The sequence below is a fragment of the Bacillus sp. A01H genome (genome assembly GCF_045277205.1).
Classification (GTDB): domain Bacteria; phylum Bacillota; class Bacilli; order Bacillales; family Bacillaceae_G; genus Bacillus_A; species Bacillus_A paranthracis.
Genome location: NZ_CP117702.1, coordinates 90001 through 146688 on the forward strand (window position 1 = coordinate 90001; position 56688 = coordinate 146688).

Below are 56688 nucleotides of genomic sequence, written 5' to 3' on the forward strand. Positions count from 1 at the left end.
GGAAGGGGAGTGAAAGAGATCCTGAAACCGTGTGCCTACAAATAGTCAGAGCCCGTTAACGGGTGATGGCGTGCCTTTTGTAGAATGAACCGGCGAGTTACGATCCCGTGCGAGGTTAAGCTGAAGAGGCGGAGCCGCAGCGAAAGCGAGTCTGAATAGGGCGTTTAGTACGTGGTCGTAGACCCGAAACCAGGTGATCTACCCATGTCCAGGGTGAAGTTCAGGTAACACTGAATGGAGGCCCGAACCCACGCACGTTGAAAAGTGCGGGGATGAGGTGTGGGTAGCGGAGAAATTCCAATCGAACCTGGAGATAGCTGGTTCTCCCCGAAATAGCTTTAGGGCTAGCCTTAAGTGTAAGAGTCTTGGAGGTAGAGCACTGATTGGACTAGGGGTCCTCATCGGATTACCGAATTCAGTCAAACTCCGAATGCCAATGACTTATCCTTAGGAGTCAGACTGCGAGTGATAAGATCCGTAGTCAAAAGGGAAACAGCCCAGACCGCCAGCTAAGGTCCCAAAGTGTGTATTAAGTGGAAAAGGATGTGGAGTTGCTTAGACAACTAGGATGTTGGCTTAGAAGCAGCCACCATTTAAAGAGTGCGTAATAGCTCACTAGTCGAGTGACTCTGCGCCGAAAATGTACCGGGGCTAAATACACCACCGAAGCTGCGGATTGATACCGAATGGTATCAGTGGTAGGGGAGCGTTCTAAGGACAGTGAAGTCAGACCGGAAGGACTGGTGGAGTGCTTAGAAGTGAGAATGCCGGTATGAGTAGCGAAAGACGGGTGAGAATCCCGTCCACCGAATGCCTAAGGTTTCCTGAGGAAGGCTCGTCCGCTCAGGGTTAGTCAGGACCTAAGCCGAGGCCGACAGGCGTAGGCGATGGACAACAGGTTGATATTCCTGTACCACCTCTTTATCGTTTGAGCAATGGAGGGACGCAGAAGGATAGAAGAAGCGTGCGATTGGTTGTGCACGTCCAAGCAGTTAGGCTGATAAGTAGGCAAATCCGCTTATCGTAAAGGCTGAGCTGTGATGGGGAAGCTCCTTATGGAGCGAAGTCTTTGATTCCCCGCTGCCAAGAAAAGCTTCTAGCGAGATAAAAGGTGCCTGTACCGCAAACCGACACAGGTAGGCGAGGAGAGAATCCTAAGGTGTGCGAGAGAACTCTGGTTAAGGAACTCGGCAAAATGACCCCGTAACTTCGGGAGAAGGGGTGCTTTCTTAACGGAAAGCCGCAGTGAATAGGCCCAAGCGACTGTTTAGCAAAAACACAGCTCTCTGCGAAGCCGTAAGGCGAAGTATAGGGGGTGACACCTGCCCGGTGCTGGAAGGTTAAGGAGAGGGGTTAGCGTAAGCGAAGCTCTGAACTGAAGCCCCAGTAAACGGCGGCCGTAACTATAACGGTCCTAAGGTAGCGAAATTCCTTGTCGGGTAAGTTCCGACCCGCACGAAAGGTGTAACGATTTGGGCACTGTCTCAACCAGAGACTCGGTGAAATTATAGTACCTGTGAAGATGCAGGTTACCCGCGACAGGACGGAAAGACCCCGTGGAGCTTTACTGTAGCCTGATATTGAATTTTGGTACAGTTTGTACAGGATAGGCGGGAGCCTTTGAAACCGGAGCGCTAGCTTCGGTGGAGGCGCTGGTGGGATACCGCCCTGACTGTATTGAAATTCTAACCTACGGGTCTTATCGACCCGGGAGACAGTGTCAGGTGGGCAGTTTGACTGGGGCGGTCGCCTCCTAAAGTGTAACGGAGGCGCCCAAAGGTTCCCTCAGAATGGTTGGAAATCATTCGTAGAGTGCAAAGGCATAAGGGAGCTTGACTGCGAGACCTACAAGTCGAGCAGGGACGAAAGTCGGGCTTAGTGATCCGGTGGTTCCGCATGGAAGGGCCATCGCTCAACGGATAAAAGCTACCCCGGGGATAACAGGCTTATCTCCCCCAAGAGTCCACATCGACGGGGAGGTTTGGCACCTCGATGTCGGCTCATCGCATCCTGGGGCTGTAGTCGGTCCCAAGGGTTGGGCTGTTCGCCCATTAAAGCGGTACGCGAGCTGGGTTCAGAACGTCGTGAGACAGTTCGGTCCCTATCCGTCGTGGGCGTAGGAAATTTGAGAGGAGCTGTCCTTAGTACGAGAGGACCGGGATGGACGCACCGCTGGTGTACCAGTTGTTCTGCCAAGGGCATAGCTGGGTAGCTATGTGCGGAAGGGATAAGTGCTGAAAGCATCTAAGCATGAAGCCCCCCTCAAGATGAGATTTCCCATAGCGTAAGCTAGTAAGATCCCTGAAAGATGATCAGGTTGATAGGTTCGAGGTGGAAGCATGGTGACATGTGGAGCTGACGAATACTAATAGATCGAGGACTTAACCATATAATATGTAGCAATGTTATCTAGTTTTGAAGGAATATGCCTTCATAGTTTGGTGATGATGGCAGAGAGGTCACACCCGTTCCCATACCGAACACGGAAGTTAAGCTCTCTAGCGCCGATGGTAGTTGGGACCTTGTCCCTGTGAGAGTAGGACGTCGCCAAGCAACTAAGCACGAGTCAAATGACTCGTGTTTTTTCGTGTTTTCTTTTATAATCCATAGTAATAAAAAATGTATTTAAATAATTATTATTTTGATTAAATACAGGGGAATGTGGCTAGGATAGTAAATAAGCAAAAGAGTTGCAAATTTTATTAATACGTATATAATTAAAGTCAAAGATAGTCAAAGTCAATAAAGGTGGCGGATAAATGAGAAATATATCTGATATCATTGAGCAATATCTAAAGCAAGTTATTGACTTAAGTAATAATAATGTGATTGAAATCAAGAGAAATGAGATTGCGGATCGATTCGAGTGCGTACCATCTCAAATCAATTATGTGATCAATACCCGTTTTACGTTAGAAAGAGGATTTGTAGTAGAAAGTAAACGTGGTGGAGGAGGTTACATTCGCATTATAAAAGTCAAACTGCATGACGATATAGACATTATTGATCAAATGCTTCATATGATTGATCATAGCGTTGCGCAAGGAAATGCAGAGAGTATGATTATACGTTTAATAGAAGAGGGAATCATAACGAATCGTGAAGCTAAACTTATGTTAAGCGTACTAGATCGTTCTGTATTATCAATGGATGTTCCTTCTCGAGATGAACTTAGGGCTCGAATATTATGCGCAATGTTAAGAACACTGAAATATAAATAAATACAGCTTTTGTAAAAGAATAATAACTAAAAGATAAGGCAGTTAAATATTGTAGAAGTTTTGAAAAAAGAACACGCACTTTTATGTAAACGAATAAAGGAAAGTGAACAGTCTAGTAATGTATGAAAAGTACTATGAGATAGATCGTTCCTGTTGTAAAGGTGGGGATAGTGATGACTTGTCAAAACTGTAATATAAGACCAGCAACTTTACATTATACAAAAGTAATTAACGAAAAGAAGGCGGAAGTTCATCTTTGTGAGCAATGTGCAGAACAAAGTGGCTATACGTCTTTCTTTCAATCATCGCAGTCTAACTTTTCATTCCATGATTTATTTGCTGGGTTATTACACGGTGAATCAACAATGTTTGAAGAAGAAAAAAGCGGATTTTCGAACACAAATATATTAAGATGTCCAAATTGTAAAATGACATATGAGCAACTTACAAAGGTAGGACGCTTTGGATGTGCTTCTTGTTACGATACATTTAAGGAACATTTAAAGCCGTTATTAAAACGTCTTCACGGCGGGCATACAGATCATTGTGGAAAAATTCCGAAGCGTATAGAAGGAAATATTCACTTAAAGAAAGAATTAGATGAACTAAAACTCATTCTGAAACAATACGTACAGAAAGAGGAATTTGAGAAAGCTGCTGGAGTAAGGGATAAAATTAGAAATATTGAAACTCAGCTTAGTGAGCATAGAGAGGGGGAATAGTTCTATGTCACTGGACAAAATTATGAATGAAGCGATTAGTCCATGGATGAAGGGAGATGGCCCTGATTCTGATATTGTTTTAAGTAGTCGAATTCGTTTGGCTCGTAATTTTAAAAAATATCAATTCTCTACTATGCAAAACGAAGAAGAAGCTAAACAGATTCAAGAATTATTTAAAAAGGAATTTATAAATAAAACAGTAGAACCTTTTGGAGAGTTTGAACTATTAAAAATGAATGAATTAACGCCTCTTCAAAGGAGAGTATTAGTTGAAAAGCATTTAATTAGTCCCAACCTTGCAGGAACAGAATATGGAGCGTGTCTATTGTCAGAAAACGAACATATTAGTGTTATGCTGAATGAAGAAGACCATATTCGGATTCAGTGCTTATTTTCAGGATTGCAGTTATCAGAGGCACTTCAAAGTGCCAATCAAATAGATAATTGGATTGAGAAAGAGGTTGAATATGCTTTTGATGAATCACTTGGATATATTACGAGCTGCCCTACTAACGTTGGTACAGGACTTAGGGCTTCCGTAATGATCCATTTACCAGGGCTCGTTTTAACGAAAAGAATTAGCCGTATTATACAAGTAATTCAAAAATTAGGGTTAGTAGTAAGAGGAATATACGGTGAAGGTAGCGAAGCGTTAGGTAATATATTTCAAGTGTCAAACCAAATGACGCTAGGAAAATCTGAAGAAGATATTATTGCAGATTTAAAGAGTGTCATTCAACAAATCATACAGCAAGAAAAGATGGCTAGAGAATTAATTGTACAAAATTCAAGTATTGAGCTTGAAGATAAAGTTTATCGCTCTTATGGCATACTAGCCAACAGTCGTTTAATTCAATCTGCGGAAGCAGCAAATTGCTTATCAGATTTACGACTTGGTATTGATTTAGGATATATAAAAGGTATATCGAGAAATATTTTGACTGAGCTAATGGTTCTTACACAACCAGGCATTTTACAACAATATGCGGGAGGACCTTTAGGGCCAGAAGAAAGAGATTATCGAAGAGCAACCTTAATCCGTGAGCGATTACGTATTGAAAAAAACTAAGCGCAAGTAGGAGGCGATTTCTATGATGTTTGGAAGATTTACAGAAAGAGCACAGAAAGTATTAGCTTTATCTCAAGAGGAAGCGATTCGTATTGGGCATAACAATATTGGAACAGAACATATTTTACTTGGGCTTGTACGCGAAGGTGAAGGAATTGCAGCAAAAGCGTTGATTGCTCTTGGATTAAGCCCGGAGAAAGTTCAAAAAGAAGTAGAAGCGTTAATTGGACGCGGAACAGAAGCTTCTCAAACCGTACATTATACACCGCGTGCTAAAAAGGTTATTGAGCTGTCTATGGATGAAGCTCGTAAATTAGGTCATTCTTACGTTGGAACAGAACATATTTTACTTGGTTTAATCCGCGAGGGTGAAGGGGTAGCAGCACGTGTTTTAAATAACTTAGGTGTTAGCTTAAATAAGGCAAGACAACAAGTATTGCAACTTCTTGGAAGTAATGAAGCAAGTTCAGGTCATCAAGGTGGTTCTTCAACAAATGCAAATACACCAACACTTGATAGCTTAGCACGTGATTTAACAGTTGTTGCACGTGAAAATCGTTTAGACCCTGTTATTGGACGTGGTAAAGAAATTCAACGTGTAATTGAAGTTTTAAGCCGTAGAACGAAAAACAATCCTGTATTAATTGGGGAGCCTGGTGTAGGTAAAACGGCAATTGCAGAAGGATTAGCACAACAAATCGTAAATAATGAAGTTCCTGAAACTTTAAGAGATAAGCGTGTTATGACACTAGATATGGGTACAGTGGTAGCCGGAACGAAATACCGTGGTGAATTTGAAGACCGTTTGAAGAAAGTAATGGATGAAATCCGCCAAGCAGGAAATATCATTCTATTTATTGATGAACTTCATACATTAATTGGTGCAGGTGGAGCAGAAGGTGCTATTGACGCATCGAACATTTTAAAACCATCTTTAGCTCGTGGGGAATTACAATGTATTGGAGCGACAACGTTAGATGAATATCGCAAATATATTGAAAAAGATGCAGCTTTAGAGAGACGTTTCCAACCAATTCACGTTGATGAGCCAAGTTTAGATGAATCAACTCAAATTTTGAAAGGTTTACGCGATCGTTATGAGGCACATCACCGCGTATCTATTACAGATGATGCAATTGATGCAGCTGTAAAGCTTTCAGATCGTTATATTACAGATCGTTTCTTACCAGATAAAGCAATTGATTTAATTGATGAAGCTGCTTCAAAGGTTCGCTTACGCTCTTATACAACACCACCAAATCTAAAAGAGCTTGAAGTGAAGCTTGAGGAAATTAGAAAAGAAAAAGATGCAGCTGTACAAAGTCAAGAGTTTGAAAAAGCTGCTTCCTTACGTGATATGGAACAACGTTTACGTGAGAAGTTAGAAGATACGAAGCGTCAATGGAAAGAGCAACAAGGAAAAGAAAACTCAGAAGTGACAGTAGAAGATATTGCAAATGTTGTTTCTACGTGGACTCGTATCCCGGTTTCTAAGCTTGCACAAACAGAGACTGATAAATTATTAAACTTAGAATCGATTCTTCACGATCGTGTTATTGGTCAAGATGAAGCGGTAGTAGCTGTGGCGAAAGCTGTTCGTCGTGCTAGAGCAGGTTTGAAAGATCCGAAACGTCCGATTGGTTCATTTATTTTCTTAGGACCAACAGGTGTAGGTAAAACGGAGCTAGCAAGAGCGTTGGCAGAATCTATGTTCGGTGATGAGGATGCAATGATTCGCATCGATATGTCTGAGTACATGGAGAAGCATTCTACTTCTCGTTTAGTTGGATCTCCTCCAGGATATGTTGGATATGAAGAAGGTGGACAATTAACAGAAAAGGTTCGCCGTAAGCCATATTCAGTTGTCTTATTAGATGAAGTAGAGAAAGCTCATCCTGATGTGTTTAACATTTTACTACAAGTATTAGAAGATGGTCGCTTAACAGATTCTAAAGGGCGTACAGTTGATTTCCGTAATACAATTGTTATTATGACATCTAACGTTGGTGCAGAAGCGTTAAAACGTAATAAACATCTTGGATTTAACGTACAAGATGAGAGCCGCGATTATTCAGATATGAAAGGTAAAGTAATGGATGAACTGAAAAAGGCATTCCGTCCAGAATTCTTAAACCGTATTGATGAAATTATCGTGTTCCATATGCTTGAGAAAAAACATATTCAAGAGATTGTAACACTTATGGTAAATCAGTTAGTAAATCGCTTAAAAGAGCAAGAAATTGAATTGCATTTAACAGAAGGAGCGATTTCGGCTATTGCTGATAAAGGGTTTGACCGAGAGTACGGTGCTCGTCCGCTTCGTAGAGCAATTCAGAAACATGTAGAAGATAGACTATCGGAAGAACTTTTAAAAGGTGCTATTGAGAAAGGACAAAAAGTTATCTTTGATGTTGAAGGAGAATCATTTGTCATTCATAGTGCTGAAAAGGTAAAATAAGTATAGACAAACTAAGAGGGCTACGAGATAGCCCTCTTTCTTGTACGATAAGGATAAATTGTTTATAGATGAAAGTGAAGTGAGATATAAAACGATATGGCTAAAAAGAAAACAAAATTCACATGTCAAGAGTGTGGGTATCAGTCACCAAAATATATGGGGAAATGCCCTGGATGTGGTCAATGGAATACGCTTGTTGAAGAGATGGAACCGGTTGTATCATCAAGGCGCCTTAATTATGCGAATGCAATTCAAACAGAAGTAACAAAACCAAGACGTCTAACAGAAGTGGAAACAAAGTCTGAGGCGCGTATTGAAACAAAATTTCAAGAATTTAACCGTGTACTTGGTGGCGGGATTGTAGATGGATCCTTAGTACTGATTGGTGGAGACCCCGGGATTGGAAAATCAACGTTACTATTACAAATATCATCACAATTAGCGGATTCTTCATATGATGTCCTATATATATCGGGTGAAGAATCAGCAAAACAGATTAAACTGCGTGCGGATCGTTTACATGTAAATGGTAGTAATCTATTTGTTGTATCAGAGACGGACTTACAGCGAATTGCAACACATATTGAAGAGGTGAACCCAGCCTTTGTTGTTATTGATTCTATTCAAACAATACATCTACCTGAAGTAACATCAGCACCGGGAAGTGTGGCACAAGTTCGTGAATGTACAGCGGAATTAATGAAACTTGCAAAAACGAAAGGAATCCCTATTTTTATCGTTGGACATGTGACAAAAGAGGGAGCGATTGCAGGACCTCGTATGTTAGAACATATGGTCGATGCAGTTCTTTACTTTGAAGGAGACCGTCATCATACATACCGCATTTTGCGAGCAGTAAAGAATCGTTTTGGTTCTACGAATGAAATGGGTATTTTTGAAATGAAAGAGCTTGGCCTTGCAGAAGTATTAAACCCTTCTGAAATTTTTCTTGAGGAAAGACCAGTTGGGGTTGCAGGATCAACAGTGGTTGCCTCAATGGAAGGAACAAGACCAGTTTTAGTAGAAATACAAGCATTAATTTCCCCTACTAGTTTTGGAAACCCTCGAAGAATGGCAACGGGAATTGATCATAACCGTGTATCGCTTATTATGGCAGTGCTAGAAAAAAGAACAGGCTTATTATTGCAAAATCAGGATGCATATTTAAAAGTAGCAGGTGGTTTGAAGTTAGATGAACCAGCAATTGATTTAGCTGTCGCTTTAAGTATAGCTTCAAGTTTTAGAGATAAATCTACGGCACCAACCGATGCAGTAATAGGAGAAGTAGGATTAACTGGAGAAATAAGAAGGGTATCAAGAATTGAACAACGTGTACAAGAAGCAGCTAAATTAGGATTTCAACGCGCTATTATTCCTAGAAAAAATTTGGGAGGATGGACAATTCCAGATGGGATTGAGGTAGTTGGTGTATCTAATTTAGGAGAAGCACTTCGTTTGACATTAGGAGGCTAGGCTATGGAAGAAAACAAGCAACGTGTCAAAAGTATGATTAATATTTTACAACTTGTGGCCCCGGGAACACCACTGCGCGAAGGGATAGATAATGTACTTCGCGCACAAACAGGGGGATTAATTGTTCTTGGATATAATGAGCAGATTAAAAGTATTGTTGATGGAGGTTTTCATATTAATTGTGCATTCTCTCCAGCTAGTTTATATGAATTAGCAAAAATGGATGGGGCACTTATTTTAAATGAAACGGGAAGTAAAATTTTGATTTCGAACGCACAGTTAGTTCCAGAGTCATCTATTGACTCTATTGAGACAGGTATGCGCCACCGAACGGCGGAGCGTGTAGCAAAGCAGACAGGCAGCCTTGTCGTGGCTATTTCACAAAGACGTAACGTAATTACGCTATATCAAGGGAATTTACGTTATACACTAAAAGATATAGGCGTTATTTTAACAAAGGCGAATCAAGCTATCCAAACGTTAGAAAAATATAAGGCTGTATGGAATGATGGGATTACGAATTTGGGCATTCTAGAATTTGAAGAGGTTGTTACAATGTCCGAGGTAGTCCATGTTTTACATAGTGTTGAAATGGTACTACGTATTAAAAATGAAATATTGAGCTATATTCATGAATTGGGAACAGAAGGTAGGTTAATTCGTTTACAACTTACGGAACTATTAGCCGACTTAGAAGCAGAGGCAGCGCTATTAATTAAAGATTACTATCAAGAAAAAACACAAGACCATCATCAAATTTTGAAAAAGTTACAAGAACTTGCGAATACACAACTTCTAGAGGACAGTGATTTAGTTAAATTGCTTGGATACCCAGGACAAACGAGTTTAGAAGAAAGTGTGACGCCGAGAGGATACCGAATCACAAGCAAAATTTCGCGTGTTCCACCACTTATCATTGAAAATTTAATTAATCGATTTAAAACTTTGCAAGGTGTTTGTCGTGCAACTATTAATGAATTAGATGATGTGGAAGGAATTGGAGAAGTCAGGGCGAAGAAAATACGAGAAGGCCTAAAAAGAATTCAAGAGCATCTCTATATGAGTAGACACAATTAAGAATATTACATTGATTCCATAATATAACGACACTAGAACATTTTTGGTATATGATATGATATATTGGTAAATAAAACTATTTATAAAAAAACACGTCCGCTTTTGCATTCGGCGTTTTGATTAGCGAAACAATGGTTAATAATGAGTAGGAGGTGGTTGGATGTTAAAACGGATTGTACAGCTCTTCTTTTTAGTAATCGGGGGAGCGTTAGGGATTTACTTAATCCCAAAAGTTATTAATGTATTAGACATCGGTGCCGTTCCTTTATTGGAAGGATCGTATGTTCGTGCAATTATTGGTGCAATTATTTTATTTTTAACAACATTTTGGCTTGTAGATTATATTGTTCAACTTATTAAGCATATTGAAGAGGCTCTTGTAAAAGCGCCTGTAGCAGATGTTTTGTTTGGTACATTAGGTTTAATCTCTGGGCTTATTGTTGCGTATTTAATTTTAATACCAATTCGTGAATTTACAATTCCAGTTATTAGTACAGTGTTGCAAGTGTTCTTTACTCTTTTACTAGGATATTTAGGATTCCAAGTAGGGTTTAAAAAGAGGAATGAATTGCTAGGATTATTTACATTACCACAACGTGGGAAGAAGAAAAATAATAATAGTGAGAATGAAGAACCAGAAAATGAGGTAGAAGAATCTTTAGCGCATTGGAAAATTCTCGATACAAGTGTAATTATCGATGGACGTATTGCTGATATTTGCCAAACAAAGTTTTTAGAAGGAACAATTGTCATTCCGCAATTCGTGTTAGAAGAACTTCAGCACATTGCCGATTCTTCTGATGCTTTAAAACGTAATCGTGGTCGCAGAGGATTAGATATTTTAAATCGTATTCAAAAAGAGATGCCGATCCCGGTAGAAATTTATGAAGGCGATTTCGATGATATTCAGGAAGTGGATAGCAAACTTGTAAAGTTGGCGAAAATCACTGGTGGAACGGTAGTAACGAATGACTTCAACTTAAACAAAGTCTCTGAATTACAAGGGGTAACGGTGTTAAACATTAATGATTTAGCTAATGCAATTAAACCTGTTGTACTCCCAGGTGAAGAATTAAGTGTGTATGTTGTAAAAGATGGAAAAGAACAAAATCAAGGTGTAGCATATTTAGATGACGGCACGATGATTGTAGTAGAAGATGGTAGAGAATATGTAGGCTCACAACTCGATGTACTCGTTACGAGTGTGTTACAAACGTCGGCTGGGCGCATGATTTTTGCCAAACGTAAATTATTAGAAAAAGCATTATAAGTAGAGGATTATTAATATGTATACATTAATTATTCCAGCAGCTGGTCAAGGAAAGCGGATGGGTGCTGGCAAAAATAAGTTGTTCTTACTTATTAATGAAGTACCGATTATTGTGCATACGTTACGTGCTTTCGAACAGGATAAAGCATGTAAAAATATTATTATGGCAATTAACGAAGAAGAGCGTCCGTATTTTGAAGAGTTAATGCAAAAGTATCCGGTTGCAAAGCCAGTACAATTTATTCAAGGTGGAGCTGAAAGACAAGATAGTGTATATAATGCGATTCAGCATACAAGTGATGTTGAGTATGTTCTTGTACATGACGGTGCGCGCCCGTTCGTAACGAATAAAGTGATCCAAGATGTATTAACTGCAGCAGAAAAATATGGAGCTTCCATTTGTGCGGTGCCAGTGAAAGATACTGTTAAGAAAGTAGAGCAGGGTGTTGTTGTCGAAACGGTAGAAAGATCTCAACTTAAAGCTGTTCAAACACCGCAAGGGTTCTCTGTTTCTCTTTTGTTAGAAGCTCATAGAAGTGCGAAGCAGAGTTGTTTCCTTGGTACAGATGATGCAAGTCTCGTAGAACGTATCGGGAAGCAAGTAGGTGTAGTAGAGGGGAGTTACTATAATATTAAAGTGACGACCCCAGAGGATTTACTAATTGCTGAAAGTTTTCTTCACGTTCAAAAGAAATGATAGCAATGATTATAGCGAAGAGAAGCTCGGCAAAGGCCGGGCTTTTCTTTATAAGGATAGCGATATAATATAGAATCATAAAGCTCAGTAGTTTAGCTCGAGGAGGATGTAAAAAATGTTTCGAATTGGACAAGGTTTTGATGTGCATGAATTCGCGGAAGGTAGACCGTTAATTATTGGCGGAATTACAATTCCACATGAGAAAGGATTAATCGGTCACTCTGATGCAGATGTATTGTTACATACAATCGCGGATGCGTGTTTAGGTGCAATTGCAGCAGGAGATATTGGGAAACATTTTCCTGATACAGACCCTGCCTTTAAAGATGCTGATTCAGCTGTATTATTGCAAAAGGTTTGGGAGTTTGTGCGTGAACAAGGTTATGAATTAGGGAATTTAGATTGTACAATTATTGCTCAAAAGCCAAAAATGGCACCACATATTGAAAGTATGCGCAAACGCATTAGTGAGCTATTAGAAACGTCTATCGATAATATCAATGTAAAGGCAACAACAACAGAAAAATTAGGATTTACAGGTAGAGAAGAAGGAATTGCTTCTCAAGCAGTTGTTTTATTACAGAAAAAATAATGGTTTTTAATTCGTAAGATGGATAATCACATTTTTTTGGTGTACAATTATAGAATGTGTTGACATTAAGAATGGAAGGTGTACCAATTATGGAAAAGCAAGTGAGAGTGCGCTATGCGCCAAGTCCAACAGGACACTTACATATCGGAAATGCGCGTACGGCATTATTTAATTATTTATTTGCTCGTCATCAAGATGGTAAGTTTATTATTCGTATTGAAGATACTGATGTAAAACGTAATGTTGCTGGTGGAGAAGAAAGCCAATTAAAATACTTGAAATGGCTCGGTATGGACTGGGATGAAGGTGTTGATGTTGGTGGTGAATTTGGACCATATCGTCAAACAGAGCGTTTAGATATTTATAAAAAGTTATATGAAGATTTATTAGAGCGTGGTTTAGCTTACAAATGTTATATGACAGAAGAAGAGCTAGAAGCAGAACGCGAAGGGCAAATTGCTCGTGGTGAAACACCTCGTTACGCAGGTAACCACCGTGATTTAACTGAAGCGCAAGTGAAAGAATTTGAAGCTGAGGGACGTATTCCAAGTATTCGTTTCCGCGTACCAGCTGACCGTGATTACACATTTAAAGATATTGTAAAAGATGAAGTTGCATTCCATTCAAATGATTTCGGTGATTTCGTTATCGTGAAAAAAGATGGAATTCCAACTTATAACTTTGCAGTAGCAGTAGATGATCACTTAATGGAAATTACACACGTACTTCGTGGTGATGACCATATTTCAAACACGCCAAAACAAATGATGATTTATGAAGCTTTCGGTTGGGATATTCCGCAATTCGGTCATATGACTTTAATTGTAAATGAAAGCCGTAAAAAATTAAGTAAGCGTGATGAATCTATTATTCAATTTATTGAGCAATATAAAGAGCTTGGATATCTTCCAGAAGCAATCTTTAACTTTATTGCACTACTAGGTTGGTCGCCAGTAGGAGAAGAAGAAATCTTCTCTCAAGAAGAGTTTATCAAAATGTTTGATGCAGCTCGTTTATCAAAATCACCTGCATTATTTGATTCTCAAAAACTAAAATGGATGAACAACCAATATATGAAAAAGCAAGATTTAGATACGGTGGTAGAATTAAGCTTACCGCATTTAGTGAAGGCTGGACGTATAGGTGAAACTTTAAGTGAACAAGAACAAGCTTGGATTCGTGATGTAATTGCGTTATATCATGAACAAATGAGCTTTGGAGCTGAAATTGTAGAGCTTTCTGAAATGTTCTTCAAAGATCATGTTGATTATGAAGAAGAAGGACAAGAAGTATTAAAAGGTGAACAAGTACCAGAAGTACTTCGTGCATTTGCTGGTCAAGTAGAAGCACTAGAAGCTATGGAACCGGCAGCTATTAAGGCGGCTATTAAAGCAGTTCAAAAGGAAACAGGTCATAAAGGTAAAAACTTATTTATGCCAATCCGTGTTGCAACTACTGGTCAAACACACGGTCCAGAGCTTCCTAATGCTATTGCACTTCTTGGAAAAGAAAAAGTTTTAAATCGTCTTCAAAAAGTAATTGGTTAACATTTTCTAGGTTTAGAAATATAATAAGTATACTTAAAACCTAATAAGGAAAAGCGACGAGAAGGAGAAGTAGAAAATCAGGCTTTTTACAGAGAGAACCACCTTAGGCTGGAAGTGGTTTATAAGCGGATTTTTGAAATGCCCCTTCGAGTCTTCTGCTGAACAGCAAATTGTTTTGCGAAACGTCTTAGGACGTAAAGTAAGCAGAAGCGGTGTACACCGTTATCAGAGATGAGTTTGAGGCTTTTTTAGCCTAAACAGAGTGGAACCGCGCTTATAAGGCGTCTCTGTCAATATGACAGAGACGCCTTTTTTTATACCGTAAAATTGGGTATGAGTATAAGTTTTATCCACGTGTATAAAGATTTAGGGGGATAAGTAGGGAGTTAGTTCACTCGAAAAAGCAGCCCATAAAGGGGAGGGAACGTCGATGTTTAAGAGGCTTCGGGAAGATATTGAAGTCGTTTTTGAACAGGATCCAGCGGCAAGAAGTTATTTCGAAGTCATTTTGACTTACTCTGGATTACATGCAGTTTGGGCCCATCGAATTGCACATGCTTTTTATAAAAAGAATTTCTTCTTTATTGCACGTTGGATCTCACAAGTTAGTCGTTTCTTTACTGGCATTGAGATTCATCCAGGAGCAACAATTGGTCGTCGTTTTTTCATTGACCATGGAATGGGAGTTGTAATTGGAGAAACGTGCGAAATTGGTGATAATGTAACGATCTATCAAGGAGTTACATTAGGTGGTACGGGTAAAGAAAAGGGAAAGAGGCACCCTACAATTCAGGATAATGTATTAATTGCCACAGGTGCTAAAGTACTGGGTTCTATTACAGTTGGAGAGAATTCTAAAATTGGAGCAGGTTCTGTCGTATTAAAAGAAGTCCCTGCACATTCTACAGTTGTAGGTATACCTGGCCGAGTCGTTATTCAAAATGGCGTAAAGATTGGTCAAGAATTGAATCATTCCGACCTTCCAGACCCAATTTTTGATAAATTAAAGGTCATGGAAGTAGAACTTGATAAATTGAAAAAACAACTTGAAGTAAAGGTAGAAAGGAAGGATAAAAATGACTATTCACATTTATAATACGTTAACACGTCAAAAGGAAGAGTTTATTCCATTAGAAGAAAATAAGGTAAAGATGTATGTATGCGGACCTACAGTTTATAACTATATTCACATCGGGAACGCAAGACCACCTATGGTATTTGATACAGTGCGCCGTTATTTAGAATATAAAGGATACGATGTGCAGTATGTATCTAACTTTACTGACGTAGATGATAAATTAATTAAAGCGGCAAATGAATTAGGTGAAGATGTGCCGACAATTGCGGACCGTTTCGTGGAAGCATATTTTGAAGATGTAACGGCACTAGGTTGCAAACATGCAACAGTTCATCCGCGTGTAACAGAAAATATGGATATCATTATTGAATTTATTCAAGAACTTGTGAATAAAGGATATGCATATGAATCAGAAGGGGATGTGTACTTTAGAACGAAGGAATTCGAAGGGTACGGTAAGTTATCACATCAACCGATCGCGGACTTACGTCACGGTGCGCGTATTGAAGTAGGAGAAAAGAAACAAGACCCTCTTGATTTTGCACTATGGAAAGCTGCGAAAGAAGGAGAAATCTTCTGGGAAAGCCCTTGGGGTCAAGGTCGCCCAGGCTGGCATATCGAGTGCTCGGCAATGGCGCGTAAATACTTAGGGGATACAATTGATATTCACGCTGGTGGTCAAGACTTGGCATTTCCTCATCACGAGAATGAAATCGCGCAGTCTGAGGCGTTAACAGGAAAAACATTTGCACGTTATTGGATGCACAATGGATATATTAATATTAATAATGAGAAAATGTCTAAGTCACTTGGGAACTTCATTTTAGTTCACGATATCATTAAGCAATATGATCCGCAGTTAATTAGATTCTTTATGCTATCAGTACACTACCGTCACCCAATTAATTTCAGTGAAGAGTTATTACGAAGCACAAATAACGGACTGGAAAGAATTAAAACAGCTTACGGTAATTTAAAACACCGTATGGAAAGTAGTACGGATTTAACAGATCATGATGAGAAGTGGTTAGCTGACCTGAAAAAATTCCAAACTGCATTTGAAGAAGCGATGAATGATGACTTCAATACTGCCAATGCAATCACTGAGTTATATAATGTAGCAAATCATGCAAATCAATATTTACTGGAAGAACATACGTCTACAGTGGTAATTGAAGCATACGTAAAACAGCTTGAAACATTATTTGATATTCTAGGGTTAGAATTAGCGCAAGAAGAGTTACTAGATGAAGAAATTGAAGCGCTTATTCAAAAACGTATTGAAGCTCGTAAAAATCGTGATTTTGCATTATCAGATCAAATTCGCGATGATTTAAAAGATCGTAATATTATTTTAGAAGATACCGCTCAAGGTACAAGATGGAAAAGAGGATAAGAATGATTGATGCAAAGCAATTAAACAGCTTAGCGTTAGCATATATGGGTGATGCGGTATATGAACAATATATCCGCTATCACCTACTTCAAAAAGGGAAGGTTCGTCCTAATCAGTTGCATCGATTAGGGACAAGCTTTGTTTCGGCAAAAGCACAGGCGAAAGTTGTTTATCATTTATTAGAGACAGCGTTTTTAACTGAGGAAGAAGAGGCAGTACTAAGAAGAGGGCGTAATGCAAATTCAGGTACTGTTCCGAAAAATACAGATGTACAAACATATCGACATAGTACAGCCTTTGAAGCGTTAATTGGCTATCATCACTTATTAAATAATCGTGAAAGATTAGACGAAATTGTATATAAGGCAATTGCTGTTCTAGAAGAAAAGGAAGGGGGCACATCATCATGAGTAGTGAATATATTATCGGACGTAACCCTGTAATTGAAGCGTTACGATCAGGGAGAGATATTAATAAAATTTGGATCGCAGAAGGTGCTGCCAAAGGACAAGTACAAATTGTACTAGCACTAGCGAAAGAAAATAAAATTATTTTGCAACATGCACCAAAAAAGAAGTTAGATCAATTAGTTGAGGGGAACCATCAAGGTGTAATTGCTCAAGTGGCCGCATATCAATATGCTGAGCTAGAAGATCTATTCAAAGTAGCAGAGAAGCGTAATGAAGATCCATTCTTCTTAATTTTAGATGAAATTGAAGACCCGCATAACCTCGGTTCTATTATGCGTACTGCGGACGCGACAGGAGCTCATGGAATTATAATTCCGAAAAGAAGAGCTGTGGGACTTACTGCATCAGTTGCGAAAGCATCTACTGGGGCAATTGAATATATTCCTGTTGCACGTGTAACGAATTTATCTCGTACAATCGATGAATTAAAAGAACGTGGACTTTGGATTGCTGGTACAGATGCAAAAGGAAAAACGGATTACCGTAATTTAGATGGTAAAATGCCAATTGGATTAGTAATTGGAAGTGAAGGAAAAGGTATGAGTCGTATTATTGGTGAAAAATGTGATTTCTTAATTACTTTACCGATGGTTGGTAAAGTTACATCCTTAAATGCTTCAGTGGCCGCAAGTTTGTTAATGTATGAGGTATATCGTAAACGTAACGAAATTGGTAAATAAAAAATGAACGATATTTTAATCGTTGACGGTTACAACATTATTGGAGCTTGGGGAGACTTGAAAAAACTACGGGATGTAGATTTGCAATCATCAAGAGATGCACTGATTGATAAGATGGCGGATTACCAAGGTTACACAGGTACAAAGGTAATGATCGTTTTTGATGCTTATACAGTCCACGGTATTGAAAAAAAGATGAAACAATCACGTGTGGAAGTTATATTCACGAGGAAGAATCAAACTGCAGATGAAAAGATAGAGCAACTTGCAATTGAGCTTAGAAATATAAATACGCAAATATATGTTGCGACTTCTGATTATACGGAACAATGGGTTATATTTGCTCAAGGTGCGCTCCGGAAATCTGCGCGGGAATTAGAGTTGGAAGTACAAGCGATGGAGCAACAAGTAAGAAGGCGTACACAAGACACAAAAGAAAAGCAACCTGCTATGCGAAAGATATTTAGTAAAGATATTACAGAAAAGTTAGAAAAATTAAGAAGAGGAGAGCGTTGAAGCATTGACGCTCTTTGTCTTTTTACTGTATAATATTTCTAAATAAATAGCGGTCGGAGGGATCAAGGTGGAAGCAGGCTTCGTAAGTGTAGGCGACGTTACATTTCGTGATTTAGAAGATGAGGCAATCGTTGAGTTAGTTCGAAAAGGTAATACTGACGCTCTAGAATATTTGATTCACAAATATAAGAACTTTGTTCGCGCGAAATCGAGATCTTATTTCTTAGTGGGTGCCGATCGAGAAGATATTGTTCAAGAAGGTATGATTGGATTGTTTAAAGCGATCCGTGATTATAAAGAGGACAAGCTGTCTTCATTCAAAGCATTTGCTGAACTGTGTATCACTCGACAAATTATTACCGCTATTAAAACAGCAACCAGGCAAAAACATATTCCGTTAAATTCATATGTGTCTTTAGATAAACCGATTTATGACGAGGAATCTGATCGGACATTATTAGATGTTATTTCGGAAGCGAAGGTAACTGATCCTGAAGAAATGATTATAAGTCAGGAAGAATATACCGACATAGAATCTAAAATATCTGAATTATTAAGCGATTTAGAAAAGAAAGTGCTTTCTTTATATCTAGACGGTCGTTCTTATCAAGAGATTTCGGAACAGTTAAATAGACATGTGAAATCTATTGATAACGCTTTACAGAGAGTGAAGCGGAAATTGGAACGATATATGGAAATGAGAGAGAGTACCACTTCAAATTAATAACAAGAGCTACAGGTGTAAAAAATCACCTGTTTTCTTTTTGTAGCGAGTACAAAAGGCATGTCATTGACATTGTCTTTTATTGTATGATACATTTTTAGGGACATAATGTTACAAGGTTGGTGTAACTAATGAGGAAAAAAGTTGTACTCTCATGTGAAGAGTGTAAAAATCGAAACTACTCTACGATGAAAGATACGAGCTCAGTAGAGCGACTTGAAATAAAGAAATTTTGTAAAACATGCAATCAGCATACAGTTCACAAGGAAACAAAATAAATAATTGAAATAATACACTGGAGGTCCCGTAGATGCGTTTAACGAACTTTTTCGGCGATGTAGGTCGCGAAATGAAAAAAGTAAGTTGGCCTAAAAAAGATGAATTACTCCGTTCAACAGCGACTGTTATCGCTACAGTTGTCTTCTTTGCGATTTTCTTCGCAGTAGTTGATATGGGCATTTCTTCTTTAATTCGGTTAATTCTTGAATAAGAAGCACTTATCCATGATATAATGTTATTTATAAGAACTGTGTAAAAGCCCGGTGAACGGGTTTTTTCATTTGCGCAAAAAAATGTACGTCAGGGAGGGAAGGACGCTCGTCCTAAATGAATGGAAAAAAGTTGGTATGTTGTCCATACTTATTCTGGATATGAAAATAAAGTAAAAGCAAACCTAGAGAAACGTGTAGAATCAATGGGTATGCAAGATAAAATTTTCCGTGTTGTTGTCCCGGAAGAAGTAGAAGTAGAAATGAAAAACGGTAAAGAAAAATTAATGAAAAGAAAAGTGTTCCCAGGTTATGTATTAGTAGAATTAATCATGACTGATGACTCTTGGTATGTTGTACGTAACACGCCAGGTGTAACTGGGTTCGTTGGTTCTTCTGGTTCTGGATCTAAACCATCACCTCTATTAGAAGAGGAAGTTGTTACCATTATGAAACATATGGGAATGGACAACGAAGTGGTTGATTTCGACTTTGAACTTCATGAGACAGTACGTGTAAATGAGGGACCATTCGCAGATTATACAGGTGCTATCGAAGAAATTGATGTGGAGAAGAAGAAGGTTAGTGTGCTTGTGGACATGTTTGGTCGCGAGACTCCAGTTGAACTTGACTTCCATCAAATTGAAAAATTATAAAATGAAACTTGAAATGAATTGTAAAAAGTGATAATATCTTTTAAGTCAGTACGTCTTCGTTATCGGAGACGTTTTTTGAAAGATTTTATCCTTAGAGATAAAATATGACGTGGGAGGGCAAATCACTGTCCAATTGACCACATCACGGACTTAAGGAGGTGTGTCTCGTGGCTAAAAAGGTAATTAAAATGGTAAAGCTTCAAATTCCTGCAGGTAAAGCTAACCCAGCTCCACCAGTTGGTCCAGCATTAGGACAAGCAGGTGTTAACATCATGGGCTTCTGTAAAGAGTTTAACGCTCGTACAGCAGATCAAGCTGGTCTTATCATCCCTGTTGAAATTACGGTATTTGAGGACCGTTCATTCACTTTCATTACTAAAACTCCTCCTGCTGCTGTTCTTCTTAAGAAAGTAGCTGGTATTGAGTCTGGTTCTGGTGAACCAAACCGTAATAAAGTGGCAACTGTTAAGCGTGATAAAGTACGCGAAATCGCTGAAACTAAAATGCCTGACCTAAACGCTGCTAGCGTAGAAGCTGCAATGCGTATGGTTGAAGGTACTGCACGCAGTATGGGCATCGTTATCGAAGACTAATTCGATTTGTTTTTTAAAAAAGGTTGCGGGTCTGGAATTCCAATTCGCAACCTTTATTATCGTAAATGATTATCGTTTTTAAATAAATGGGTGGCGCGCATCCTCAGGTTATACCTGAAAATAAGCGTAAACGTGGGAGGTTATTCCGCTAAAACCACATTCGAGGAGGAAATAAAAATGGCTAAAAGAGGTAAAAAGTACGTAGAAGCTGCAAAGCTTGTTGATCGTGCAGCTGCTTACTCTGCAACAGAAGCAGTAGAATTAGTAAAGAAAACAAACACAGCTAAATTTGATGCAACTGTAGAAGCTGCATTCCGTTTAGGTGTTGACCCTAAGAAAGCTGACCAACAAATCCGTGGTGCAGTTGTTCTTCCACACGGTACTGGTAAAGTACAACGTGTATTAGTGTTCGCTAAAGGTGAAAAAGCTAAAGAAGCTGAAGCTGCTGGAGCTGACTTCGTAGGCGATGCTGATTACATCGGTAAAATCCAACAAGGTTGGTTCGATTTCGATGTAGTAGTAGCAACTCCTGACATGATGGGTGAAGTTGGTAAACTTGGTCGCGTATTAGGACCTAAAGGTTTAATGCCAAACCCTAAAACTGGAACAGTTACTTTCGATGTAACTAAAGCTGTTAACGAAATCAAAGCTGGTAAAGTTGAATACCGCGTTGATAAAGCTGGTAACATCCACGTTCCAATCGGTAAAGTATCTTTCGAAGATGCTAAATTAGTAGAAAACTTCAGAACAATCGCTGACACTTTACAAAAAGTTAAGCCAGCTGCTGCAAAAGGTACTTACATGAAGAACGTAACAGTTGCTTCTACAATGGGACCTGGCGTACGTGTAGACGTTTCTACATTAGCGTAAATTTTGGAAGTTGACTTCATAAAGAAGTTTTAATATAATCATTTATGTTGTGAATTTAATTAGTGTACCGTAGACAGTAGGTGTCAATAGACTTAATTTCCTACCTAGGTGTTAATATACGAAGCGGAATTTTTTTCTGTGACTATATGCCTCCATGTCTACAAGTTGGGCATGGAGGTTTTTAGTGCACTTTCGGTACATCTTCTATATAATCTACAGGAGGTGTAATAACATGAGCAAAGTAATCGAAACTAAACAACAAGTTGTAACTGAAATCGCGGACAAACTTCGCGCTAGTAAATCTACAATCGTTGTTGACTACCGTGGTTTAACAGTTTCTGAAGCAACAGAATTACGTAAGCAATTACGTGAAGCTGGCGTTGAGTTCAAAGTTTACAAAAACTCTCTAACTCGTCGTGCTGCAGAATCTGCTGAAATGGCTGAGTTAAATGAATTCTTAACAGGACCAAACGCAATCGCGTTCAGTAACGAGGATGTAGTTGCTCCTGCGAAAGTATTAAACGACTTCGCTAAAGATCATGAAGCTTTAGAAATTAAAGCAGGCGTAATCGAAGGTAAACTTGTAACACTTGATGAGGTTAAAGCTATCGCTACTCTTCCATCACGTGAAGGCTTACTTTCTATGCTTCTTAGCGTTCTTCAAGCTCCAATCCGTAACCTTGCACTTGCTACTAAAGCAGTTGCAGACCAAAAGGAAGAGCAAGGCGCTTAATTTTTTAAAAGATAATTACGTATTATCGATAAAACAATACAAACCTATTTAAGGGAGGATATTTACAATGACTAAAGAACAAATCATTGAAGCAGTTAAATCTATGACTGTATTAGAACTTAACGACTTAGTAAAAGCTATCGAGGAAGAATTCGGCGTAACTGCTGCTGCTCCTGTAGCTGTTGCTGGTGGCGCTGGAGAAGCTGCTGCTGAGAAAACTGAATTTGATGTGGAACTAACTAGCGCTGGTGCACAAAAAATCAAAGTTATCAAAGTTGTTCGTGAAATCACTGGTCTTGGCTTAAAAGAAGCTAAAGAATTAGTTGACAACACTCCAAAAGTAATCAAAGAAGCTGCTGCTAAAGAAGAAGCTGAAGAAATCAAAGCTAAACTTGAAGAAGTTGGCGCTGCTGTAGAAGTTAAGTAATTAACTTTTGATGCTTTAAAAAAAGCTCGCTCTCATGCGAGCTTTTTTTTTAACTGTAAAGAAAAGAGGTGGCCATATGGCAGACCATTATTTTTCTAATGACCCTTCTAGTAAAAGTGATCGTAAGCGATGGAAATTTACGCTTCGTGGATCTCAATTTACTTTCTTATCTGACCGTGGGGTGTTCTCGAAAAACGAAGTGGACTTTGGTTCTCGTCTTTTAATTGAAGCGTTTCAAGTGCCAGATATTAAAGGTGACATATTAGACGTAGGTTGTGGATATGGACCAATTGGTTTATCGTTGGCGAAAGAGTTTCAAGACCGTAAAGTTCACATGGTGGATGTGAATGAAAGGGCACTTGAGCTTGCGAAAGAAAATGCCGCTAACAATAGAATTGGAAATGTGCACATTTTTCAAAGTAGCGTCTATGAAAATGTAGATGGTATGTATGCTGCTATTCTATCTAATCCTCCAATTCGTGCAGGTAAAGATATCGTGCATGAGATTTTAGAAAAAGCTATAGAACATTTAGTTCCAGGTGGGGAGTTGTGGATTGTTATTCAAAAGAAACAAGGTGCACCATCTGCGCTGAAGAAACTAGAAGAAGTATTTTCTGAAGTCGAAGTTGTAGAAAAGAAAAAAGGATATTATATCATAAAATCAAAAAAACGTTGACGGTTATTTTTGGCTATGTTAACATTATACAATGCCAATATATGATTTTCTGCGTTGAGAAAGATGTATATTTTTGTTTCTCTTGGAAAAGATAGTAAAATCAGCAGATTATGAAACAGAATGATGGTTTTCTTATAGAAGCCATTTTTCTTTTTTGAACAGGTAGAAAGACTCAACGTATTTATCTTTAAGAGAAAAAGACTACGCTAAATAGCAGTAGTTGTATTTATTTGTGATTTTGCACAAATTTTTTTGTGCATTTATAATACTCATGATTTGAGGGGTGAAGCAGTTGACAGGTCAACTAGTTCAATACGGACGCCACCGCCAACGAAGAAGTTATGCCCGTATTAGTGAAGTATTAGAGTTACCAAATCTTATCGAAATTCAAACCTCTTCTTATCAGTGGTTTCTTGATGAGGGTTTGCGAGAAATGTTCCAAGACATTTCTCCGATTGAAGACTTTACGGGAAATCTATCGCTTGAATTTATCGACTACAGCTTAGGTGAACCTAAATACTCTGTAGACGAATGCAAAGAGCGTGATGTGACGTATGCAGCACCACTTCGTGTAAAAGTGCGTCTAATCAACAAGGAAACTGGTGAAGTAAAAGAACAAGATGTGTTCATGGGAGATTTCCCACTCATGACAGAGACTGGAACATTCGTAATTAACGGTGCAGAACGTGTTATCGTTTCCCAGTTAGTTCGCTCTCCAAGCGTATACTATAGTGGCAAAGTGGATAAAAACGGAAAACGTGGTTTTACTGCTACTGTAATTCCAAACCGCGGAGCTTGGTTAGAGTATGAGACAGATGCTAAGGATGTTGTATATGTGCGTATTGACCGTACGCGTAAACTTCCTGTAACTGTTTTGTTACGCGCATTAGGGTTTGGCTCTGATCAAGAAATCACCGAGCTTTTAGGTGATAACGAATACTTAAGCAACACATTAGAAAAAGACAACACAGATAGCACAGAAAAAGCATTGCTTGAAATTTATGAGCGTCTACGTCCTGGTGAGCCACCAACAGTAGAAAATGCTAAGAGCTTACTTGTGTCTCGTTTCTTTGATCCAAAGCGCTACGATTTAGCAAATGTAGGTCGCTACAAGATCAACAAAAAGTTACACATTAAAAACAGATTGTTTAATCAACGTTTAGCTGAAACATTAGTGGATCCAGAAACTGGTGAAATTTTAGCGGCAGAAGGAACAATCTTAGATCGTCGTACACTTGATCGCATTTTACCTTACTTAGAGAAAAACATTGGATTCAAAACAGCGAAACCAATGGGTGGAGTGGTAGAAGGCGATGTTGAGCTGCAATCTATTAAGATTTATGCTCCTGAGTCAGAAGGCGAGCGCGTAATTAACGTAATTGGTAATGCAAATATTACTCGCGATGTAAAACACATCACACCAGGTGATATCCTTGCTTCTATCAGTTACTTCTTCAACCTACTATACAAAGTAGGGGATACAGATGATATCGACCACTTAGGAAACCGTCGTCTGCGTTCTGTTGGAGAACTATTACAAAATCAATTCCGTATCGGTCTTTCTCGTATGGAACGTGTTGTTCGTGAGAGAATGTCGATCCAAGATACAAATGCAATTACACCACAGGCATTAATTAATATTCGTCCTGTTATTGCATCTATTAAAGAGTTCTTCGGAAGTTCTCAGTTATCTCAGTTCATGGACCAAACAAACCCATTAGCAGAGTTAACTCACAAACGAAGACTATCTGCATTAGGACCTGGTGGTTTAACGCGTGAGCGCGCAGGCTTTGAAGTACGTGACGTTCACTACTCTCACTATGGTCGTATGTGTCCGATTGAAACACCAGAGGGACCAAACATCGGTTTGATTAACTCATTATCTTCATTCGCGAAAGTAAATGAGTTTGGTTTCATTGAAACACCATACCGTCGTGTTGACCCAGAAACTGGTCTTGTAACAGGGCATGTTGATTATTTAACAGCAGATGAAGAAGATAATTATGTTGTAGCCCAAGCGAATATGAAATTATCTGAAGAAGGAGAATTCCTTGATGAAGATATCGTAGCTCGTTTCCGTGGTGAAAACATTGTCACAAATAAAGAACGCATCGACTACATGGATGTATCACCAAAACAAGTAGTGTCGGCAGCGACAGCTTGTATTCCGTTCTTAGAAAACGATGACTCTAACCGCGCACTTATGGGAGCGAACATGCAACGTCAGGCGGTTCCGTTAATGAATCCGGAATCACCGATTGTAGGTACAGGTATGGAGTACGTATCAGCAAAAGACTCAGGTGCTGCAGTAATCTGTAAACACCCTGGTATTGTTGAGCGCGTAGAAGCACGTGAAGTTTGGGTACGTCGCTATGTAGAAGTTGACGGTCAAACAGTAAAAGGCGACTTAGATCGCTACAAAATGCAAAAATTCATTCGTTCTAACCAAGGAACTTGCTACAACCAACGTCCAATCGTAAGTGTTGGAAATGAAGTTGTAAAAGGTGAAATCCTTGCGGATGGTCCTTCTATGGAATTAGGTGAACTAGCACTTGGACGTAACGTGCTTGTTGGCTTCATGACTTGGGACGGTTATAACTACGAGGATGCGATCATTATGAGTGAGCGCCTTGTAAAAGATGATGTGTATACTTCTATTCATATTGAAGAATATGAGTCAGAAGCTCGTGATACGAAGCTTGGACCAGAAGAAATCACACGTGATATTCCAAACGTTGGGGAAGATGCATTACGTAACCTTGACGAGCGCGGTATCATTCGCGTTGGTGCGGAAGTAAAAGATGGAGATTTACTTGTTGGTAAAGTAACACCTAAAGGTGTAACAGAATTAACAGCTGAAGAACGTCTATTACATGCTATCTTTGGAGAAAAAGCGCGTGAAGTACGTGATACATCACTACGTGTACCACACGGTGGTGGCGGTATTATCTTAGACGTAAAAGTATTCAACCGTGAAGATGGCGACGAATTGCCACCAGGCGTGAATCAACTTGTGCGTGCATATATCGTTCAAAAACGTAAAATCTCTGAAGGTGACAAGATGGCCGGACGTCACGGTAACAAAGGTGTTATCTCTCGTATTTTACCAGAAGAAGATATGCCTTACTTACCAGACGGTACGCCAATCGATATCATGTTAAACCCATTAGGGGTACCATCTCGTATGAATATCGGTCAGGTATTAGAGCTTCATCTTGGTATGGCAGCAAGATACCTTGGCATTCACATTGCAACACCAGTATTCGATGGTGCTCGTGAGGAAGATGTTTGGGGCACAATTGAAGAAGCTGGTATGGCAAATGACGCGAAAACAATCCTGTATGACGGACGTACTGGTGAACCATTCGATAACCGTGTATCTGTTGGTGTCATGTATATGATCAAACTTGCGCACATGGTTGACGATAAACTTCATGCTCGTTCTACTGGACCATACTCACTTGTAACGCAGCAGCCTCTTGGAGGTAAAGCTCAGTTCGGTGGACAGCGTTTCGGTGAGATGGAGGTTTGGGCACTTGAAGCTTACGGTGCTGCTTATACTCTTCAAGAAATCTTAACAGTGAAGTCTGATGATGTTGTTGGACGTGTTAAGACGTATGAAGCAATTGTTAAAGGCGAAAATGTTCCAGAACCAGGCGTTCCTGAATCATTCAAAGTATTGATTAAAGAGCTGCAAAGTTTAGGTATGGACGTTAAAATGATGTCTAGCGACGATACAGAAATTGAAATGCGTGATACGGAAGATGACGATGATCATCAATCAGCAGACAAATTGAATGTCGAAGTTGAGACAACTAAGGAATAATTGGGATAACCTGTAGACTAAAAGGGAGGTAGGCCCCTTGATAGATGTAAATAACTTTGAATATATGAAGATTGGACTTGCTTCACCTGACAAGATTCGTTCTTGGTCATACGGTGAAGTTAAGAAACCAGAAACAATTAACTATCGTACGTTAAAGCCTGAAAAAGATGGCTTGTTCTGTGAGCGTATTTTCGGACCACAAAAGGACTGGGAATGTCATTGCGGAAAATACAAACGTGTACGTTATAAAGGTGTAGTTTGTGATCGATGTGGTGTTGAAGTAACGCGTGCGAAAGTACGTCGTGAACGTATGGGTCATATCGAATTAGCTGCTCCTGTATCTCATATTTGGTATTTCAAAGGTATCCCGAGCCGCATGGGACTTGTCTTAGACATGTCCCCTCGCGCGCTTGAAGAAGTAATTTATTTCGCTTCTTATGTTGTAACAGAAAGTGGAGATACACCACTTGATAAGAAGCAATTACTTTCTGAAAAAGAATACCGTGCATATCGTGATCGATATGGTAGCACATTCCAAGCTGCTATGGGTGCAGAAGCGATTAAAAAGCTATTACAAGACATCGATTTAGATAAAGAAGTAGACTTCTTAAAAGAAGAATTAAAAACAGCACAAGGACAACGCCGTACTCGTGCTATTAAACGTCTAGAAGTATTAGAAGCATTCCGTAACTCTGGAAATGAGCCATCTTGGATGATCTTAGATGTTCTACCAGTAATCCCACCAGAACTACGCCCAATGGTACAGTTAGATGGTGGACGTTTTGCTACTTCTGACTTAAACGACTTATACCGTCGTGTAATTAACCGTAACAACCGTTTAAAACGTCTATTGGACTTAGGTGCACCAAGCATTATCGTTCAAAACGAAAAACGTATGTTACAAGAAGCTGTAGACGCATTAATCGATAATGGTCGTCGTGGCCGTCCAGTTACTGGACCAGGTAACCGTCCATTAAAATCACTATCTCACATGCTTAAAGGTAAACAAGGACGTTTCCGTCAAAACTTATTAGGTAAACGTGTTGACTACTCTGGTCGTTCTGTAATCGTTGTAGGACCGAACTTAAAGATGTATCAATGTGGATTACCGAAAGAGATGGCGCTTGAATTGTTCAAACCTTTCGTAATGAAAGAGTTAGTTGAAAAAGGATTAGCACACAACATTAAGAGTGCGAAACGTAAAATCGAGCGTGTACAACCTGAAGTTTGGGACGTTTTAGAATCTGTGATTAAAGAACATCCAGTACTTCTAAACCGCGCACCAACACTTCACCGTCTTGGTATTCAGGCGTTTGAACCTACATTAGTAGAAGGTCGCGCAATCCGTCTTCACCCACTTGTATGTACTGCATACAACGCGGACTTTGACGGTGACCAAATGGCCGTTCACGTACCTTTATCATCAGAAGCACAAGCAGAAGCTCGTCTTCTTATGTTAGCGGCACAAAACATCTTGAACCCGAAAGACGGTAAACCAGTTGTTACTCCATCTCAGGATATGGTATTAGGTAACTACTACTTAACACTTGAGCGTGAAGGTGCAATCGGTGAAGGTATGGTCTTCAAAGATGCGAACGAAGCATTACTTGCATATCAAAATGGATATGTACATCTTCATACACGTGTTGCAGTAGCTGCAAGCGCAGTAAACAACGCAACATTTACTGAAGAGCAGAAGAGTATGCTTCTATTAACAACAGTTGGTAAATTAATATTTAACGAAATCTTACCAGAGTCGTTCCCTTATATTAATGAACCAACAAATTCAAACCTTGAAAAAGAAACACCAGCGAAATATTTCGTTGAAAAAGGTGCGAACATTAAAGAGATTATTGCTAGTCGCGAAGAAGTGGCGCCATTCAGCAAGAAAATCCTTGGTAACATCATTGCGGAAGTGTTTAAACGTTTCAAAATTACAGAAACGTCTCGCATGCTTGACCGTATGAAAAACTTAGGATTCAAGTACTCTACAAAAGCTGGTATTACAGTTGGGGTATCTGACATTCTTGTATTAGGTGAAAAAGATGAAATTCTCCACGAAGCACAAGCGAAAGTAGATAATGTAATTAAACAATTCCGTCGCGGTTTAATCACGGAAGAAGAACGTTACGATCGCGTTATCTCTATTTGGAGTAATGCAAAAGATGTTATCCAAGGAAAACTGATGAAGTCCTTGAATAAACGCAACCCAATCTTCATGATGAGTGATTCCGGTGCCCGTGGTAACGCATCGAACTTTACTCAGCTTGCTGGTATGCGTGGTCTGATGGCCAATCCATCTGGTCGTATCATCGAACTTCCAATCAAATCAAGTTTCCGTGAAGGTTTAACAGTACTTGAGTACTTCATCTCTACGCATGGTGCGCGTAAAGGTCTTGCCGATACAGCACTGAAAACTGCCGATTCTGGTTACTTAACACGTCGTCTTGTTGACGTTGCACAAGATGTAATCGTTCGTGAAGATGATTGTGGAACAGATCGCGGTTTATTAATTGGTGCGATTAAAGAGGGTAATGAAGTTATTGAGTCATTATATGATCGTCTTGTTGGACGTTTTGCAAGAAAAACTGTAAAACATCCTGAAACAGGTGAAGTATTAGTTGCTGAAAATCAATTAATTACTGAAGATATCGCTCATATCGTTGAAAATTCGGGTGTTGAAACTGTAAACATTCGTTCAGCGTTTACGTGTAACACTCGCCATGGTGTATGTAAGAAGTGTTACGGTCGTAACTTAGCAACTGGAACAGACGTAGAAGTAGGGGAAGCGGTAGGTATTATCGCAGCTCAATCTATCGGTGAGCCAGGTACACAGTTAACGATGCGTACGTTCCATACAGGTGGGGTTGCCGGAGATGATATCACTCAAGGTTTACCTCGTATCCAAGAGATCTTCGAAGCTCGTAATCCGAAAGGTCAGGCTGTTATCAGTGAAATCGACGGTGTTATCGCAGCGATCAACGATGTTAAAGATCGCCAAGAAGTAGTTGTACAGGGTGAAGTTGAAGCTCGTACGTATGCTATTCCTTACGGTGCTCGTCTGAAAGTAATTCCAGGACAGAAAATTAGCCACGGTAAAGAGTTAACAGAAGGTTCTATCGATCCGAAAGAATTACTAAAAGTAACGGACATTACGGCAGTTCAAGAATACTTATTACGTGAAGTTCAAAAAGTATACCGTATGCAAGGGGTAGAAATTGGTGACAAACACGTAGAAGTAATGGTACGCCAAATGTTACGTAAAGTACGTGTGAGTGATGCAGGTGAAACAGATGTATTACCAGGAACATTACTAGATATCCATCAGTTTACTGATGCGAATGCGAAGGTGTTACTGCAAGGTAAACAACCAGCAACAGCTAGACCAGTTCTACTTGGTATTACAAAAGCTTCACTTGAAACAGATTCATTCTTATCTGCAGCATCGTTCCAAGAAACAACTCGTGTCTTAACTGATGCAGCGATTAAGGGTAAACGCGATGAGCTTCTAGGATTGAAAGAAAATGTTATTATCGGTAAACTTGTTCCTGCTGGAACAGGTATGAATCGTTATCGCAAAGTGGATCTTGTTAAAACAACACAAGATGACATGAATGTAGAAAACGATGAAGTTTATGTGGAACAGTAAAATTTTCCGTCGTAAATTTTGTATAAAAACAGTTAATCCTAGTTGACATTGTATGAGTCAAAATGTTACTATAAGCAAGGTTGCTCCTGAACGATGCTTTGGAGGATATTTATATGTCTTATCAAAAAGTGTCAAATGCTGAAAATGTAGTCGTTGGTCATAAACGTACATTGGAAGCAATCAAAAATGGTATAGTTAAAGAAGTTGTCATTGCAGAAGATGCTGATATGCGGTTAACCCATGTTATCATTCGCACTGCATTGCAACATAACATACCCATAACCAAAGTTGAATCAGTTCGTAAACTTGGAAAAGTTGCGGGGATTCAAGTGGGAGCTTCAGCAATAGGAATAATAAGTTAAAACTGTTTTTGTGAGGAGAGAGCATTTGCTCTCCCTTGCAAAAACTTTGTTTTCAACTAATAATGAACCACCTGGATATGTGGTCATACAAACATGCGAAGGGAGGATAATCAAATGCCTACTATTAACCAATTAGTGAGAAATGGTCGTACTGATAAAGTATGGAAATCTAAATCACCTGCGTTAAACAAAGGTTTTAACTCTTTAAAGAAAAAATCAACTGATATCTCTGCACCTCAAAAACGTGGTGTATGTACTCGTGTTGGTACAATGACTCCAAAGAAACCTAACTCAGCGTTACGTAAATATGCTCGTGTTCGTTTAACAAATGGTATTGAGGTAACAGCATACATCCCAGGTATCGGTCACAACTTACAAGAGCACAGCGTAGTATTAATTCGCGGTGGTCGTGTAAAAGACTTACCAGGGGTACGTTACCACATCGTTCGTGGTGCGCTTGATACAGCTGGTGTTGACAAGCGTATGCAAGGCCGTTCTAAATACGGTACTAAAAAGCCTAAAGCGGCTAAGAAATAATAACTTTTTAATGAAAGGAGGAACTCAATATGCCTCGTAAAGGACCTGTTGCAAAACGTGACGTGTTACCAGATCCAATGTACAATTCGAAGCTAGTAACACGCCTTATCAACAAAATGATGGTTGACGGTAAAAAAGGTAAATCTCAAACAATTCTTTATAATGCGTTCGATATCGTAAGCGAACGTACTGGTAAAGAGCCAATGGAAGTATTCGAGCAAGCTCTTAAGAACATTATGCCTGTTCTTGAAGTACGCGCTCGTCGTGTTGGTGGTGCTAACTACCAAGTTCCAGTTGAGGTTCGTCCAGAACGCCGTACAACTTTAGGTCTTCGTTGGTTAGTAAACTACGCTCGTCTTCGTGGTGAAAAAACTATGGAAGAGCGTCTTGCTAACGAAATCTTAGATGCAGCTAACAACGCTGGTGCATCTGTTAAGAAACGTGAAGACACTCATAAAATGGCAGAAGCTAACAAAGCATTTGCTCATTACCGTTGGTAGGATTCAACGTAAAATAAATGTAAGCATAAACCGCTTTATTTGTCGCTTATGGAAGTGTGGAGAGGGAGAATGCCTCTCCCTTTCGTTGGGCGCTCGTTTTACATAATGAGGGTACTGGACATACTGACATGTGTAACAATATAAAGTGGCTTTTTTGCTACTTAAAATAAAAAATCCAATCCATATATGGAAGGAGCAAGACACCAAATGGCAAGAGAGTTCTCTTTAGAAAACACTCGTAATATTGGTATCATGGCTCACATCGATGCTGGTAAAACAACAGCTACTGAGCGTATTCTGTACTACACAGGACGTATTCACAAAATCGGTGAAACTCACGAAGGTGCATCTCAGATGGACTGGATGGAGCAAGAGCAAGAGCGTGGTATCACAATTACTTCTGCTGCAACTACAGCACAATGGAAAGGTCACCGTGTAAACATCATTGACACTCCAGGTCACGTAGATTTCACAGTAGAAGTAGAACGTTCTTTACGCGTACTTGATGGCGCAGTAGCAGTACTTGATGCACAATCTGGTGTAGAACCACAAACAGAAACTGTTTGGCGTCAGGCTACTACTTACGGCGTACCTCGTATCGTATTCGTTAACAAAATGGATAAAATCGGTGCAGATTTCTTATACTCTGTAGGAACAATCCACGATCGTTTACAAGCAAACGCACACCCAATTCAGTTACCAATCGGTGCTGAAGATGAGTTCAATGGTATCATTGATCTTGTTGAAGAATGTGCTTACATGTACGGTAACGATTTAGGAACAGACATTCAACGTGTTGAAATTCCTGAAGAGCATAAAGAACTAGCTGAAGAATACCGTGGAAAACTTATTGAAGCGGTAGCTGAGCTTGATGAAGAAATGATGATGAAGTACCTAGAAGGTGAAGAAATCACTGTAGAAGAGCTTAAAGCTGGTATCCGTAAGGCTACAACTTCTGTAGAATTCTTCCCAGTAATCTGTGGTTCTGCATTCAAAAACAAAGGTGTTCAAATTCTGTTAGACGCAGTTATCGACTACCTACCATCTCCATTAGATGTACCTGCAATCAAAGGTACTCTTCCGGATACAGATGAAGAAGTAGAACGTAAGTCTAGCGATGAAGAGCCTTTCTCAGCTCTAGCATTCAAAATCATGACTGACCCTTATGTTGGTAAGTTAACATTCTTCCGTGTGTACTCTGGTGTGTTAAACTCTGGATCATACGTGAAAAACTCAACTAAAGGTAAGCGTGAGCGTGTAGGTCGTATCCTACAAATGCACGCTAACAGCCGTGAAGAGATCTCAACAGTTTACGCTGGTGATATCGCTGCTGCTGTAGGTTTAAAAGATACTACTACTGGTGATACTCTTTGTGACGAGAAGAGCCTTGTTATCCTTGAGTCTATGGAATTCCCAGAGCCAGTTATCTCTGTAGCTATCGAACCAAAATCAAAAGCTGACCAAGATAAAATGGGTACAGCATTATCTAAGCTTTCTGAAGAAGATCCAACATTCCGTGCTCACACTGACCAAGAAACTGGCCAAACAATCATCGCTGGTATGGGTGAACTTCACCTTGATATCATCGTTGACCGTATGCGCCGTGAGTTCAAAGTTGAAGCAAACGTTGGTGCTCCTCAGGTAGCATACCGTGAGACTTTCCGCTCTGCTGCGAAAGTTGAAGGTAAGTTCGCTCGTCAATCTGGTGGACGTGGACAATTCGGTCACGTTTGGATTGAGTTTGAACCTAATGAAGAAGGTAAAGGATTCGAATTCGAAAACAAGATCGTCGGTGGTGTTGTTCCACGTGAATACATCCCAGCTGTAGGCGCAGGTCTTGAAGATGCACTTAAAAATGGTGTACTTGCTGGATATCCAGTAGTAGACATTAAAGCTGCATTAGTTGACGGATCTTACCATGATGTCGATTCATCTGAGATGGCGTTCAAAATCGCTGCATCTATGGCACTTAAAGCTGCGGTTTCTAAATGTAACCCAGTAATTCTTGAGCCAATGATGAAAGTTGAAGTTGTAATTCCTGAAGAGTACATGGGTGACATTATGGGTGACGTAACATCTCGTCGTGGACGTGTAGAAGGTATGGAAGCTCGCGGTAACGCTCAAGTTGTTCGCGCTATGGTTCCACTTTCTGAAATGTTCGGTTATGCAACGTCATTACGTTCTAACACTCAAGGACGCGGAACATTCTCTATGGTGTTTGATCACTATGAAGAAGTACCAAAGTCTGTTTCTGAAGAAATTATCAAAAAAAATAAAGGTGAATAATTGATTTTTATCGATTCTTCACGTATAACTACTTATGTAAGCTTAGAAAGTGGGACGCAAGTTTCGCTTTCTAGCCTAAATATAAAATAACCTATATAAACTAAGGAGGAATTTAGAATGGCTAAAGCTAAATTCGAACGTTCTAAACCCCATGTTAACATCGGTACAATCGGCCACGTTGACCATGGTAAAACTACATTAACTGCTGCGATCACTACAGTACTTGCAAAAGCTGGTGGTGCTGAAGCACGCGGATACGATCAAATCGATGCTGCTCCAGAAGAAAGAGAGCGCGGTATCACAATCTCAACTGCACACGTTGAGTACGAAACTGAAACTCGTCACTATGCACACGTTGACTGCCCAGGTCACGCTGACTATGTTAAAAACATGATCACTGGTGCTGCTCAAATGGACGGCGGTATCTTAGTAGTATCTGCTGCTGATGGCCCAATGCCTCAAACTCGTGAGCACATCCTTCTTTCTCGTCAAGTAGGTGTACCTTACATCGTTGTATTCTTAAACAAATGCGACATGGTAGACGACGAAGAATTATTAGAATTAGTAGAAATGGAAGTTCGCGACCTATTATCTGAATACGGATTCCCAGGCGATGACATTCCTGTAATCAAAGGTTCTGCTCTTAAAGCTCTTCAAGGAGAAGCTGATTGGGAAGCAAAAATCATTGAATTAATGGCTGAAGTTGATGCTTACATCCCAACTCCAGAACGTGAAACTGACAAACCATTCTTAATGCCTGTAGAGGATGTATTCTCTATCACAGGTCGTGGTACAGTTGCTACTGGTCGTGTTGAGCGCGGTATCGTTAAAGTTGGTGACGTTGTAGAAATCATCGGTCTTGCTGAAGAAAATGCTTCTACAACTGTAACTGGTGTAGAAATGTTCCGTAAACTTCTTGACCAAGCTCAAGCTGGTGACAACATCGGTGCTTTACTTCGTGGGGTTGCTCGTGAAGACATCCAACGTGGACAAGTACTTGCAAAAAGCGGTTCTGTAAAAGCTCACGCTAAATTCAAAGCTGAAGTTTTCGTATTATCTAAAGAAGAAGGTGGACGTCACACTCCATTCTTCGCTAACTACCGTCCACAGTTCTACTTCCGTACAACTGACGTAACTGGTATCATCCAATTACCAGAAGGTACTGAAATGGTAATGCCTGGTGACAACGTAGAAATGACTATCGAACTTATCGCTCCAATCGCTATCGAAGAGGGAACTAAATTCTCTATTCGTGAAGGTGGACGTACAGTAGGTTACGGCGTAGTTGCTACTATCGTTGAGTAATCTTAACTGATATAAAAAACCCCGAGGGATTTTCCCTTGGGGTTTTTGTTTGCATTTATATAATGAACAAAATGATTGTTTCATGTTTTGACGAGTTTCTTCTATAATAATGTGAAATCATTAAAACTGAAATCCAGAAACTGTAAAATGAATTCTGCTAGATGAAAACTTGAAATTCTTTAAAGTGCCATGTATAATAGCAAAAGTAGAGAAAAGCAGATGCAAACAAAAAGATGCTTGCATCTAGACGAATAACATTGTATAATAGACAATGTTGGTCTTTGACTGCGATGAAGTGGAAGGTTGCTGACACACCCGGCCGCTTTGCCATGGCATGGTGTGAGGAAATTTCCATGGAGAAGGTCTATTTTAGAAATAGGCGAACGAAGGAGGGAAAATAATGGCAAAAGAAAAAATTCGTATCCGTTTAAAAGCTTACGATCACCGTATTCTTGATCAGTCAGCTGAGAAAATTGTAGAAACAGCTAAGCGTTCTGGGGCAACAGTTTCTGGTCCGATCCCATTACCAACTGAAAAAACTGTTTACACAATTCTTCGTGCTGTTCATAAGTACAAAGATTCTCGTGAGCAATTCGAAATGCGCACGCACAAACGTCTAATCGACATCGTGAGTCCTACTCCACAAACAGTAGATTCATTAATGCGTTTAGACTTACCATCTGGTGTAGATATCGAAATCAAACTATAATTTATATAACTTAAAAATGTAGGAGGTGTAACTCATGACCAAAGGAATCTTAGGAAGAAAGATCGGTATGACTCAAGTATTTGCTGAGAACGGTGAGTTAATCCCAGTAACAGTTATCGCTGCTAATCCAAACGTTGTTCTTCAAAAGAAAACAACTGAAACTGATGGCTACAACGCAATTCAGTTAGGATTTGAAGATAAGCGTGAAAAGTTAACTAACAAACCTGAACAAGGCCACACTGCTAAAGCATCTACAACTCCTAAGCGCTTCATTCGCGAAATCCGCGATGCAGACGTGGACGGATTAGAGGTTGGTCAAGAGGTAAAAGTTGACGTATTCGCTACAGGTGAAATCGTTGATGTAACAGGAATTTCTAAAGGTAAAGGTTTCCAAGGTGTTATCAAACGCCACGGACAATCTCGCGGACCTATGTCTCATGGTTCTCGCTATCACCGTCGTCCAGGTTCAATGGGCCCAGTTGCTCCGAACCGTGTATTCAAAGGCAAAAAACTTGCTGGACGTATGGGTGGAGACCAAGTTACTATCCAAAACTTAGAAATCGTTCAAGTTGACACTGAGCGCAACTTATTACTAGTAAAAGGTAACGTTCCAGGTGCTAAGAAATCTCTTGTAGTTGTTCAAGGCGCTGTGAAGGTTAGCAAATAATTCACAATAGGAAGGAGGAATTCCAATGCCAAAAGTTACTGTATATAACCAAACTGGTTCACAGGTTGGTGAAATCGAATTAGCTGAAGCTATTTTCGGTATCGAACCAAATGAAGCTGTACTTTTCGAAGCTGTAATGATGCAACGTGCATCTTTACGTCAAGGTACACACAAAGTAAAAACTCGCTCTGAAGTTCGCGGTGGTGGTCGTAAACCATGGCGTCAAAAAGGAACTGGACGTGCTCGTCAAGGGTCTATCCGCTCTCCTCAATGGCGTGGTGGTGGTACGGTATTCGGACCTACACCAAGAAGCTATGCGTACAAACTCCCTAAGAAAGTTCGTCGTTTAGCAATCAAATCTGCATTAGCTACTAAAGTAGTTGAGAACAACATTGTAGTTCTTGAAGACCTAGTGTTAAATGCACCAAAAACAAAAGATATGCTAGCAGTACTTAAAGGATTAACTGTTGAGAAGAAAGCTCTTATCGTAACTGCTGATGCAAACGAATCTGTAGAGTTATCTGCTCGCAATATCCCTGGAGTAACAGTAATCACTGCTGATGGCGTAAACGTTTTAGACGTGCTTCATCATGATAAGCTAATCATGACAAAAGCGGCAGTGGAAAAAGTAGAGGAGGTGCTTGCATAATGAGAGATCCTCGTGATATCATTAAGCGCCCAGTTATCACTGAACGTTCTATGGAAATGATGGCTGAAAAAAAATACACGTTCGATGTGGACGTTAAATCTAATAAAACAGAAGTTAAAGATGCTCTAGAAGCGATCTTTGGTGTTAAAGTAGAAAAAGTGAACATCATGAACTACAAGCCGAAAGCAAAACGCGTTGGTCGTCACGCTGGTTTTACTAGCCGTCGTCGTAAAGCAATCGTTAAGCTAACTGCTGACAGCAAAGAAATCGAAATCTTCCAAGGCGTTTAATTCTTACTAAAGAAGGAGGGAAATTGAGATGGGAATTAAAAAGTATAATCCAACTACTAACGGTCGTCGTAACATGACTACGAATGATTTCGCTGAAATCACGACTGACAGACCCGAAAAGTCTTTACTTGCTCCTTTAAGCAAAAAGGCTGGTCGTAATAACCAAGGTAAAATCACTGTACGTCATCAAGGTGGCGGACATAAGCGTCAATACCGTATCATCGACTTCAAACGTAACAAAGATGGAATTCCAGGACGCGTTGCTACGATCGAATACGATCCAAACCGCTCTGCGAATATCGCATTAATTAACTACGTTGACGGTGAAAAACGTTACATTCTTGCTCCTAAGAACTTAGAAGTAGGTATGGAAATTATGTCTGGCGCTGAAGCTGACATTAAAATCGGTAACGCATTACCATTAATCAACATTCCAGTAGGTACTGTTGTTCATAACATCGAGCTTAAACCAGGTCGTGGTGGACAATTAGTTCGTTCTGCTGGTACATCTGCACAAGTACTTGGTAAAGAAGGTAAATACGTTCTTGTACGTTTAACTTCTGGTGAAGTGCGTCTTGTATTATCTGCTTGCCGTGCAACTGTAGGTCAAGTTGGTAACGAGTCACACGAACTTATCAAGATCGGTAAAGCTGGTCGCTCTCGCTGGTTAGGTAAGCGCCCAACTGTTCGTGGTTCTGTAATGAACCCAGTTGATCACCCACACGGTGGTGGTGAAGGACGTTCACCAATCGGACGTAAGTCTCCAATGTCTCCATGGGGTAAACCAACTCTTGGATTCAAAACTCGTAAGAAAAACAAAGCGTCTGACAAATTCATCGTTCGTCGTCGTAAAAAATAATGGGATTGTAGTACGGTTCACTTTGAGAACCGTACGGCAATCACGAAGGGAGGCACCAAAATGGCTCGTAGCTTGAAAAAAGGACCATTTGTCGATGATCATTTAATGAGTAAAATTGCAAAGCTAAATGAAACTGAGCAAAAGCAAGTTGTTAAAACTTGGTCTCGTCGTTCAACGATCTTCCCTCAGTTCATCGGTCACACAATCGCTGTATATGACGGTCGTAAACATGTACCTGTATATGTTACTGAAGACATGGTAGGCCACAAGTTAGGTGAATTCGCACCAACTCGTACGTATAAAGGTCATGATGCTGACGATAAGAAAACTAGAAGATAATGAGAGGAGGCACTTCAATGCAAGCTAAAGCAGTAGCGAGAACAGTTCGTATTGCTCCTCGTAAAGTTCGTTTAGTTGTAGACTTAATCCGAGGTAAGCAAGTGGGTGAAGCGATTGCTATCCTTAACCACACACCAAAAACTGCTTCTCCAGTTGTAGAAAAAGTTTTAAAATCTGCAATCGCAAATGCAGAGCACAATTATGAAATGGACATTAACAACCTAGTTGTTGAGAAAGTTTTCGTTGACGAAGGTCCAACGTTAAAACGTTTCCGTCCACGTGCAATGGGTCGTGCAAGCCAAATTAACAAACGCACAAGCCACATCACAGTTGTGGTATCAGAAAAGAAGGAGGGATAATCGATGGGTCAAAAGGTTAATCCAATTGGTCTTCGTGTCGGCGTTATCCGTGACTGGGAATCTCGTTGGTTCGCTGAGAAAGATTACGCTACATTATTACATGAAGACATCAAAATCCGTGAGTACATTAATGTACGCTTAAAAGATTCTGCTGTTGCTAAAGTAGAAATCGAACGTGCAGCAAATCGTGTAAATGTTACAATTCACACTGCAAAACCTGGTATGGTAATTGGTAAAGGTGGTACTGAAGTTGAAGCACTTCGTAAAGCTCTTAACCAATTAACAGGCAAGCGTGTACACATCAACATTTTAGAAGTTAAGAGAGCTGATCTTAACGCTAAATTAGTAGGCGAAAACATCGCTCGTCAATTAGAAAACCGTGTATCATTCCGTCGTGCACAAAAGCAAGTTATTCAACGTGCTATGCGTGCAGGTGCTAAAGGTATTAAAACACAGGTTTCTGGTCGTCTTGGCGGAGCTGATATCGCTCGTGCAGAATCTTACAGTGAAGGAACTGTTCCACTTCATACACTTCGCGCTGATATTGACTATGCAGCAGTTGAAGCTGATACAACATACGGTAAATTAGGCGTAAAAGTATGGATCTACCGTGGAGAAGTCCTTCCTACAAAAAAGAAAGCTTCTGAGGAAGGAGGAAAATAATATGTTAATGCCAAAACGCGTAAAATATCGTAGAGAGCATCGTGGTAAAATGCGTGGTCGTGCTAAAGGTGGAACTGAAGTAGCTTTCGGTGAATTCGGTTTACAAGCACAAGCTGCTTCATGGATTACAAACCGTCAAATCGAAGCTGCTCGTCGTGCAATGACTCGTTACATGAAACGTGGCGGTAAAGTATGGATTAAAATTTTCCCTTCTAAACCTTACACTGCAAAACCTCTAGAAGTACGTATGGGTTCCGGTAAAGGGGCACCAGAAGGCTGGGTAGCAGTAGTAAAACCTGGGAAAATTATGTTCGAAATCGCGGGTGTATCTGAAGAGGTAGCACGCGAAGCATTACGTCTTGCAGCTCACAAGTTACCTGTGAAATGTAAATTCGTAAAACGTGAAGAAAATGGTGGTGAATCTAATGAAAACTAATGATATTCGTGAATTAACCACTGCCGAAATCGAAACAAAAGTTAAAGCTTTAAAGGAAGAGTTGTTTAATCTTCGCTTCCAACTTGCTACAGGACAATTAGAGAATCCAACTCGCATTCGTGAAGTGCGTAAGGCAATTGCTCGTATGAAAACTGTAGTTCGTGAAAGAGAGATCGGAATTAATCGATAAATTGAGGGGAGGTTTGCATAGTGAGCGAACGTAACCAACGCAAAGTTTATACTGGTCGTGTAGTGTCTGACAAAATGGACAAAACGATTACAGTTTTAGTTGAAACTTACAAAACTCATTCCTTGTACGGAAAACGTGTTAAGTATTCTAAGAAGTACAAAGCCCATGATGAGCAAAACCAAGCGAAACTTGGCGATATCGTAAAAATCATGGAAACTCGCCCGCTTTCTGCTACTAAGCGTTTCCGTTTAGTTGAAATCGTTGAAGAAGCGGTTATTATCTAAATAGACGAATCGGAATTTTTAGTCCGAAGGGAGGTTTCATAACATGATCCAACAAGAATCTCGTTTGAAAGTTGCTGACAACTCTGGTGCACGTGAACTTTTAACAATTAAAGTATTAGGCGGCTCTGGTCGTAAATATGCTAACATTGGTGACATTATCGTTGCTACGGTAAAACAAGCAACACCAGGTGGCGTTGTTAAAAAAGGTGACGTTGTTAAAGCAGTAGTAGTACGTACGAAGAGCGGTGCTCGTCGTCCGGATGGTTCTTACATCAAATTTGATGAAAACGCAGCGGTTATCATTAAAGACGATAAGAGCCCACGTGGTACTCGTATCTTCGGACCAGTAGCTCGTGAATTACGTGATAGCAACTTCATGAAGATCGTTTCTTTAGCTCCAGAAGTTCTATAATTTAAGGTATTGCCTTGCTAAGGAGGTGCAGAATTAAGATGCATGTAAAAAAAGGTGATAAAGTACAGGTAATCACTGGTAAAGACAAAGGAAAACAAGGCGTTATCCTTGTGGCTTTCCCAAAGCAAAACCGTGTTATCGTTGAAGGTGTTAACATCGTTAAGAAGCACTCTAAGCCATCTCAATTAAATCCACAAGGTGGAATTATTACTAAAGAGGCACCTATTCACGTTTCTAACGTTATGATTTTAGATCCGAAAACAGGTGAACCTACTCGCGTAGGCTTCAAGGTAGAAGATGGTAAAAAAGTTCGTATTGCAAAAAAATCTGGTGAATTATTAGATAAATAATTTTCTTAAGAAAGGAGGTCACTTCATTGAATCGCCTTAAAGAGAAGTTCCAAAAGGAAATTACTCCTGCTCTAATGAGCAAGTTTAACTATAAATCTGTAATGCAGGTACCAAAAATCGAAAAGATCGTAATCAACACTGGTGTTGGTGACGCGGTATCTAACTCAAAAGCTTTAGACAACGCAGTAGAAGAATTAACACAAATCGCAGGTCAAAAACCTGTTGTAACTCGTGCTAAAAAATCAATCGCTGGTTTCCGTCTTCGTGAAGGTATGCCAATCGGTGCGAAAGTAACTTTACGCGGCGAGCAAATGTATGAGTTCTTCGATAAATTAGTATCAGTTTCTTTACCACGTGTACGTGATTTCCGTGGTGTTTCTAAGAAATCATTCGATGGTCGTGGAAACTATACATTAGGTGTTAAAGAGCAACTTATTTTCCCTGAGATTGATTATGATAAAGTAAGCAAAGTCCGCGGTATGGACATCGTAATCGTTACTACAGCGAACACTGATGAAGAAGCTCGTGAACTTTTAACACAATTCGGTATGCCATTCCAAAAATAATGGAAGCCAACGCTAAGTAGAGGAGGCGAAAACGTGGCTAAAAAATCTATGATTGCGAAACAAAAGCGTACTCCTAAGTTTAAAGTACAAGAGTATACACGTTGCGAACGCTGCGGTCGTCCGCATTCTGTATACCGCAAATTTAAACTTTGCCGTATTTGTTTCCGTGAACTTGCATATAAAGGTCAAATTCCTGGTGTTAAAAAAGCTAGTTGGTAAAACCCACAAATGGGAAGGAGGTAAAACACATGGTGATGACAGATCCAATTGCAGACATGCTTACTCGCATCCGTAATGCGAACATGGTACGTCATGAGAAATTAGAGGTTCCTGCTTCTAAAATCAAAAAAGAGATCGCTGAACTTTTAAAACGTGAAGGTTTCATTCGTGATGTAGAATACATCGAGGATAACAAACAAGGTATCCTTCGTATTTTCCTGAAATATGGTGCAAACAACGAACGTGTAATCACTGGATTAAAACGTATCAGTAAACCTGGCTTACGCGTTTACGCTAAAGCTGACGAAGTACCACGTGTACTTAACGGATTAGGTATCGCTCTTGTTTCTACATCTAAGGGAGTAATGACAGACAAAGACGCTCGTCAATTACAAACTGGTGGAGAAGTAGTAGCATACGTTTGGTAATATATATTTAAAACGAACGGAGGTGTGACCACATGTCTCGTATTGGTAAAAAGATTCTTGAAATCCCTGCAGGTGTTACTATTACAGTTGCAGAAGACAATACTGTAACAGTAAAAGGCCCTAAAGGTGAATTAACTCGTACTTTCAATGCTGATATGCTTATCAAAATTGAAGAGAATACATTAACAGTTGAGCGTCCATCTGAACAGAAGGAACACCGTGCATTACACGGTACAACTCGTGCTTTAATCGGAAACATGGTTGAAGGTGTAACTGAAGGTTTCGCACGCGGACTTGAATTAGTCGGTGTTGGTTACCGTGCTCAAAAACAAGGTGATAAACTTGTATTAAGCGTAGGTTATTCTCATCCAGTAGAAATGACTCCGGAAGCAGGTCTTGAAGTTGAAGTACCTGCACCAACTAAGATCGTAATCAAAGGTATCGACAAGCAACGTGTTGGCGAATTCGCTGCTAACATCCGCGCTGTACGTGCTCCTGAGCCTTACAAAGGTAAAGGTATTCGTTACGAAGGCGAAGTTGTTCGTCGTAAAGAAGGTAAAACTGCTAAGTAAACCCGTTAGGTGAGAGAAAGGAGTGACAAGAATGATCACTAAAGCTGATAAAAATGCGACTCGTAAGAAAAGACATGCGCGTGTACGTGCTAAACTTACTGGTACTGCAGAACGTCCACGTTTAAACGTGTTCCGTTCTAACCAACATATTTACGCTCAAGTTATTGATGATGTAAATGGTGTAACGTTAGTAAGTGCATCTACTCTTGATAAAGACCTTGCTCTTAACGGTACTAGCAATATTGAAGCTGCTACGAAAGTTGGAGAATCAGTTGCTAAGCGTGCTGTAGAGAAAGGCGTTAAAGAAGTAGTATTTGATCGCGGTGGTTACTTATACCATGGCCGTGTTAAAGCTCTAGCTGAAGCTGCTCGTGAGGCTGGATTACAATTTTAATGGTCAAAGGAGGGAAAATTGATGCATCGCATTGACCCAAGTAAATTAGAACTTGAAGAACGTGTAGTTACGATAAATCGTGTCGCGAAAGTTGTTAAGGGTGGTCGTCGTTTCCGCTTTGCTGCACTAGTTGTAGTTGGCGATAAAAACGGTCATGTTGGATTCGGTACTGGTAAAGCACAAGAGGTACCAGACGCAATCCGCAAAGCTATCGAAGACGCTAAGAAAAACTTAATCGCTGTACCATTAGTTGGTACAACAATTCCACACACAATCAACGGTCATTTTGGAGCTGGTGAAGTATTCTTAAAGCCTGCTGCTGAGGGTACTGGTGTTATTGCTGGTGGACCTGTTCGTGCGGTCCTTGAATTAGCAGGTGTACAAGATATTCTTTCGAAATCTCTTGGTTCTAACACACCAATCAACATGATTCGCGCTACTGTGAACGGATTAAGCGAACTTAAGCGCGCTGAAGATGTTGCAAAATTACGCGGTAAATCTGTAGAAGAGCTACTAGGTTAAGGAGGGAAAACAAATGGCGAAAAAGTTAGAAATTACCCTCACTCGTAGTGTAATTGGTCGTCCACAAGATCAACGTGCGACGGTAGAAGCTTTAGGTCTTAAAAAGTTGAATTCAACTGTAGTTAAGGAAGAAACTCCTGCTATTCTTGGTATGATCAACAAAGTTTCTCACCTTGTAACTGTAAAAGAAGCTTAAGGATAACTCATTAATATAAGGAGGTGCCTGGGAATGAAACTTCATGAATTAAAACCTGCAGAAGGTTCTCGTAAAGTACGTAACCGTGTCGGTCGTGGTATCGGTTCTGGTAACGGTAAAACTGCTGGTAAAGGTCATAAAGGACAAAACGCACGTTCTGGCGGCGGTGTTCGTCTTGGCTTCGAAGGTGGTCAAACTCCATTATTCCGTCGTTTACCAAAACGCGGCTTCACAAACATTAACCGTAAAGAGTTTGCTATTGTAAACTTATCAACGTTAAATCGTTTTGAAGATGGTACAGAAGTAACACCTGAATTATTGCTGGAAACTGGCGTTATCAGCAAATTAAACGACGGTGTTAAAATTCTTGCAAGCGGCGCAGTAGAGAAAAAACTAACTGTTAAAGCGCACAAGTTCTCTTCAAGTGCTAAAGAAGCAATTGAAGCAGCTGGCGGATCAGTTGAGGTGATCTAATGTTTCGTACAATCTCCAACTTTATGCGCGTTGCTGAGATAAGACGTAAAATATTATTCACTTTAGCGATGTTAATCGTATTCAGGATTGGCACGTTTATCCCCGTGCCATTTACAAATGGAGACGTACTGAAGGCACAAGATCAATTAAATGCTTTAGGTATTCTAAATACATTTGGCGGTGGAGCCTTGAAAAACTTCTCCATCTTTGCGATGGGAATCATGCCGTATATTACAGCATCCATCATCGTGCAATTATTGCAGATGGATGTTGTTCCTAAATTTTCGGAATGGGCGAAGCAAGGTGAAATGGGCCGTCGTAAATTAACGCAATTCACGCGTTATTTTACAATTGTTCTTGCGTTTATTCAGGGGTTTGGTATGTCAATCGGTTTTAACGGTATGGTAGGTGGACAATTAATTTTGAATCCTGGTTGGAGCACTTATTTATACATTGCTACGGTACTGACTGCTGGTACTGCATTTTTAATGTGGTTAGGTGAACAGATTACAGCTAAAGGTGTAGGTAATGGTATTTCCATCCTAATCTTTGGTGGTATTGCCGCAGCGATCCCAAGTGTTATATCTCAAGTGTATCAGCAACAGTTTCAAAATATCGGAGATCAATTGTTCATGAGTATCGTTAAAGTTGCATTGATTTTACTAGCTGTGTTAGCAGTTATTGTGGGTGTTATTTTCATTCAACAGGCTGTTAGAAAGATCCCAATTCAATATGCGAAGCGTGTAACAGGAGGAAATGGTGGTTATGCTGGAGCACAAAACACACATTTACCGCTTAAGGTAAATAGTGCTGGTGTTATTCCAGTAATTTTTGCTGTTTCATTCTTAATTACTCCTCCGACTATTGCGCAGTTCTTCCCGAAACATGATGTATCGCAGTGGATTATTGCAAACTTTAACTATTCTCACCCAGTGGGAATGATCATATATGTTGCGCTCATTGTAGCCTTCACATATTTCTATGCGTTTGTTCAGGTTAATCCAGAGCAAATGTCAGAGAATCTAAACAAACAAGGTGGATATGTTCCAGGTATTCGTCCGGGTAAGAATACAGAACAATATCTAACAAAAATCTTGTATCGTTTGACCTTTGTAGGATCAATTTTCCTAGCAGCGATTGCAATCTTACCAGTTATCTTTACGAAGCTGGGAAATCTTCCTCCATCTGCACAGATCGGTGGAACGAGTATGTTAATCGTTGTCGGCGTTGCTTTAGAAACAATGAAGCAACTAGAAAGCCAACTGGTAAAACGCCATTACAAAGGGTTTATCAAGCAGTGAGTAAGTGGGAAGTATTGTCTTCCCTACATGCTCATGTACTCTGAGGGGGAACAAGGATGAACTTAATTTTAATGGGGCTTCCTGGTGCTGGTAAAGGTACACAAGCCGAACAGATTGTTGCCAAGTATAACATCCCTCACATCTCAACAGGAGATATGTTCCGTGCAGCTATGAAGGCTGAAACTGAAATGGGTTTACAAGCAAAATCCTTTATTGATAAAGGTGCACTTGTTCCAGATGAAGTTACAATCGGAATCGTTCGTGAACGTTTAAGTCAAGAAGACTGCGTAAGAGGCTTCTTATTAGACGGTTTCCCACGAACTGTTGCACAAGCATCAGCTCTTGAAGAGATTATGAAAGATCTTGGCAAAAAAATCGACTATGTTTTAAACATTAATGTGGATTCAGGATTGTTATTAAAACGCCTTACAGGCCGTCGCATTTGTAAAGAGTGCGGTGCGACTTACCACTTAGAATTCAATCCGCCAGCAAAAGCTGACGTGTGCGATAAATGTGGTGGCGAGTTATATCAACGCTCTGATGACAATGAAGAAACTGTAGCAAATCGCTTAGATGTAAATATTAAGCAAACTAAACCTTTGCTTGATTTCTACGAGGAGCTTGGTTACTTACAAAGCATTAATGGTGAGCAAGATATCAATAAAGTATTTGCTGATATCGATGTTCTCATCGGAGGCTTAGCGTAATGATAATCTGCAAAACTCCTCGCGAGATAGAAATCATGCGAGAAGCGGGCAGGATCGTTGCTTTGACTCATCAAGAGTTAAAACAGCACATTACTCCAGGAATTACAACGAAAGAGCTCGATCAAATAGCGGAAAAGACGATTCAAAAATATGGTGCTACGCCATCTTTTAAAGGATACAACGGATTTCCGGGGAGCATATGTGCTTCTGTAAATGAAGAGCTTGTACACGGAATTCCAGGGAAGCGCAAGCTCAAAGAGGGCGATATCATCAGTATCGATATTGGTGCGAAATACAATGGGTACCATGGAGATTCTGCATGGACGTATCCAGTTGGAAACATTTCTGAATCTGTTCAAAAGCTACTTGATGTCACAGAAAAATCGTTGTATCTTGGTCTAGAACAAGTAAAACCAGGCGAGAGATTATCAAATATCTCACATGCGGTTCAAACCCATGCTGAAGAGAATGGATTCTCGATCGTTAGGGAGTATGTTGGTCACGGAATCGGGCAAGACTTACATGAGGACCCTCAAATCCCGCACTATGGTCCACCAAATAGAGGCCCTAGATTAAAGCCGGGAATGGTCATCTGTGTTGAGCCGATGGTGAATCAAGGAAGACGATATGTAAAAACACTATCTGATGACTGGACAGTGGTAACGGTAGATGGTAAATGGTGTGCCCATTTTGAGCACACGATTGCTCTTACAGAAGCAGGATACGAAATCCTTACCACTTTATAAGTAGCTGGCTCTCCGGGATTTCAGAGCAGTGTAAAATGTTACTGATTTGAAGAAGGGAGAACTATTGAATGGCTAAAGATGATGTAATTGAAGTCGAAGGTACCGTTCTTGAAACGTTGCCAAATGCTATGTTCAAAGTAGAATTAGAGAATGGGCATGTCGTATTGGCTCACGTTTCTGGTAAAATCCGTATGAACTTCATTCGTATTTTACCAGGAGACAAAGTTACGGTAGAATTATCTCCGTACGATTTAAATCGTGGTCGTATTACGTACCGTTTTAAATAATATAGCACTCCGTAATCTTTAAGGAGGTTCGAGACATGAAAGTAAGACCGTCAGTTAAACCAATCTGCGAAAAATGTAAAGTTATTCGTAGACGTGGAAAAGTAATGGTTATTTGTGAAAACCCTAAACATAAACAAAAACAAGGTTAATCAGAAGGAGGTGCATTCGGAATGGCACGTATCGCAGGTGTAGATATTCCTCGTGACAAACGCGTTGTTATTTCTTTAACTTACGTATTCGGCATTGGTCGCACAACTGCTGAAAAAATTCTTGCTGAAGCTGGTGTTTCTGAAGAAACACGAGTTCGTGATTTAACGGAAGACGAATTAGGACGTATCCGTGATATCATCGATCGTATTAAAGTTGAGGGAGACCTTCGTCGTGAAGTATCTCTTAACATCAAACGTCTAATGGAGATCGGTTCTTACCGTGGTCTTCGTCACCGTCGTGGTTTACCAGTTCGTGGTCAAAACTCTAAAAACAATGCTCGTACACGTAAAGGTCCACGTCGTACAGTAGCAAATAAAAAGAAATAATAAGTAAAGGAGGTTGAACTAACAATGGCACGTAAAACAAACACTCGTAAAAAACGTGTGAAAAAGAATATTGAAGCTGGTGTAGCTCATATTCGTTCTACTTTCAACAACACAATCGTAACACTTACAGATACTCACGGTAACGCGCTTTCTTGGTCTAGTGCTGGTGCACTTGGTTTCCGTGGATCTCGTAAATCTACTCCATTCGCTGCGCAAATGGCTGCTGAAACTGCTGCTAAAGCTGCAATGGAGCACGGTTTAAAAACTTTAGAGGTTACTGTTAAAGGTCCTGGTGCTGGTCGTGAAGCTGCAATTCGTGCTCTTCAAGCTGCAGGTCTAGAAGTAACAGCAATTAGAGATGTTACTCCAGTTCCTCATAATGGATGTCGTCCACCAAAACGTCGTCGTGTGTAATTTTTCTGTATAGAATTTTCCCTTTTGTCTATAATGGATATGATGCATTATCGAGAAATTTCGTACAGAAACATCGCTTGTTGTGCACAATCGGGAACTGCCTAAGGGGGACTTTCGGTTAGACAGGGGTTATACCTTTGTTTAACCGGGGTTTCGACGTTTTGAAGGAGGGTTTAGTTAATGATTGAAATCGAAAAGCCGAAAATCGAAACGGTTGAACTTAACGAAGATGCTAAATATGGTAAATTCGTAATTGAACCGCTTGAGCGTGGATATGGTACTACGTTGGGTAACTCCTTACGTCGTATTCTTTTATCTTCACTCCCTGGTGCCGCTGTTACTGCTATCCAAATCGATGGCGTATTACATGAATTTTCAACAGTTGAGGGCGTAGTAGAAGACGTTACAACGATCATCTTAAACTTGAAAAAGTTAGCTCTTAAAATCTACTCTGAAGAAGAGAAGACGTTGGAAATTGATGTGCAGGGCGAAGGTATTGTCACAGCTGCTGATATTACTCACGATAGTGATGTAGAAATCTTAAATCCAGATTTACACATTGCAACGTTAGCAAAAGATGCGCATTTCCGCGTGCGTTTAACTGCAAAGCGTGGCCGTGGGTATACGCCAGCTGATGCAAATAAAAGCGAAGATCAACCAATAGGAGTAATTCCTATTGATTCTATTTATACTCCAGTATCACGTGTGACTTACCAAGTGGAAAAGACACGTGTCGGACAAGTGGCTAATTATGATAAGCTTACGCTTGATGTATGGACGGATGGAAGCATCGGGCCAAAAGAAGCTATCTCTTTAGGTGCCAAAATCTTAACTGAGCATTTAAATATCTTTGTTGGTTTAACTGATGAAGCACAAAATGCTGAGATTATGGTCGAGAAGGAAGAAGATCAAAAAGAGAAAGTTCTTGAGATGACTATCGAAGAACTAGACCTTTCTGTTCGTTCTTATAATTGCCTAAAACGTGCAGGAATTAATACTGTACAAGAGCTTGCGAACAAAACAGAAGAAGATATGATGAAAGTTCGTAACTTAGGACGTAAATCCTTAGAAGAAGTTAAACATAAACTTGAGGAATTAGGTTTAGGTTTACGTAAAGACGACTGAGGATTTAAACCCATCAACAAAGGAGGGAACTACGAATGGCATACAGAAAATTAGGCCGTACAAGTGCGCAACGTAAAGCTATGTTACGTGACTTAGCTACTGATTTAATTATCAACGAGCGCATCCAAACGACAGAAACTCGTGCAAAAGAACTTCGTTCTGTAGTGGAAAAAATGATCACTTTAGGTAAACGCGGAGATCTTCATGCTCGTCGTCAAGCAGCAGCTTTCATTCGCAATGAAGTAGCTAACGCTGAGACTGGTCAAGATGCACTTCAAAAACTATTCGCTGATGTAGCTCCACGCTATGCTGAGCGCCAAGGCGGATACACTCGTATTGCAAAAATTGGTCCACGTCGCGGAGACGCAGCACCAATGGTAATTATCGAGTTAGTATAATGATAATTAAAAGGGCAGGACAGTTCTTTTCAAGAAACTGGTCATGGCCCTTTTTTTTAAATATAAAAATAGGCTTACTTGGCGAAGGAAAGGGTGCCTTGTATTGAAAAAAGAGAAACTTCGGACAGAAAATATATCATTTCAATATCCTGGTGCAGCCACTTATGCATTAAAAGATGTTTCATTCTCCTTATATGAAGGAGAATGGGTATCTGTTATTGGACAAAACGGTTCTGGGAAGTCTACACTTGCAAAATTATTGAATGGTTTGTTTTTGCCGGAAGCAGGGACAATTACAGTAAATGATACAATGGTTTTGTCAGAGGAAACGGTATGGGATGTTCGAAAACAAATTGGGATGGTATTTCAAAATCCAGATAATCAATTTGTTGGAACGACAGTGCAAGATGACGTTGTCTTTGGTTTAGAGAATATCGGAATGCCAAGAGAGCAAATGGTAGAAAGATTAGATCAGGCCTTACGACTAGTCCGTATGGAAGATTTTCTTAATGATGAGCCACATTCGTTATCTGGTGGGCAAAAGCAGCGAGTAGCAATAGCAGGCGTTTTAGCACTTCAACCGTCTATTTTGATATTAGATGAAGCAACGTCAATGCTAGACCCTCAAGGGAGACGTGAAGTGGTAGAAACGGTTAGACAACTTGTTAATGAAAAAGGTATTACCGTGTTATCAATTACGCACGATTTAGAAGAAGCGGCACAGTCAGACCGTGTCATTATTTTAAATAAGGGAGAGATATTAGAGGAAGGGACTCCAGAACAAATTTTCAAGTCCTCTCATATGCTCCAAGAAATTGGATTAGATGTACCATTTTCAGTGAAAATAGCAGAATTATTAAAAAGAAATGAAATTCTCTTGCAAAATACGCATCTTACAATGGAAAGCTTGGTGAACGAACTTTGGAGATTACATTCCAAAAAGTAGAACATCGTTATCAATATAAAACTCCATTTGAAAGACGCGCACTTTATGATGTAGACGTGTCGTTTCCAAGTGGGGGCTATTATGCCATTATCGGTCATACTGGTTCAGGTAAGTCGACGATGATTCAACATTTAAATGGTTTATTGCAGCCGACAAATGGCACAGTTCAAATCGGTGAACATTTCATTTCGGCAGGAAAGAAAGAAAAAAAGCTAAAGCCACTACGTAAAAAGGTAGGGGTTGTCTTTCAATTCCCAGAACATCAGTTATTTGAAGAGACTGTGGAGAAAGATATTTGCTTCGGACCTACTAATTTTGGGGTATCGGAAGAAGAAGCGAAGCAAAAGGCAAGAGAAGCAATTGAACTTGTAGGGTTAGAACCAGAACTGTTAACGCGTTCACCATTTGAGTTAAGTGGTGGGCAAATGAGGCGTGTTGCGATAGCAGGCGTATTAGCGATGGAACCCGAAGTGCTTGTATTAGATGAACCTACAGCAGGACTAGACCCAAAAGGGCAAAATGAACTTATGGAGATGTTTTATAAGCTACATAAGGAGAAAGGCCTTACAGTTATCCTTGTAACGCATAATATGGAGGATGCTGCTAAATATGCCGAGCAGATTGTAGTCATGCATAAAGGAACGGTCTTTTTGCAAGGAAGTGCAGAGGAAGTATTTTCACATGCTGATGAACTAGAGAAAATTGGTGTGGATCTTCCTATGTCTTTAAAGTATAAACGTGCAATTGAAGAGAAGTTTGGCATTTCAATCCCAAAGGCTACCTTATCTTTAGAGGATCTTACTCATGAAGTTGTGCAGGTGTTACGAAAAGGTGGTCATGAATCATGCAGCAGTTGATTATTGGAAGATATATTCCAGGGAATTCTCTTATTCATCAACTTGATCCACGTACGAAGCTGCTGATTGTCTTTTTATATGTATTTGTTGTTTTCTTAGCAAATAATGCGATTTCATATGGATTTTTATTTTTATATGCACTCATTGCTTTATTTTTTGCAAAAGTGCCGATTCGTTATGTACTTTCGGGCTTAAAACCAATTCTATGGATTTTTCTTTTTACATTTTTCCTGCATATTTTAACAAATAAAGAAGGGGAAGTATTATTCCAGCTTGGTTGGTTTTCGATACATGAAAAAGGATTAGAGCAAGGAATATACATTTCTATACGATTCTTCGTTATCATTTTAATGACGACATTATTAACGTTAACGACGACACCTATTGAGATTACAGATGGTTTGGAGACGTTATTAAAGCCGTTGAAGCGTATAAAAGTTCCTGTTCATGAAATCGCATTAATGATGTCAATTTCTCTTCGTTTTATCCCGACATTAATGGATGAAACGAGTAAAATAATGAAGGCACAATCGTCACGTGGTATTGATTTTGCAGGGGGACCGATAAAAGATAGGATGAAAGCTATCATTTCACTACTCGTTCCTCTATTTATCAGTGCTTTTAAGCGTGCAGAGGACTTAGCAATTGCTATGGAAGCCCGTGGATATCAAAGTGGCGAAGGACGTACTAAATTTAGGCAACTACGCTGGAAAACAAGCGATACAGTAACGATTATAAGCTTACTTTGTTTAGCTTGTATTTTGGCATGGGTGCGATCGTAATGGAGAATAAAGAAATGGATAGAATAAAATGTACGGTTGCATATGATGGCATGCATTTTTGTGGTTATCAAATTCAACCGCAGCATCGTACTGTTCAACAAGAGATAGAGAAAGCTTTGCAGAAATTGCATAAAGGGGAACTTGTTCGTGTTCAGGCATCGGGCAGAACGGATTCTACCGTTCATGCTAAAGGACAAGTGATACACTTTGATACACCGTTGTCTCTTGAAGAGTGGCAATGGAGCAATGCATTAAACACTATGTTACCAGATGATATTGTTATCACACAGGTAGAGAAAAAAACAGAAGAATTTCACGCACGTTACGGTGTCGAGAGAAAAGAATATCGTTATCGTGTATTATTATCAAAGACTGCGGATGTATTCCGTAGAAATTACGTATATCAATATCCATATCCGCTCGAAATAAATGCTATAAGAAAAGCGATCCCTTATTTTATTGGAACGCATGATTTCACTTCTTTTTGTTCGGCAAAAACTGACAAAAAAGATAAAGTGAGAACAATTTATGAAATCGAGCTAATTGAGCAGGACGACGAATTAATTTTTCGTTTTGTAGGTAATGGATTTTTATATAATATGGTCAGGATTATTGTTGGTACGTTACTGAGCGTAGGGCAAGGAAAGCTTGATCCGGATAGCATTCCAGAGATTTTAGCGAAACAAAATCGTCAGTTTGCTGGAAAGATGGCTCCTGGTCATGGGCTTTATTTATGGCAGGTAAACTATAACAACTAATCCTGGTGTAACATTTGCTTGACATTAGAAACTCAAAAGTATATCATAACATATGGTATTGTTTCTAAAACCACGATTAGCCCCGGAAGGAAATCGTGTTTAAGATAAACAATAGATTTTTTCTATGGAAAAGATAACGAGGAGGGAAACACATGCGTACGACTTTTATGGCAAAAGCTAACGAAGTTGAGCGTAAATGGTATGTGGTTGATGCTGAAGGTCAAACTTTAGGTCGCCTTGCTAGTGAAGTAGCATCCATTTTACGTGGTAAAAACAAACCTACATTTACACCACACGTTGACACGGGTGATCATGTAATTATTATTAACGCTGAGAAAATTCATTTAACAGGTAATAAATTAAACGATAAAATTTACTACCGTCACACTAACCACCCAGGTGGACTTAAACAAAGAACAGCTCTTGAAATGCGTACAAACTACCCTGTACAAATGTTAGAGCTTGCAATTAAAGGCATGCTTCCAAAAGGACGCTTAGGCCGTCAAGTTTCTAAGAAACTAAACGTGTATGCTGGAGCAGAGCATCCACACCAAGCACAAAAACCAGAAGTTTACGAACTTCGCGGATAATCAATTAAAGGAGGGCTTACTTTGGCACAGGTTCAATACTATGGCACTGGACGTCGTAAGAGTTCAGTAGCGCGCGTACGCCTAGTTCCAGGCGAAGGACGCGTTATCATTAACGGTCGTGATTTTGAAAACTATATCCCATTTGCTGCATTACGTGAAGTAGTGAAACAACCTCTAGTTGCAACAGAAACTTTAGGTAACTACGATGTACTTGTAAACGTAAATGGTGGTGGATACACTGGTCAAGCTGGTGCTATTCGTCACGGTATTTCTCGCGCTTTATTAAAAGCTGATCCAGAATACCGTCTAACACTAAAACGTGCAGGTCTATTAACTCGTGACGCACGTATGAAAGAGCGTAAAAAATACGGTCTTAAAGGCGCACGTCGTGCACCTCAGTTCTCAAAACGTTAATTTTTGCGAACTACAAACCCCAACCATTTTGGTTGGGGTTTTTTATGTTTCATTCCTCTTTTGAAATTTTTGTAGTTTGGAATATTTTAGTGCTATCCTCTCGCGTATGCTTCTTCTTTAGAAGTTTAGACTAATACGTATTAGGGAGGTTTATAAGTACTATGAATGTCATTGTCAGCTTACAAGAAAAACAAAAAGAAAAGCAGTTGAAATATGAGCGGAAGATGCTGCGGGAATTATCATTAAAAACATTACGTTCAAATATTAGAGATGCCTTTCAGATGCAGGAACTTCATCGTCAGTATGAAGATTACTGCATTGAATTAGGGATAGAATCGTATTTATTAGGAGCGAGATATAGCAAATTTGGTTATTATGGCGAATCGTTCTTTGATGTGAAATATAGGGCCTTAGAAGAAGAGCAACAATTAACGGAAACACTATTTCAATTTTTAACGAGCATGACTATGCGGGAGATTAAGTTACAAGATGAGGAATTACTTTTTGAATCTTGCCAGCAGTTTATCGGCTTATGGTGGCAGGAAGGATATGAAAAAGGTGAAAGAAGATATCGATTAAAGCTTCATTAAGACAAGCATAAACTTTCCTCTTGTCCCATATAAGTAATTAGAGGGACTAGCTGGAGGAGGAAAGGTATGAAGAGAATTCGAATTATCTCTTTTGCACTCGCTGCGGTTATTTTGTTTTTTTTAGTCAAACAAGAATTTCAAATTACAAAATCGTGGCGAGCTTGGAATTTACCCTTATCAGGGAAAGTAATCGTATTAGATGCTGGGCATGGTGGACCAGACGGAGGGGCTGTTGGTGGCAAGGATATTGTAGAAAAAGATATTACGCTTGAGATTACAAAGAAGGTGCAAGATTATTTACAAGAGCAAGGTGCACTAGTTATTTTAACGCGTGAGGGAGATTATGATTTAGCCCAGAAAGATACAAAGTCATATAGTAGACGTAAAGCAGAAGATTTAAAAAAACGTGTAGAGATTATTAATAAACCCGATGTAGATTTTTTTGCAAGTATCCATTTAAATGCTTTAACTAGTAGTGGATCAAAAGGCGCACAAACGTTCTATTACCGTTCTTCAATTGAAAATGAACGTGCTGCGAAATTTATACAAGCTGAGTTGAGAACGAGTTTAGAGAATACAAATCGTTCTGCTAAAACAATTTCTCATGTGTATTTATTAAAGTATGCGAAAAACCCAGGTGCTTTAATTGAAGCTGGCTTTTTATCGAATGTAAATGAAAGGTATATGTTAAATTCGGAGAAATATCAGCAAAAGGTAGCAGCTGCTGTATATCGTGGTATATTACGTTATTTCACGGAAAA

General features: G+C 39.7%; 69 protein-coding genes, 2 rRNA genes and 2 other annotated features (2 of these 73 cut by a window edge). All 71 genes read left to right on the forward strand.

Annotation, left to right across the window (positions count from 1 at the left end; translation table 11 throughout):
- Nucleotides 1-2389 (forward strand): 23S ribosomal RNA (locus PSR14_RS00500) (it extends 534 nt beyond the left edge of the window).
- Between the two features lie 48 nt (nucleotides 2390-2437).
- Nucleotides 2438-2553, forward strand: a 5S ribosomal RNA gene (gene rrf, locus PSR14_RS00505).
- 206 nt (nucleotides 2554-2759) lie between these two features.
- Nucleotides 2760-3221 (forward strand): transcriptional regulator CtsR, encoded by a 462-nt coding sequence (gene ctsR, locus PSR14_RS00510; RefSeq protein WP_001244563.1) that lies wholly within the window; start codon nucleotides 2760-2762, stop codon nucleotides 3219-3221.
- A 173-nt stretch (nucleotides 3222-3394) separates the two neighbouring features.
- Nucleotides 3395-3943 carry a UvrB/UvrC motif-containing protein gene (locus PSR14_RS00515; RefSeq protein ID WP_000128381.1) on the forward strand — a complete coding sequence of 183 codons (549 nt, stop codon included), beginning with the start codon at nucleotides 3395-3397 and terminating at the stop codon, nucleotides 3941-3943.
- Nucleotides 3944-3947: 4 nt separating this feature from the next.
- A complete protein-coding gene (locus PSR14_RS00520; RefSeq protein WP_000050825.1) occupies nucleotides 3948-5012 on the forward strand; it encodes a protein arginine kinase in 1065 nt (354 codons plus the stop codon).
- Between the two features lie 22 nt (nucleotides 5013-5034).
- Complete coding sequence (gene clpC / locus PSR14_RS00525) at nucleotides 5035-7470, forward strand: ATP-dependent protease ATP-binding subunit ClpC (RefSeq protein ID WP_000971179.1); 2436 nt, start codon at nucleotides 5035-5037, stop codon at nucleotides 7468-7470.
- 96 nt (nucleotides 7471-7566) lie between these two features.
- Entirely contained in the window at nucleotides 7567-8943 is a 1377-nt protein-coding gene (radA, locus tag PSR14_RS00530; protein ID WP_001085212.1) for a DNA repair protein RadA, read from the forward strand.
- Nucleotides 8944-8946: 3 nt separating this feature from the next.
- Nucleotides 8947-10020 carry a DNA integrity scanning diadenylate cyclase DisA gene (gene disA / locus PSR14_RS00535; RefSeq protein WP_000392171.1) on the forward strand — a complete coding sequence of 358 codons (1074 nt, stop codon included), beginning with the start codon at nucleotides 8947-8949 and terminating at the stop codon, nucleotides 10018-10020.
- A 160-nt stretch (nucleotides 10021-10180) separates the two neighbouring features.
- Nucleotides 10181-11290, forward strand: coding sequence for a PIN/TRAM domain-containing protein (locus PSR14_RS00540; RefSeq protein ID WP_000919684.1), 1110 nt, complete (start codon nucleotides 10181-10183; stop codon nucleotides 11288-11290).
- Nucleotides 11291-11306: 16 nt separating this feature from the next.
- Entirely contained in the window at nucleotides 11307-11987 is a 681-nt protein-coding gene (gene ispD, locus PSR14_RS00545; RefSeq protein WP_000288304.1) for a 2-C-methyl-D-erythritol 4-phosphate cytidylyltransferase, read from the forward strand.
- Between the two features lie 115 nt (nucleotides 11988-12102).
- A complete protein-coding gene (ispF, locus tag PSR14_RS00550; protein ID WP_000488386.1) occupies nucleotides 12103-12579 on the forward strand; it encodes a 2-C-methyl-D-erythritol 2,4-cyclodiphosphate synthase in 477 nt (158 codons plus the stop codon).
- 89 nt (nucleotides 12580-12668) lie between these two features.
- Complete coding sequence (gene gltX, locus PSR14_RS00555; RefSeq protein ID WP_000415154.1) at nucleotides 12669-14126, forward strand: glutamate--tRNA ligase; 1458 nt, start codon at nucleotides 12669-12671, stop codon at nucleotides 14124-14126.
- Between the two features lie 47 nt (nucleotides 14127-14173).
- Nucleotides 14174-14418, forward strand: a binding site (T-box leader).
- A 138-nt stretch (nucleotides 14419-14556) separates the two neighbouring features.
- Complete coding sequence (gene cysE, locus PSR14_RS00560) at nucleotides 14557-15222, forward strand: serine O-acetyltransferase (RefSeq protein WP_000476500.1); 666 nt, start codon at nucleotides 14557-14559, stop codon at nucleotides 15220-15222.
- The gene (gene cysS / locus PSR14_RS00565; protein WP_000152257.1) at nucleotides 15203-16600 is read left to right on the forward strand and encodes a cysteine--tRNA ligase; all 1398 of its coding nucleotides are present in this window, start codon (nucleotides 15203-15205) and stop codon (nucleotides 16598-16600) included. The genes cysE and cysS overlap by 20 nt, the downstream gene beginning before the upstream one ends.
- A gap of 2 nt (nucleotides 16601-16602) precedes the next feature.
- Complete coding sequence (locus PSR14_RS00570) at nucleotides 16603-17010, forward strand: Mini-ribonuclease 3 (protein WP_000564261.1); 408 nt, start codon at nucleotides 16603-16605, stop codon at nucleotides 17008-17010.
- Entirely contained in the window at nucleotides 17007-17750 is a 744-nt protein-coding gene (gene rlmB / locus PSR14_RS00575; protein WP_000093759.1) for a 23S rRNA (guanosine(2251)-2'-O)-methyltransferase RlmB, read from the forward strand. Before PSR14_RS00570 ends, rlmB begins: the two co-directional genes overlap by 4 nt.
- 3 nt (nucleotides 17751-17753) lie before the next feature.
- Complete coding sequence (locus tag PSR14_RS00580; RefSeq protein WP_000997883.1) at nucleotides 17754-18266, forward strand: NYN domain-containing protein; 513 nt, start codon at nucleotides 17754-17756, stop codon at nucleotides 18264-18266.
- 67 nt (nucleotides 18267-18333) lie between these two features.
- Nucleotides 18334-18990 carry an RNA polymerase factor sigma-70 gene (locus PSR14_RS00585; protein WP_098487238.1) on the forward strand — a complete coding sequence of 219 codons (657 nt, stop codon included), beginning with the start codon at nucleotides 18334-18336 and terminating at the stop codon, nucleotides 18988-18990.
- A 131-nt stretch (nucleotides 18991-19121) separates the two neighbouring features.
- On the forward strand, nucleotides 19122-19268 hold the full coding sequence (gene rpmG, locus PSR14_RS00590; protein WP_002070160.1) for a 50S ribosomal protein L33: 147 nt from the start codon (nucleotides 19122-19124) through the stop codon (nucleotides 19266-19268).
- Nucleotides 19269-19300: 32 nt separating this feature from the next.
- Nucleotides 19301-19480 carry a preprotein translocase subunit SecE gene (secE, locus tag PSR14_RS00595; RefSeq protein WP_001241320.1) on the forward strand — a complete coding sequence of 60 codons (180 nt, stop codon included), beginning with the start codon at nucleotides 19301-19303 and terminating at the stop codon, nucleotides 19478-19480.
- A gap of 120 nt (nucleotides 19481-19600) precedes the next feature.
- Nucleotides 19601-20134, forward strand: a complete 534-nt coding sequence (gene nusG, locus PSR14_RS00600) for a transcription termination/antitermination protein NusG (RefSeq protein ID WP_000415794.1) — start codon at nucleotides 19601-19603, stop codon at nucleotides 20132-20134.
- Between the two features lie 167 nt (nucleotides 20135-20301).
- A complete protein-coding gene (gene rplK, locus PSR14_RS00605; RefSeq protein ID WP_001085872.1) occupies nucleotides 20302-20727 on the forward strand; it encodes a 50S ribosomal protein L11 in 426 nt (141 codons plus the stop codon).
- A gap of 177 nt (nucleotides 20728-20904) precedes the next feature.
- Complete coding sequence (gene rplA / locus PSR14_RS00610; protein ID WP_002020168.1) at nucleotides 20905-21597, forward strand: 50S ribosomal protein L1; 693 nt, start codon at nucleotides 20905-20907, stop codon at nucleotides 21595-21597.
- Nucleotides 21598-21646: 49 nt separating this feature from the next.
- Nucleotides 21647-21790, forward strand: a sequence feature (ribosomal protein L10 leader region).
- A gap of 39 nt (nucleotides 21791-21829) precedes the next feature.
- Nucleotides 21830-22330: a 50S ribosomal protein L10 gene (gene rplJ / locus PSR14_RS00615; RefSeq protein WP_000048716.1), complete on the forward strand. Its 501-nt coding sequence runs from the start codon at nucleotides 21830-21832 to the stop codon at nucleotides 22328-22330.
- Between the two features lie 67 nt (nucleotides 22331-22397).
- Nucleotides 22398-22757, forward strand: a complete 360-nt coding sequence (rplL, locus tag PSR14_RS00620) for a 50S ribosomal protein L7/L12 (protein ID WP_000159736.1) — start codon at nucleotides 22398-22400, stop codon at nucleotides 22755-22757.
- Between the two features lie 76 nt (nucleotides 22758-22833).
- Complete coding sequence (locus PSR14_RS00625; RefSeq protein WP_098487237.1) at nucleotides 22834-23433, forward strand: class I SAM-dependent methyltransferase; 600 nt, start codon at nucleotides 22834-22836, stop codon at nucleotides 23431-23433.
- A gap of 292 nt (nucleotides 23434-23725) precedes the next feature.
- Nucleotides 23726-27259, forward strand: a complete 3534-nt coding sequence (gene rpoB / locus PSR14_RS00630; RefSeq protein ID WP_000147554.1) for a DNA-directed RNA polymerase subunit beta — start codon at nucleotides 23726-23728, stop codon at nucleotides 27257-27259.
- 37 nt (nucleotides 27260-27296) lie between these two features.
- A complete protein-coding gene (gene rpoC, locus PSR14_RS00635; protein WP_000567937.1) occupies nucleotides 27297-30908 on the forward strand; it encodes a DNA-directed RNA polymerase subunit beta' in 3612 nt (1203 codons plus the stop codon).
- Between the two features lie 113 nt (nucleotides 30909-31021).
- On the forward strand, nucleotides 31022-31270 hold the full coding sequence (locus PSR14_RS00640) for a 50S ribosomal protein L7ae-like protein (RefSeq protein WP_000121830.1): 249 nt from the start codon (nucleotides 31022-31024) through the stop codon (nucleotides 31268-31270).
- A 114-nt stretch (nucleotides 31271-31384) separates the two neighbouring features.
- Nucleotides 31385-31807 (forward strand): 30S ribosomal protein S12, encoded by a 423-nt coding sequence (rpsL, locus tag PSR14_RS00645; protein ID WP_001142340.1) that lies wholly within the window; start codon nucleotides 31385-31387, stop codon nucleotides 31805-31807.
- Between the two features lie 29 nt (nucleotides 31808-31836).
- Nucleotides 31837-32307 (forward strand): 30S ribosomal protein S7, encoded by a 471-nt coding sequence (gene rpsG / locus PSR14_RS00650; RefSeq protein WP_001137493.1) that lies wholly within the window; start codon nucleotides 31837-31839, stop codon nucleotides 32305-32307.
- A 207-nt stretch (nucleotides 32308-32514) separates the two neighbouring features.
- Nucleotides 32515-34593 carry an elongation factor G gene (gene fusA, locus PSR14_RS00655; protein WP_000090373.1) on the forward strand — a complete coding sequence of 693 codons (2079 nt, stop codon included), beginning with the start codon at nucleotides 32515-32517 and terminating at the stop codon, nucleotides 34591-34593.
- A gap of 117 nt (nucleotides 34594-34710) precedes the next feature.
- A complete protein-coding gene (tuf, locus tag PSR14_RS00660; protein ID WP_001029615.1) occupies nucleotides 34711-35898 on the forward strand; it encodes an elongation factor Tu in 1188 nt (395 codons plus the stop codon).
- Between the two features lie 400 nt (nucleotides 35899-36298).
- Entirely contained in the window at nucleotides 36299-36607 is a 309-nt protein-coding gene (gene rpsJ, locus PSR14_RS00665; protein WP_001040596.1) for a 30S ribosomal protein S10, read from the forward strand.
- 34 nt (nucleotides 36608-36641) lie between these two features.
- Nucleotides 36642-37274 (forward strand): 50S ribosomal protein L3, encoded by a 633-nt coding sequence (gene rplC / locus PSR14_RS00670; RefSeq protein ID WP_000160207.1) that lies wholly within the window; start codon nucleotides 36642-36644, stop codon nucleotides 37272-37274.
- Nucleotides 37275-37299: 25 nt separating this feature from the next.
- A complete protein-coding gene (gene rplD, locus PSR14_RS00675; protein WP_001127258.1) occupies nucleotides 37300-37923 on the forward strand; it encodes a 50S ribosomal protein L4 in 624 nt (207 codons plus the stop codon).
- Nucleotides 37923-38213 (forward strand): 50S ribosomal protein L23, encoded by a 291-nt coding sequence (rplW, locus tag PSR14_RS00680; protein ID WP_001205558.1) that lies wholly within the window; start codon nucleotides 37923-37925, stop codon nucleotides 38211-38213. The genes rplD and rplW overlap by 1 nt, the downstream gene beginning before the upstream one ends.
- 28 nt (nucleotides 38214-38241) lie before the next feature.
- Nucleotides 38242-39072 (forward strand): 50S ribosomal protein L2, encoded by an 831-nt coding sequence (rplB, locus tag PSR14_RS00685; protein WP_000511580.1) that lies wholly within the window; start codon nucleotides 38242-38244, stop codon nucleotides 39070-39072.
- Between the two features lie 60 nt (nucleotides 39073-39132).
- A complete protein-coding gene (gene rpsS / locus PSR14_RS00690; protein WP_000124453.1) occupies nucleotides 39133-39411 on the forward strand; it encodes a 30S ribosomal protein S19 in 279 nt (92 codons plus the stop codon).
- A gap of 17 nt (nucleotides 39412-39428) precedes the next feature.
- Nucleotides 39429-39770, forward strand: coding sequence for a 50S ribosomal protein L22 (gene rplV, locus PSR14_RS00695; RefSeq protein ID WP_001148024.1), 342 nt, complete (start codon nucleotides 39429-39431; stop codon nucleotides 39768-39770).
- A gap of 3 nt (nucleotides 39771-39773) precedes the next feature.
- Nucleotides 39774-40433 (forward strand): 30S ribosomal protein S3, encoded by a 660-nt coding sequence (rpsC, locus tag PSR14_RS00700; RefSeq protein ID WP_000529956.1) that lies wholly within the window; start codon nucleotides 39774-39776, stop codon nucleotides 40431-40433.
- 1 nt (nucleotide 40434) lies between these two features.
- Nucleotides 40435-40869, forward strand: coding sequence for a 50S ribosomal protein L16 (rplP, locus tag PSR14_RS00705; RefSeq protein ID WP_000928971.1), 435 nt, complete (start codon nucleotides 40435-40437; stop codon nucleotides 40867-40869).
- Complete coding sequence (gene rpmC, locus PSR14_RS00710) at nucleotides 40859-41059, forward strand: 50S ribosomal protein L29 (RefSeq protein ID WP_000855718.1); 201 nt, start codon at nucleotides 40859-40861, stop codon at nucleotides 41057-41059. The genes rplP and rpmC overlap by 11 nt, the downstream gene beginning before the upstream one ends.
- Before the next feature lie 20 nt (nucleotides 41060-41079).
- Complete coding sequence (rpsQ, locus tag PSR14_RS00715) at nucleotides 41080-41343, forward strand: 30S ribosomal protein S17 (protein ID WP_000004106.1); 264 nt, start codon at nucleotides 41080-41082, stop codon at nucleotides 41341-41343.
- Between the two features lie 43 nt (nucleotides 41344-41386).
- Nucleotides 41387-41755, forward strand: a complete 369-nt coding sequence (gene rplN / locus PSR14_RS00720) for a 50S ribosomal protein L14 (RefSeq protein WP_000615912.1) — start codon at nucleotides 41387-41389, stop codon at nucleotides 41753-41755.
- 38 nt (nucleotides 41756-41793) lie between these two features.
- Nucleotides 41794-42105 (forward strand): 50S ribosomal protein L24, encoded by a 312-nt coding sequence (rplX, locus tag PSR14_RS00725; protein WP_000558200.1) that lies wholly within the window; start codon nucleotides 41794-41796, stop codon nucleotides 42103-42105.
- A gap of 26 nt (nucleotides 42106-42131) precedes the next feature.
- The gene (rplE, locus tag PSR14_RS00730) at nucleotides 42132-42671 is read left to right on the forward strand and encodes a 50S ribosomal protein L5 (RefSeq protein ID WP_001080827.1); all 540 of its coding nucleotides are present in this window, start codon (nucleotides 42132-42134) and stop codon (nucleotides 42669-42671) included.
- A 33-nt stretch (nucleotides 42672-42704) separates the two neighbouring features.
- Nucleotides 42705-42890: a 30S ribosomal protein S14 gene (rpsN, locus tag PSR14_RS00735; protein WP_001085700.1), complete on the forward strand. Its 186-nt coding sequence runs from the start codon at nucleotides 42705-42707 to the stop codon at nucleotides 42888-42890.
- 29 nt (nucleotides 42891-42919) lie between these two features.
- Nucleotides 42920-43318 carry a 30S ribosomal protein S8 gene (gene rpsH / locus PSR14_RS00740; RefSeq protein WP_000245511.1) on the forward strand — a complete coding sequence of 133 codons (399 nt, stop codon included), beginning with the start codon at nucleotides 42920-42922 and terminating at the stop codon, nucleotides 43316-43318.
- Nucleotides 43319-43350: 32 nt separating this feature from the next.
- Nucleotides 43351-43890, forward strand: coding sequence for a 50S ribosomal protein L6 (rplF, locus tag PSR14_RS00745; RefSeq protein WP_000086558.1), 540 nt, complete (start codon nucleotides 43351-43353; stop codon nucleotides 43888-43890).
- 31 nt (nucleotides 43891-43921) lie between these two features.
- Entirely contained in the window at nucleotides 43922-44284 is a 363-nt protein-coding gene (rplR, locus tag PSR14_RS00750; protein WP_000628816.1) for a 50S ribosomal protein L18, read from the forward strand.
- A gap of 21 nt (nucleotides 44285-44305) precedes the next feature.
- Nucleotides 44306-44806 (forward strand): 30S ribosomal protein S5, encoded by a 501-nt coding sequence (gene rpsE, locus PSR14_RS00755; RefSeq protein ID WP_000554646.1) that lies wholly within the window; start codon nucleotides 44306-44308, stop codon nucleotides 44804-44806.
- Nucleotides 44807-44819: 13 nt separating this feature from the next.
- Entirely contained in the window at nucleotides 44820-45002 is a 183-nt protein-coding gene (gene rpmD / locus PSR14_RS00760; protein WP_001085234.1) for a 50S ribosomal protein L30, read from the forward strand.
- Between the two features lie 33 nt (nucleotides 45003-45035).
- Nucleotides 45036-45476 (forward strand): 50S ribosomal protein L15, encoded by a 441-nt coding sequence (gene rplO / locus PSR14_RS00765; RefSeq protein WP_000766080.1) that lies wholly within the window; start codon nucleotides 45036-45038, stop codon nucleotides 45474-45476.
- The gene (secY, locus tag PSR14_RS00770) at nucleotides 45476-46777 is read left to right on the forward strand and encodes a preprotein translocase subunit SecY (protein WP_000490114.1); all 1302 of its coding nucleotides are present in this window, start codon (nucleotides 45476-45478) and stop codon (nucleotides 46775-46777) included. The genes rplO and secY overlap by 1 nt, the downstream gene beginning before the upstream one ends.
- 56 nt (nucleotides 46778-46833) lie before the next feature.
- Nucleotides 46834-47484 carry an adenylate kinase gene (locus tag PSR14_RS00775; RefSeq protein WP_001048996.1) on the forward strand — a complete coding sequence of 217 codons (651 nt, stop codon included), beginning with the start codon at nucleotides 46834-46836 and terminating at the stop codon, nucleotides 47482-47484.
- On the forward strand, nucleotides 47484-48230 hold the full coding sequence (gene map / locus PSR14_RS00780; RefSeq protein ID WP_000582539.1) for a type I methionyl aminopeptidase: 747 nt from the start codon (nucleotides 47484-47486) through the stop codon (nucleotides 48228-48230). Before PSR14_RS00775 ends, map begins: the two co-directional genes overlap by 1 nt.
- Nucleotides 48231-48298: 68 nt before the next feature.
- Complete coding sequence (gene infA / locus PSR14_RS00785) at nucleotides 48299-48517, forward strand: translation initiation factor IF-1 (RefSeq protein WP_001029884.1); 219 nt, start codon at nucleotides 48299-48301, stop codon at nucleotides 48515-48517.
- A gap of 35 nt (nucleotides 48518-48552) precedes the next feature.
- On the forward strand, nucleotides 48553-48666 hold the full coding sequence (rpmJ, locus tag PSR14_RS00790; protein WP_000868344.1) for a 50S ribosomal protein L36: 114 nt from the start codon (nucleotides 48553-48555) through the stop codon (nucleotides 48664-48666).
- Between the two features lie 21 nt (nucleotides 48667-48687).
- The gene (gene rpsM, locus PSR14_RS00795) at nucleotides 48688-49053 is read left to right on the forward strand and encodes a 30S ribosomal protein S13 (protein ID WP_000090789.1); all 366 of its coding nucleotides are present in this window, start codon (nucleotides 48688-48690) and stop codon (nucleotides 49051-49053) included.
- 24 nt (nucleotides 49054-49077) lie between these two features.
- Nucleotides 49078-49467 carry a 30S ribosomal protein S11 gene (rpsK, locus tag PSR14_RS00800; RefSeq protein WP_000101799.1) on the forward strand — a complete coding sequence of 130 codons (390 nt, stop codon included), beginning with the start codon at nucleotides 49078-49080 and terminating at the stop codon, nucleotides 49465-49467.
- 180 nt (nucleotides 49468-49647) lie between these two features.
- Nucleotides 49648-50592, forward strand: a complete 945-nt coding sequence (locus PSR14_RS00805; protein ID WP_000569643.1) for a DNA-directed RNA polymerase subunit alpha — start codon at nucleotides 49648-49650, stop codon at nucleotides 50590-50592.
- Nucleotides 50593-50627: 35 nt separating this feature from the next.
- On the forward strand, nucleotides 50628-50990 hold the full coding sequence (gene rplQ / locus PSR14_RS00810; protein WP_000331490.1) for a 50S ribosomal protein L17: 363 nt from the start codon (nucleotides 50628-50630) through the stop codon (nucleotides 50988-50990).
- Nucleotides 50991-51093: 103 nt separating this feature from the next.
- On the forward strand, nucleotides 51094-51936 hold the full coding sequence (locus PSR14_RS00815; RefSeq protein ID WP_000711783.1) for an energy-coupling factor ABC transporter ATP-binding protein: 843 nt from the start codon (nucleotides 51094-51096) through the stop codon (nucleotides 51934-51936).
- Nucleotides 51912-52793, forward strand: a complete 882-nt coding sequence (locus PSR14_RS00820; protein WP_000406517.1) for an energy-coupling factor ABC transporter ATP-binding protein — start codon at nucleotides 51912-51914, stop codon at nucleotides 52791-52793. The genes PSR14_RS00815 and PSR14_RS00820 overlap by 25 nt, the downstream gene beginning before the upstream one ends.
- Entirely contained in the window at nucleotides 52781-53575 is a 795-nt protein-coding gene (locus tag PSR14_RS00825; RefSeq protein ID WP_001186536.1) for an energy-coupling factor transporter transmembrane protein EcfT, read from the forward strand. Before PSR14_RS00820 ends, PSR14_RS00825 begins: the two co-directional genes overlap by 13 nt.
- 14 nt (nucleotides 53576-53589) lie before the next feature.
- The gene (gene truA / locus PSR14_RS00830) at nucleotides 53590-54333 is read left to right on the forward strand and encodes a tRNA pseudouridine(38-40) synthase TruA (RefSeq protein WP_002163776.1); all 744 of its coding nucleotides are present in this window, start codon (nucleotides 53590-53592) and stop codon (nucleotides 54331-54333) included.
- Between the two features lie 152 nt (nucleotides 54334-54485).
- On the forward strand, nucleotides 54486-54923 hold the full coding sequence (rplM, locus tag PSR14_RS00835) for a 50S ribosomal protein L13 (protein ID WP_001260793.1): 438 nt from the start codon (nucleotides 54486-54488) through the stop codon (nucleotides 54921-54923).
- 21 nt (nucleotides 54924-54944) lie between these two features.
- Nucleotides 54945-55337 (forward strand): 30S ribosomal protein S9, encoded by a 393-nt coding sequence (gene rpsI / locus PSR14_RS00840; RefSeq protein WP_000079986.1) that lies wholly within the window; start codon nucleotides 54945-54947, stop codon nucleotides 55335-55337.
- A gap of 161 nt (nucleotides 55338-55498) precedes the next feature.
- Entirely contained in the window at nucleotides 55499-55927 is a 429-nt protein-coding gene (locus PSR14_RS00845; protein ID WP_001101006.1) for a YbaK family protein, read from the forward strand.
- Nucleotides 55928-55993: 66 nt separating this feature from the next.
- A protein-coding gene (cwlD, locus tag PSR14_RS00850) for an N-acetylmuramoyl-L-alanine amidase CwlD (RefSeq protein ID WP_000822435.1) crosses the window boundary here: on the forward strand, nucleotides 55994-56688 show its 5' portion. The gene runs 19 nt beyond the window's last position; 695 of the gene's 714 nt are visible here — the first part of the coding sequence; it begins with the start codon at nucleotides 55994-55996; the stop codon falls past the right edge of the window.

Bases quoted from the DNA above. Each gene is read 5' to 3' on its own strand.
- PSR14_RS00515 (WP_000128381.1), top strand. From the start codon at position 3,395: ATGACTTGTCAAAACTGTAATATAAGACCAGCAACTTTACATTATACA.
- PSR14_RS00520 (WP_000050825.1), top strand. From the start codon at position 3,948: ATGTCACTGGACAAAATTATGAATGAAGCGATTAGTCCATGGATGAAG.
- PSR14_RS00640 (WP_000121830.1), top strand. From the start codon at position 31,022: ATGTCTTATCAAAAAGTGTCAAATGCTGAAAATGTAGTCGTTGGTCAT.
- rplQ (WP_000331490.1), top strand. From the start codon at position 50,628: ATGGCATACAGAAAATTAGGCCGTACAAGTGCGCAACGTAAAGCTATG.
- rplA (WP_002020168.1), top strand. From the start codon at position 20,905: ATGGCTAAAAGAGGTAAAAAGTACGTAGAAGCTGCAAAGCTTGTTGAT.
- rplX (WP_000558200.1), top strand. From the start codon at position 41,794: ATGCATGTAAAAAAAGGTGATAAAGTACAGGTAATCACTGGTAAAGAC.
- rplL (WP_000159736.1), top strand. From the start codon at position 22,398: ATGACTAAAGAACAAATCATTGAAGCAGTTAAATCTATGACTGTATTA.
- truA (WP_002163776.1), top strand. From the start codon at position 53,590: ATGGATAGAATAAAATGTACGGTTGCATATGATGGCATGCATTTTTGT.
- radA (WP_001085212.1), top strand. From the start codon at position 7,567: ATGGCTAAAAAGAAAACAAAATTCACATGTCAAGAGTGTGGGTATCAG.
- nusG (WP_000415794.1), top strand. From the start codon at position 19,601: ATGGAAAAAAGTTGGTATGTTGTCCATACTTATTCTGGATATGAAAAT.
- cysE (WP_000476500.1), top strand. From the start codon at position 14,557: ATGTTTAAGAGGCTTCGGGAAGATATTGAAGTCGTTTTTGAACAGGAT.
- rpsC (WP_000529956.1), top strand. From the start codon at position 39,774: ATGGGTCAAAAGGTTAATCCAATTGGTCTTCGTGTCGGCGTTATCCGT.
- tuf (WP_001029615.1), top strand. From the start codon at position 34,711: ATGGCTAAAGCTAAATTCGAACGTTCTAAACCCCATGTTAACATCGGT.
- disA (WP_000392171.1), top strand. From the start codon at position 8,947: ATGGAAGAAAACAAGCAACGTGTCAAAAGTATGATTAATATTTTACAA.
- PSR14_RS00540 (WP_000919684.1), top strand. From the start codon at position 10,181: ATGTTAAAACGGATTGTACAGCTCTTCTTTTTAGTAATCGGGGGAGCG.
- rpsS (WP_000124453.1), top strand. From the start codon at position 39,133: ATGGCTCGTAGCTTGAAAAAAGGACCATTTGTCGATGATCATTTAATG.
- gltX (WP_000415154.1), top strand. From the start codon at position 12,669: ATGGAAAAGCAAGTGAGAGTGCGCTATGCGCCAAGTCCAACAGGACAC.
- rplD (WP_001127258.1), top strand. From the start codon at position 37,300: ATGCCAAAAGTTACTGTATATAACCAAACTGGTTCACAGGTTGGTGAA.
- rplM (WP_001260793.1), top strand. From the start codon at position 54,486: ATGCGTACGACTTTTATGGCAAAAGCTAACGAAGTTGAGCGTAAATGG.
- rpmD (WP_001085234.1), top strand. From the start codon at position 44,820: ATGGCGAAAAAGTTAGAAATTACCCTCACTCGTAGTGTAATTGGTCGT.
- rlmB (WP_000093759.1), top strand. From the start codon at position 17,007: ATGAGTAGTGAATATATTATCGGACGTAACCCTGTAATTGAAGCGTTA.
- PSR14_RS00580 (WP_000997883.1), top strand. From the start codon at position 17,754: ATGAACGATATTTTAATCGTTGACGGTTACAACATTATTGGAGCTTGG.
- rplN (WP_000615912.1), top strand. From the start codon at position 41,387: ATGATCCAACAAGAATCTCGTTTGAAAGTTGCTGACAACTCTGGTGCA.
- rpsE (WP_000554646.1), top strand. From the start codon at position 44,306: ATGCATCGCATTGACCCAAGTAAATTAGAACTTGAAGAACGTGTAGTT.
- PSR14_RS00805 (WP_000569643.1), top strand. From the start codon at position 49,648: ATGATTGAAATCGAAAAGCCGAAAATCGAAACGGTTGAACTTAACGAA.
- ctsR (WP_001244563.1), top strand. From the start codon at position 2,760: ATGAGAAATATATCTGATATCATTGAGCAATATCTAAAGCAAGTTATT.
- rpsM (WP_000090789.1), top strand. From the start codon at position 48,688: ATGGCACGTATCGCAGGTGTAGATATTCCTCGTGACAAACGCGTTGTT.
- rplR (WP_000628816.1), top strand. From the start codon at position 43,922: ATGATCACTAAAGCTGATAAAAATGCGACTCGTAAGAAAAGACATGCG.
- rpsG (WP_001137493.1), top strand. From the start codon at position 31,837: ATGCCTCGTAAAGGACCTGTTGCAAAACGTGACGTGTTACCAGATCCA.
- rpmC (WP_000855718.1), top strand. From the start codon at position 40,859: ATGAAAACTAATGATATTCGTGAATTAACCACTGCCGAAATCGAAACA.
- secY (WP_000490114.1), top strand. From the start codon at position 45,476: ATGTTTCGTACAATCTCCAACTTTATGCGCGTTGCTGAGATAAGACGT.
- rplJ (WP_000048716.1), top strand. From the start codon at position 21,830: ATGAGCAAAGTAATCGAAACTAAACAACAAGTTGTAACTGAAATCGCG.
- rplV (WP_001148024.1), top strand. From the start codon at position 39,429: ATGCAAGCTAAAGCAGTAGCGAGAACAGTTCGTATTGCTCCTCGTAAA.
- rpsL (WP_001142340.1), top strand. From the start codon at position 31,385: ATGCCTACTATTAACCAATTAGTGAGAAATGGTCGTACTGATAAAGTA.
- infA (WP_001029884.1), top strand. From the start codon at position 48,299: ATGGCTAAAGATGATGTAATTGAAGTCGAAGGTACCGTTCTTGAAACG.
- rpsK (WP_000101799.1), top strand. From the start codon at position 49,078: ATGGCACGTAAAACAAACACTCGTAAAAAACGTGTGAAAAAGAATATT.
- rplF (WP_000086558.1), top strand. From the start codon at position 43,351: ATGTCTCGTATTGGTAAAAAGATTCTTGAAATCCCTGCAGGTGTTACT.
- PSR14_RS00825 (WP_001186536.1), top strand. From the start codon at position 52,781: ATGCAGCAGTTGATTATTGGAAGATATATTCCAGGGAATTCTCTTATT.
- map (WP_000582539.1), top strand. From the start codon at position 47,484: ATGATAATCTGCAAAACTCCTCGCGAGATAGAAATCATGCGAGAAGCG.
- PSR14_RS00845 (WP_001101006.1), top strand. From the start codon at position 55,499: ATGAATGTCATTGTCAGCTTACAAGAAAAACAAAAAGAAAAGCAGTTG.
- secE (WP_001241320.1), top strand. From the start codon at position 19,301: ATGCGTTTAACGAACTTTTTCGGCGATGTAGGTCGCGAAATGAAAAAA.
- PSR14_RS00625 (WP_098487237.1), top strand. From the start codon at position 22,834: ATGGCAGACCATTATTTTTCTAATGACCCTTCTAGTAAAAGTGATCGT.
- rplW (WP_001205558.1), top strand. From the start codon at position 37,923: ATGAGAGATCCTCGTGATATCATTAAGCGCCCAGTTATCACTGAACGT.
- rpsH (WP_000245511.1), top strand. From the start codon at position 42,920: ATGGTGATGACAGATCCAATTGCAGACATGCTTACTCGCATCCGTAAT.
- rplC (WP_000160207.1), top strand. From the start codon at position 36,642: ATGACCAAAGGAATCTTAGGAAGAAAGATCGGTATGACTCAAGTATTT.
- PSR14_RS00775 (WP_001048996.1), top strand. From the start codon at position 46,834: ATGAACTTAATTTTAATGGGGCTTCCTGGTGCTGGTAAAGGTACACAA.
- ispF (WP_000488386.1), top strand. From the start codon at position 12,103: ATGTTTCGAATTGGACAAGGTTTTGATGTGCATGAATTCGCGGAAGGT.
- fusA (WP_000090373.1), top strand. From the start codon at position 32,515: ATGGCAAGAGAGTTCTCTTTAGAAAACACTCGTAATATTGGTATCATG.
- rpsJ (WP_001040596.1), top strand. From the start codon at position 36,299: ATGGCAAAAGAAAAAATTCGTATCCGTTTAAAAGCTTACGATCACCGT.
- rplP (WP_000928971.1), top strand. From the start codon at position 40,435: ATGTTAATGCCAAAACGCGTAAAATATCGTAGAGAGCATCGTGGTAAA.
- clpC (WP_000971179.1), top strand. From the start codon at position 5,035: ATGATGTTTGGAAGATTTACAGAAAGAGCACAGAAAGTATTAGCTTTA.
- ispD (WP_000288304.1), top strand. From the start codon at position 11,307: ATGTATACATTAATTATTCCAGCAGCTGGTCAAGGAAAGCGGATGGGT.
- rpmG (WP_002070160.1), top strand. From the start codon at position 19,122: ATGAGGAAAAAAGTTGTACTCTCATGTGAAGAGTGTAAAAATCGAAAC.
- PSR14_RS00570 (WP_000564261.1), top strand. From the start codon at position 16,603: ATGATTGATGCAAAGCAATTAAACAGCTTAGCGTTAGCATATATGGGT.
- rplB (WP_000511580.1), top strand. From the start codon at position 38,242: ATGGGAATTAAAAAGTATAATCCAACTACTAACGGTCGTCGTAACATG.
- rplO (WP_000766080.1), top strand. From the start codon at position 45,036: ATGAAACTTCATGAATTAAAACCTGCAGAAGGTTCTCGTAAAGTACGT.
- rpmJ (WP_000868344.1), top strand. From the start codon at position 48,553: ATGAAAGTAAGACCGTCAGTTAAACCAATCTGCGAAAAATGTAAAGTT.
- cysS (WP_000152257.1), top strand. From the start codon at position 15,203: ATGACTATTCACATTTATAATACGTTAACACGTCAAAAGGAAGAGTTT.